The organism is Halomonas nitroreducens, from assembly GCF_003966155.1.
GTDB classification, from domain to species: Bacteria; Pseudomonadota; Gammaproteobacteria; order Pseudomonadales; family Halomonadaceae; genus Halomonas; species Halomonas nitroreducens.
In genome coordinates this window covers 170,907-228,577 of record NZ_RXNS01000005.1, presented here as the reverse complement: position 1 = coordinate 228,577, position 57,671 = coordinate 170,907, and the positions used below count along the sequence as shown (strand labels likewise).

At 60.2% G+C, this 57,671-nt stretch carries 48 protein-coding genes (2 of these 48 cut by a window edge); 11 read left to right on the top strand and 37 right to left on the bottom strand.

Translation table 11 applies throughout. From position 1 onward, the window contains the following. The 10 genes from EKG36_RS07340 to asd form a co-directional block, all read right to left on the bottom strand. A protein-coding gene (locus EKG36_RS07340) for a CvpA family protein (protein WP_126482582.1) crosses the window boundary here: on the bottom strand, positions 1 to 556 show its 5' portion. It extends 11 nt beyond the left edge of the window; the window shows 556 of its 567 coding nt (coding positions 1–556); its start codon is at positions 554 to 556; its stop codon lies off the left edge, out of view. After that, positions 553 to 1,245: an SPOR domain-containing protein gene (locus EKG36_RS07335; RefSeq protein ID WP_126482580.1), complete on the bottom strand. Its 693-nt coding sequence runs from the start codon at positions 1,243 to 1,245 to the stop codon at positions 553 to 555. The genes EKG36_RS07340 and EKG36_RS07335 overlap by 4 nt, the downstream gene beginning before the upstream one ends. Then, positions 1,242 to 2,561 carry a bifunctional tetrahydrofolate synthase/dihydrofolate synthase gene (gene folC, locus EKG36_RS07330; RefSeq protein WP_126482578.1) on the bottom strand — a complete coding sequence of 440 codons (1,320 nt, stop codon included), beginning with the start codon at positions 2,559 to 2,561 and terminating at the stop codon, positions 1,242 to 1,244. Before folC ends, EKG36_RS07335 begins: the two co-directional genes overlap by 4 nt. An 11-nt stretch (positions 2,562 to 2,572) precedes the next feature. After that, the gene (accD, locus tag EKG36_RS07325; RefSeq protein ID WP_126482576.1) at positions 2,573 to 3,589 is read right to left on the bottom strand and encodes an acetyl-CoA carboxylase, carboxyltransferase subunit beta; all 1,017 of its coding nucleotides are present in this window, start codon (positions 3,587 to 3,589) and stop codon (positions 2,573 to 2,575) included. 75 nt (positions 3,590 to 3,664) lie between these two features. Next, positions 3,665 to 4,468 carry a tryptophan synthase subunit alpha gene (gene trpA, locus EKG36_RS07320; protein WP_126482574.1) on the bottom strand — a complete coding sequence of 268 codons (804 nt, stop codon included), beginning with the start codon at positions 4,466 to 4,468 and terminating at the stop codon, positions 3,665 to 3,667. A gap of 9 nt (positions 4,469 to 4,477) precedes the next feature. After that, complete coding sequence (gene trpB / locus EKG36_RS07315; protein ID WP_126482573.1) at positions 4,478 to 5,692, bottom strand: tryptophan synthase subunit beta; 1,215 nt, start codon at positions 5,690 to 5,692, stop codon at positions 4,478 to 4,480. Positions 5,693 to 5,755: 63 nt separating this feature from the next. Next, positions 5,756 to 6,397, bottom strand: coding sequence for a phosphoribosylanthranilate isomerase (locus EKG36_RS07310; RefSeq protein ID WP_126482571.1), 642 nt, complete (start codon positions 6,395 to 6,397; stop codon positions 5,756 to 5,758). Then, positions 6,390 to 7,325 (bottom strand): tRNA pseudouridine(38-40) synthase TruA, encoded by a 936-nt coding sequence (gene truA, locus EKG36_RS07305; protein WP_126482569.1) that lies wholly within the window; start codon positions 7,323 to 7,325, stop codon positions 6,390 to 6,392. The genes EKG36_RS07310 and truA overlap by 8 nt, the downstream gene beginning before the upstream one ends. Before the next feature lie 7 nt (positions 7,326 to 7,332). Then, the gene (locus EKG36_RS07300) at positions 7,333 to 10,035 is read right to left on the bottom strand and encodes a FimV/HubP family polar landmark protein (RefSeq protein ID WP_126482567.1); all 2,703 of its coding nucleotides are present in this window, start codon (positions 10,033 to 10,035) and stop codon (positions 7,333 to 7,335) included. A gap of 268 nt (positions 10,036 to 10,303) precedes the next feature. After that, positions 10,304 to 11,416, bottom strand: coding sequence for an aspartate-semialdehyde dehydrogenase (gene asd, locus EKG36_RS07295; protein ID WP_126482565.1), 1,113 nt, complete (start codon positions 11,414 to 11,416; stop codon positions 10,304 to 10,306). 270 nt (positions 11,417 to 11,686) lie between these two features. On the opposite strand from asd, the gene EKG36_RS20455 reads away from it, so the two are divergent. The 3 genes from EKG36_RS20455 (at position 11,687) to EKG36_RS07285 (ending at position 15,721) form a co-directional block, all read left to right on the top strand. Then, the gene (locus tag EKG36_RS20455; RefSeq protein ID WP_185827507.1) at positions 11,687 to 12,709 is read left to right on the top strand and encodes a phosphoenolpyruvate carboxykinase (ATP); all 1,023 of its coding nucleotides are present in this window, start codon (positions 11,687 to 11,689) and stop codon (positions 12,707 to 12,709) included. Continuing rightward, positions 12,699 to 13,916 carry a nucleotidyltransferase family protein gene (locus EKG36_RS07290; protein WP_185827506.1) on the top strand — a complete coding sequence of 406 codons (1,218 nt, stop codon included), beginning with the start codon at positions 12,699 to 12,701 and terminating at the stop codon, positions 13,914 to 13,916. Before EKG36_RS20455 ends, EKG36_RS07290 begins: the two co-directional genes overlap by 11 nt. A 101-nt stretch (positions 13,917 to 14,017) precedes the next feature. Beyond that, a complete protein-coding gene (locus EKG36_RS07285) occupies positions 14,018 to 15,721 on the top strand; it encodes an ABC transporter ATP-binding protein (protein WP_185827505.1) in 1,704 nt (567 codons plus the stop codon). A 35-nt stretch (positions 15,722 to 15,756) separates the two neighbouring features. Here EKG36_RS07285 and EKG36_RS07280 read toward each other — a convergent pair whose 3' ends face one another. The 6 genes from EKG36_RS07280 to leuC form a co-directional block, all read right to left on the bottom strand. Further along, positions 15,757 to 16,029, bottom strand: a complete 273-nt coding sequence (locus tag EKG36_RS07280) for a PqqD family peptide modification chaperone (RefSeq protein WP_126482559.1) — start codon at positions 16,027 to 16,029, stop codon at positions 15,757 to 15,759. 415 nt (positions 16,030 to 16,444) lie between these two features. Beyond that, positions 16,445 to 18,337 (bottom strand): asparagine synthase-related protein, encoded by a 1,893-nt coding sequence (locus tag EKG36_RS07275; RefSeq protein WP_185827504.1) that lies wholly within the window; start codon positions 18,335 to 18,337, stop codon positions 16,445 to 16,447. A gap of 5 nt (positions 18,338 to 18,342) precedes the next feature. Continuing rightward, on the bottom strand, positions 18,343 to 18,816 hold the full coding sequence (locus tag EKG36_RS07270; protein ID WP_126482555.1) for a lasso peptide biosynthesis B2 protein: 474 nt from the start codon (positions 18,814 to 18,816) through the stop codon (positions 18,343 to 18,345). Between the two features lie 249 nt (positions 18,817 to 19,065). Further along, a complete protein-coding gene (gene leuB / locus EKG36_RS07265; protein WP_126482549.1) occupies positions 19,066 to 20,145 on the bottom strand; it encodes a 3-isopropylmalate dehydrogenase in 1,080 nt (359 codons plus the stop codon). Between the two features lie 167 nt (positions 20,146 to 20,312). Further along, a complete protein-coding gene (gene leuD / locus EKG36_RS07260) occupies positions 20,313 to 20,966 on the bottom strand; it encodes a 3-isopropylmalate dehydratase small subunit (RefSeq protein WP_126482547.1) in 654 nt (217 codons plus the stop codon). A 3-nt stretch (positions 20,967 to 20,969) separates the two neighbouring features. Further along, entirely contained in the window at positions 20,970 to 22,421 is a 1,452-nt protein-coding gene (gene leuC, locus EKG36_RS07255; protein WP_126482545.1) for a 3-isopropylmalate dehydratase large subunit, read from the bottom strand. A gap of 167 nt (positions 22,422 to 22,588) precedes the next feature. Between leuC and EKG36_RS07250 the strand changes: the two genes are divergently transcribed. Together EKG36_RS07250 and EKG36_RS07245 are read left to right on the top strand one after the other, a co-directional pair. Then, positions 22,589 to 23,485 (top strand): LysR family transcriptional regulator, encoded by an 897-nt coding sequence (locus tag EKG36_RS07250; RefSeq protein ID WP_126482543.1) that lies wholly within the window; start codon positions 22,589 to 22,591, stop codon positions 23,483 to 23,485. Positions 23,486 to 23,594: 109 nt separating this feature from the next. Then, positions 23,595 to 24,932, top strand: coding sequence for a hypothetical protein (locus EKG36_RS07245; protein ID WP_126482541.1), 1,338 nt, complete (start codon positions 23,595 to 23,597; stop codon positions 24,930 to 24,932). A gap of 42 nt (positions 24,933 to 24,974) precedes the next feature. Here EKG36_RS07245 and EKG36_RS07240 read toward each other — a convergent pair whose 3' ends face one another. After that, positions 24,975 to 25,496, bottom strand: a complete 522-nt coding sequence (locus EKG36_RS07240) for a zinc ribbon-containing protein (RefSeq protein WP_126482539.1) — start codon at positions 25,494 to 25,496, stop codon at positions 24,975 to 24,977. A 230-nt stretch (positions 25,497 to 25,726) separates the two neighbouring features. Here EKG36_RS07240 and leuS point away from each other — a divergent pair, with 230 nt between their 5' ends. From leuS to EKG36_RS07210, 6 genes are all read left to right on the top strand, one after another. Continuing rightward, entirely contained in the window at positions 25,727 to 28,309 is a 2,583-nt protein-coding gene (gene leuS / locus EKG36_RS07235; protein ID WP_126482537.1) for a leucine--tRNA ligase, read from the top strand. A 19-nt stretch (positions 28,310 to 28,328) separates the two neighbouring features. After that, a complete protein-coding gene (locus EKG36_RS07230; RefSeq protein WP_126482535.1) occupies positions 28,329 to 28,820 on the top strand; it encodes an LPS-assembly lipoprotein LptE in 492 nt (163 codons plus the stop codon). A 10-nt stretch (positions 28,821 to 28,830) separates the two neighbouring features. After that, the gene (holA, locus tag EKG36_RS07225) at positions 28,831 to 29,889 is read left to right on the top strand and encodes a DNA polymerase III subunit delta (protein ID WP_126482533.1); all 1,059 of its coding nucleotides are present in this window, start codon (positions 28,831 to 28,833) and stop codon (positions 29,887 to 29,889) included. A gap of 262 nt (positions 29,890 to 30,151) precedes the next feature. Then, positions 30,152 to 30,547 (top strand): PA2779 family protein, encoded by a 396-nt coding sequence (locus tag EKG36_RS07220; RefSeq protein ID WP_126482531.1) that lies wholly within the window; start codon positions 30,152 to 30,154, stop codon positions 30,545 to 30,547. Between the two features lie 15 nt (positions 30,548 to 30,562). Then, positions 30,563 to 31,534, top strand: a complete 972-nt coding sequence (locus EKG36_RS07215; RefSeq protein ID WP_126482529.1) for a PA2778 family cysteine peptidase — start codon at positions 30,563 to 30,565, stop codon at positions 31,532 to 31,534. Further along, positions 31,531 to 31,911, top strand: a complete 381-nt coding sequence (locus EKG36_RS07210; protein WP_126482527.1) for a DUF488 domain-containing protein — start codon at positions 31,531 to 31,533, stop codon at positions 31,909 to 31,911. Before EKG36_RS07215 ends, EKG36_RS07210 begins: the two co-directional genes overlap by 4 nt. 91 nt (positions 31,912 to 32,002) lie before the next feature. Here the strand turns inward: EKG36_RS07210 and EKG36_RS07205 are convergent, their stop codons facing one another. The 20 genes from EKG36_RS07205 to EKG36_RS07110 all read right to left on the bottom strand — a co-directional run. Then, positions 32,003 to 33,385: an O-antigen ligase family protein gene (locus EKG36_RS07205; protein ID WP_126482525.1), complete on the bottom strand. Its 1,383-nt coding sequence runs from the start codon at positions 33,383 to 33,385 to the stop codon at positions 32,003 to 32,005. Between the two features lie 218 nt (positions 33,386 to 33,603). Beyond that, positions 33,604 to 34,644, bottom strand: coding sequence for a UDP-glucose 4-epimerase GalE (gene galE, locus EKG36_RS07200; protein ID WP_126482523.1), 1,041 nt, complete (start codon positions 34,642 to 34,644; stop codon positions 33,604 to 33,606). A 717-nt stretch (positions 34,645 to 35,361) separates the two neighbouring features. Beyond that, the gene (locus tag EKG36_RS07195; protein WP_126482521.1) at positions 35,362 to 36,147 is read right to left on the bottom strand and encodes a phosphocholine cytidylyltransferase family protein; all 786 of its coding nucleotides are present in this window, start codon (positions 36,145 to 36,147) and stop codon (positions 35,362 to 35,364) included. Then, positions 36,144 to 36,785, bottom strand: a complete 642-nt coding sequence (locus EKG36_RS07190; protein WP_221766055.1) for a gamma-glutamyl-gamma-aminobutyrate hydrolase family protein — start codon at positions 36,783 to 36,785, stop codon at positions 36,144 to 36,146. Before EKG36_RS07190 ends, EKG36_RS07195 begins: the two co-directional genes overlap by 4 nt. After that, positions 36,782 to 39,901: a PEP-utilizing enzyme gene (locus EKG36_RS07185; RefSeq protein ID WP_126482519.1), complete on the bottom strand. Its 3,120-nt coding sequence runs from the start codon at positions 39,899 to 39,901 to the stop codon at positions 36,782 to 36,784. Before EKG36_RS07185 ends, EKG36_RS07190 begins: the two co-directional genes overlap by 4 nt. 78 nt (positions 39,902 to 39,979) lie before the next feature. After that, on the bottom strand, positions 39,980 to 41,314 hold the full coding sequence (locus tag EKG36_RS07180) for a CDP-glycerol glycerophosphotransferase family protein (RefSeq protein WP_126482517.1): 1,335 nt from the start codon (positions 41,312 to 41,314) through the stop codon (positions 39,980 to 39,982). A 341-nt stretch (positions 41,315 to 41,655) separates the two neighbouring features. Next, a complete protein-coding gene (gene rfbB, locus EKG36_RS07175; protein WP_126482515.1) occupies positions 41,656 to 42,720 on the bottom strand; it encodes a dTDP-glucose 4,6-dehydratase in 1,065 nt (354 codons plus the stop codon). A gap of 147 nt (positions 42,721 to 42,867) precedes the next feature. Continuing rightward, positions 42,868 to 43,926 (bottom strand): glycosyltransferase family 2 protein, encoded by a 1,059-nt coding sequence (locus EKG36_RS07170; RefSeq protein WP_126482513.1) that lies wholly within the window; start codon positions 43,924 to 43,926, stop codon positions 42,868 to 42,870. A 98-nt stretch (positions 43,927 to 44,024) separates the two neighbouring features. After that, on the bottom strand, positions 44,025 to 44,906 hold the full coding sequence (locus EKG36_RS07165) for a phytanoyl-CoA dioxygenase family protein (protein ID WP_126482511.1): 882 nt from the start codon (positions 44,904 to 44,906) through the stop codon (positions 44,025 to 44,027). Positions 44,907 to 45,078: 172 nt separating this feature from the next. After that, positions 45,079 to 46,194: a hypothetical protein gene (locus tag EKG36_RS07160; RefSeq protein ID WP_126482509.1), complete on the bottom strand. Its 1,116-nt coding sequence runs from the start codon at positions 46,192 to 46,194 to the stop codon at positions 45,079 to 45,081. A gap of 356 nt (positions 46,195 to 46,550) precedes the next feature. Continuing rightward, positions 46,551 to 47,735: an ATP-grasp domain-containing protein gene (locus EKG36_RS07155; protein WP_126482507.1), complete on the bottom strand. Its 1,185-nt coding sequence runs from the start codon at positions 47,733 to 47,735 to the stop codon at positions 46,551 to 46,553. A 29-nt stretch (positions 47,736 to 47,764) separates the two neighbouring features. Further along, entirely contained in the window at positions 47,765 to 48,412 is a 648-nt protein-coding gene (locus EKG36_RS07150) for a hypothetical protein (RefSeq protein WP_126482505.1), read from the bottom strand. Positions 48,413 to 48,478: 66 nt separating this feature from the next. Continuing rightward, positions 48,479 to 49,399, bottom strand: coding sequence for a glycosyltransferase family 2 protein (locus EKG36_RS07145; protein ID WP_126482503.1), 921 nt, complete (start codon positions 49,397 to 49,399; stop codon positions 48,479 to 48,481). Positions 49,400 to 49,963: 564 nt separating this feature from the next. Next, positions 49,964 to 50,587 (bottom strand): sugar transferase, encoded by a 624-nt coding sequence (locus tag EKG36_RS07140; RefSeq protein WP_126482501.1) that lies wholly within the window; start codon positions 50,585 to 50,587, stop codon positions 49,964 to 49,966. 285 nt (positions 50,588 to 50,872) lie between these two features. Next, positions 50,873 to 51,769: a GNAT family N-acetyltransferase gene (locus tag EKG36_RS07135; RefSeq protein ID WP_185827502.1), complete on the bottom strand. Its 897-nt coding sequence runs from the start codon at positions 51,767 to 51,769 to the stop codon at positions 50,873 to 50,875. 31 nt (positions 51,770 to 51,800) lie between these two features. Further along, positions 51,801 to 53,735 (bottom strand): asparagine synthetase B family protein, encoded by a 1,935-nt coding sequence (locus EKG36_RS07130; RefSeq protein WP_126482497.1) that lies wholly within the window; start codon positions 53,733 to 53,735, stop codon positions 51,801 to 51,803. After that, the gene (locus EKG36_RS07125) at positions 53,732 to 54,808 is read right to left on the bottom strand and encodes a glycosyltransferase family 4 protein (protein ID WP_126482495.1); all 1,077 of its coding nucleotides are present in this window, start codon (positions 54,806 to 54,808) and stop codon (positions 53,732 to 53,734) included. Before EKG36_RS07125 ends, EKG36_RS07130 begins: the two co-directional genes overlap by 4 nt. A gap of 11 nt (positions 54,809 to 54,819) precedes the next feature. Then, complete coding sequence (locus tag EKG36_RS07120; RefSeq protein WP_246007449.1) at positions 54,820 to 56,016, bottom strand: glycosyltransferase family 4 protein; 1,197 nt, start codon at positions 56,014 to 56,016, stop codon at positions 54,820 to 54,822. A 159-nt stretch (positions 56,017 to 56,175) separates the two neighbouring features. Further along, the gene (locus tag EKG36_RS07115; RefSeq protein ID WP_185827501.1) at positions 56,176 to 57,510 is read right to left on the bottom strand and encodes an O-antigen ligase family protein; all 1,335 of its coding nucleotides are present in this window, start codon (positions 57,508 to 57,510) and stop codon (positions 56,176 to 56,178) included. Beyond that, positions 57,413 to 57,671 carry the 3' end of a polysaccharide deacetylase family protein gene (locus EKG36_RS07110; RefSeq protein ID WP_185827500.1) on the bottom strand. The gene runs 767 nt beyond the window's last position, so 259 of the gene's 1,026 nt are visible here — the last part of the coding sequence; its start codon lies beyond the right edge, outside the window; it ends in the stop codon at positions 57,413 to 57,415. The genes EKG36_RS07115 and EKG36_RS07110 overlap by 98 nt, the downstream gene beginning before the upstream one ends.

The following is a 57,671-nucleotide window of genomic DNA, read 5'->3' as shown; positions in this document are numbered from 1 at the left end:
CGACCTCGCCTGCTTCCGTGGCCGGTCGCGACACGGGACGCGGCAGGTCGCCCAGGGACGGCGCCGACACGGGCAGGCGGTCCTCCCAGACCGCCAGTCGACTCACCGCCCAGTCTCTCATCTGTTCGAAGCTTGGTCGCAGCACTGCCTGTTGCCAGGCCTGGAGCTGCACCAACGGCGTCAGGCTGATCAGGATCGTGACCACCACCAGGATCGCCGCCCCCTTGGCCGCGCCGAAGGCGGCCCCGGTAACCCGGTTGAAGAGCCCCATGCCCACCCATTCGACGGCGGCATGCATCAGCCGGATGACCACGCCACAGGCCAGGATGACGGCGAAGGTCACCAGCACGAAGGCCAGCACCAGGCGGCCATCGGGGCTGTCGATGACGCCGGACAGCAGATCGGCCACCGGCTCGGCCAGCCAGCGCGCCGCCAGCAGGGCGACGAGCCAGGAGGCCAGCCCGAGGGCCTCGCGCACCAGGCCACGCAGAAAACCGGCCAGGGTGGTGACCGTCAACAGGCCGATGAACAGCCAGTCCAGCCAGGTCAGCGTCATGGCGCCTTCACCAGCAGGCCCTGCAGATTCAAGCGGGCCTTGAGCTGGCCCATGACGTCCTCAGCGACCTCGGAACTGCCATAGGGCCCCACATAGACGCTGGTCAGGTCATTGCCCCGGGGCCGGCGGTAGGCCGGAAAACCCTGCTCCGTCAGCCGCGTCTCGAGGCGCTCGGCATTGCCCGGCTCGCCGAAGCTGCCCACCTGGACGGCCCATTCACCGCCGGGGGCAGGAGACGACGGCGCGCTGGCGGCCGCCTCCTCCCCGGCCTCCTCGCTGCGGGCCAGGCGCTCGTCGGCGGCGCGGGCCAGCTCGGCGATGGGATCGGGCGAACTCTCCTCCTCGGCCGCCTCCTCCGGGGCATCGGCCTCGGCGACGGGCGCCGCGTCGGGCTCGGGGACAGGCTCCGGTTCGGGTGCAGAGGACGTCGGCGGCGGTTCTTCCTGCGCTGGGGGCGGCTCGCGGGACGCCGAGGCCTCTTCAGTCGCCGGGCTCTCCTGCAGGCTCGCGGGCGGCTGCGGATCGGCCAGGTCGCGGCGCTCGACCTCCACCGGCTGCTCGATGGTCAGCACCGGCTCGGGGCGACCCTCCCGGGGGGCCGGGTCGTCGAACAACAGCGGGACGAAGATCACCGCCAGGGCGATCAGGATCAGCGCCCCGCTGACCCGCTCACGCATACCGTATTTCATGTCGCTCCCTCGCTGGACCTGTCATCCGTTGCAGTCTGCGCCCGGGACGCCCAGGCCGCCAGCACGGCGCCCACGGTGAAGAAGGACCCGCAGACCAGCACCCGATCCTCGGGCTCGAGGCTTGCCTCCAGCCAATCCGCCCCCTGCCCCGGCGATGCGGCGCGATGCCAGACGGCCTGGCCCTGTGCCTCGAGATGGCCGGCCAGCGCATCGGCGCTGCGGGCCCGATCACCGTCGAGGCTGACCGGCACCCAGGCATCGATCACCGGCGCCAGGGCAGCGATCACGCCATCGGCGTCCTTGTCGCCCAGCATGCCGAGCAGGGCGATGGTGCGTCCCTGGCAAGGTCGCTCGGCCAGGCGAGCGGCCAGGTAGCCCGCCGCATGGGGATTGTGCCCGACGTCCAGGCACCACTGCCCGCGCCACTGCATGCGCCCGGGCAGCATCACCGACGTCAGGCCCTGGCGGCAGGCGGCCTCGTCAAGCGCCACGCCGGCCAGCGCCAGCGCCTGCAGGGCGGTGGCGGCGTTGTCCAGCGGTAGGCCCGGATCGGGCAGCGCCTCCAGTCGCCGCACTAGCCCCTCGGCATCATGCCCCTCCCAGGCCCAGCCAGGCTCGACGGCCCGCCGCTGGAAGCCCTCGCCAAGGGCATGCACCGGCGCCCCGAGCGTTGTCGCGGTGGCGCGCACGCTTTGCGGCAGGGCGGTACTGCCGAGGACGGCCGGCCGCCCCGGGCGCATGATGCCAGCCTTTTCCCGGCCGATGCCCTCGAGATCGTCGCCAAGAAAGGCCGCATGATCCTGGGCGATGGTGGTGACCACGGCCACATCGGCATCGAGGATATTGACCGCATCCAGACGTCCCCCGAGGCCGACCTCGAGAATCGCCAGGTCCGGGCCGCGTGCCGCGATGGCATGCAGCGCCCCCAGGGTCCCCGCCTCGAAATAGGTCAGGCTGACCGGATCACCGCCGCGCCGGGCGACCTCGACCGCCTCGAAGCCTGCCACCAGGACCTCGTCATCCGCCTCCTGGCCGTCCAGGCGAACCCGCTCGTTGTAGCGTACCAGGTGGGGAGAGGTGTAGGTCGCCGTGGTCAAGCCATGGGTCCGGGCCAGCGCCTCGAGCATGGCCACGGTGGACCCCTTGCCATTGGTGCCGGCCACGGTGATCACGCGTCCGGCAACGCGAGCATCCAGCAGGCCCATACGGCGCGCGACCTCGGCCACCCGTTCGAGACTGAGGTCGATATCCACCGGATGCGCCGCTTCCAGCCGTGCCAGCCAGGCGTCGAGCGGAGAATGGGAAGCGTCTTGCATGGGCGCCTGGCTCAGCGGCTGGCGTCGGGGCGCTCGTCGCCCGTCGGCTCTGCCGTTTCTACCGGCTCAGCCGCATCCGTTGCGGCTGGCGCTTCCTCGACCTTGTCCTCCGCCTGCTCCGCCGCATCCACGAGGTCGGGCTCGGCCGCTGCGGGCTCGGCCAGGCCGGTAGCCGGCTGGTGGGTCAGCTTACGCAGCACGCCACCCAGGCGGGCACGAATATCCTGGCGATGGACGATCATGTCCACGGTGCCATGCTCGAGCAGGAACTCGCTGCGCTGGAAGCCCTCGGGCAACTGCTCGCGCACCGTCTGCTCGATCACCCGGGGCCCGGCGAAGCCGATCAGCGCATTGGGCTCGGCGACATTGAGATCACCGAGCAGGGCCAACGATGCCGAGACCCCACCGAACACCGGATCGGTGAGCACCGAGATATAGGGCACGCCGGCCTGCTTGAGCTTCTCCAGGGCCGCAGAGGTCTTGGCCATCTGCATCAGCGAGAACAGCGCCTCCTGCATGCGCGCCCCGCCGGAGGCGGAGAAACAGATCAGCGGGATCCCCTCCTCGAGGGCCAGGGTGGCGGCGCGCACGAACTTTTCGCCCACCACGGCGCCCATGGACCCGCCCATGAAGGTGAACTCGAAGGCCACGGCCACCACCGGCAGCCCCTCGAGGGTGCCGCGCATGGCGACCAGGGCATCCTTCTCGCCGGTGGCCTTCTGGGCCGCTGCCAGGCGATCCTTGTACTTCTTGGAGTCCCGGAACTTGAGGCGATCGCTGGGTTCGAGGTCGGCGGCGACTTCCTCGCGGCCTTCCTTGTCCAGGAACCAGTCCAGCCGCTTGCGGGCGGTGAGGCGCAGGTGATGATCGCACTTGGGACAGACGTTGTGGTGCTTCTCCAGCTCAGGCAGGTAGAGCACCGCCTCGCACTTGGGACACTTTCGCCACAGGCCGTCGGGCACGCTCGCGCGACGGTCCTTGCGCTGAATGCGGCCCACCGAGGGCACGATCTTGTCTAGCCAGCTCATGTCAGAAACGCTTCCATCTATGCTGTCGCCCCCGGCAAGCCGGGGGCGGAATCGAATCGGTCGGCTCGGGACCCGTCACGCATCCAGTGCCTGACGCATCTCGCCCAATACCGCCTCCAGGGCGGCGGGAATCGCCTCGGGATCGTCGGCGTTCTCGGCGATTCGGCTGACCAGGGCACTGCCCACGATCACGCCGTCGGCGACCCGGCCCACCTCGGCGGCCGAGGCCCCGTCGCGAATGCCGAAGCCCACGCACAACGGCAGGTCGGTCAGCTCGCGCAACGGGGCCAAGTGCTCGGCGACGTCGTCGGCATCGGGCGTGGCACCACCGGTCACCCCCTTGAGGGACACATAGTAGAGATACCCCTCGCCATGGGCGCATATTGTAGCGGCCCGGGCACGGGAAGTGGTAGGGGCCACCAGGAAGATCGAGGCCAGCCCCCGCGCCTTGAGCGTCGGACCGAGAATGTCGGCCTCCTCCGGCGGCATGTCGACGATCAGCACGCCGTCGACGCCCGCCTCACGGGCCTGGTCGGCGAAGGCTTCGAGACCGATGCGCTCCACCGGGTTGAGATACCCCATCAGCACGACCGGCGTCTCGGCATCATCCTGGCGGAACTCGCGGACCATCTCGAAGAGGTGCGAGAGTCGCACCTGATGCTTGAGGGCACGCTCGCAGGCCTTCTGGATCACCGGGCCATCGGCCATGGGATCGGAGAACGGCACTCCGAGCTCGATGACATCGGCCCCGGCGCGAACCAGGGCATGCATGAACGCCACGGTATATTGCGGGGCCGGATCGCCGGCGGTGATGTAGGGAATCAGCGCGCGGCGTCCCTGGGCCTTGAGCGCGGCGAAGCGTTGATCGATACGGTTCATCAGGGTCCCCTAGATGTCGATGCCGTCGAGCTTGGCGACGGTCAGGATATCCTTGTCGCCACGTCCGGAGAGGTTGACCACGATATGCTGGTCGGGGCGCATGGTCGGTGCCAGCACCTTGGCGTAGGCCAGGGCATGAGCCGACTCCAGGGCCGGCATGATGCCCTCCACGTGGGTCAGCTCCCGGAACGCCTCGAGGACGGCATCGTCATCGGCGGCCACGTAGTTGACCCGCCCGACGTCCTTCCACAGAGCATGCTCCGGTCCCACGCCCGGGTAGTCGAGCCCCGCCGAGATGGAGTGGGTGTCGGACACCTGCCCGCCCTCGTCTGACATCAGATAGGTGCGGGTGCCGTGCAGCACGCCCCGGGGAGCATTGGAGGCCAGGGGCGCCGCATGGCGGCCACTGGCGACCCCATCGCCGCCGGCCTCGACGCCGTACATGACCACCTCGTCGTCCTCGACGAAGGGGTAGAAGAGCCCCATGGCGTTCGAGCCGCCGCCAACGCAGGCAATCAGGGCATCGGGCAGCCGGCCGAACTCCTCGACCGACTGCCAGCGCGCCTCGCGACCGACCACGGCGTTGAAGTCGCGCACCAGCATCGGATAGGGATGCGGACCGGCCACGGTGCCGATGATGTAGAAGGTGTTGTCGACGTTGGTCACCCAATCCCGGAGCGCCTCGTTCATGGCGTCCTTGAGGGTCCGCGTGCCGGACTCCACCGGAATCACGTTGGCACCGAGCAGGCGCATGCGGTAGACGTTGAGCTTCTGGCGCTCGACGTCCTCGGCGCCCATATAGACCTCGCATTCGAGGCCCAGTCGGGCGGCCACGGTGGCGGTCGCCACGCCGTGCTGGCCCGCACCGGTCTCGGCGATCACCCGTGGCTTGCCGCTCTTCTTGGCCAGCAGGGCCTGGCCGATGGTGTTGTTCACCTTGTGGGCGCCGGTATGGTTGAGGTCCTCGCGCTTCAGCCAGACCTGGGCGCCACCGAGCTGCTTCGACCATCGCTCGGCATGATAGAGCGGTGACGGGCGGCCCACGTAATGGGCCAGGTCATAGTCGAATTCGGCCTGGAAGTCCGGATCATCGCGAAGACTCAGGTAGGTCTTCTCCAGATCCTCCAGGGCGAAGCTCAGGGTCTCCGAGACGAACCGGCCGCCATAGGGGCCGAAATGGCCACGGGCATCCGGCAGTCGGGTCAGGTCACTGAACTTGCTCACGAAAGACACCTCACAGGGTCGCCAGAAGGGGTGTTGGGGATTGGAAGACGCAGTGGCACGAGCTCAGCCGTCGGCGCGGCGCACCGCCTGCAGAAAGGCCGCCATCAAGGCGGCATCCTTGCGCCCGGGCGCGGCCTCGATGCCGCCGGAGACATCCACCGCGTAGGGCCGGACCACCGCGATGGCCTCGGCCACGTTGGCCGGCGTCAGGCCTCCAGCGAGGATAACAGGTTTTGTCAGGCTTGCGGGGATTCGCGACCAGTCGAAGGTCTCGCCGGTGCCCCCCGGCAGGCCGGGCCGGTAGGCGTCGAGCAGCAGCCCGCGAGACTGATGATAGTCGCCGGCCGCGGCGGACAGGTCGAGGCCGTCGCGCATGCGCAGGGCCTTGATCCAGGGGCGCCCGAGGGCGGCGCAGGTGGCCGGCGATTCCTCGCCATGGAACTGCAGCAGGTCCAGATGTTCGGCCGCCCGCGCCACCAGCTCCGGCTCGGGGTCGACGAAGAGTCCGACCCGAGTCACGAAGGCCGGCACCCGCGCCGCCAGGTGCGCCAGGCACGCGATGTCCACGGCACGCTTGCTGCCGGGCCAGAGCACGAAACCCAGGGCATCCGCGCCGGCGGCCACGGCGGCATCCACATCCTCGGGGCGGGTCATGCCGCAGAACTTGATCCGGGTGCGCCCGGGGCGGTTGCCGTGTTCAGTCATCGCCGCCCTCCCCGACCAGGGCCGCCTGCGCCACCGGGCGACCGCGGCGAAACGCGACCATGGGGCAATCCGGCAGCGACCGCTCCCCGGTCCACTCGCCCAGGAAGGCCAGCAGATTGGGCCCCAGGGGCTCGCGGGGCAGGCCCCAGGCCTCGTCGTAGAGGGAGTCGACGAAGTGCAGGCCACAGGCCGGGGCGGTGACGTCGCCGAGGGTGCGGTCCCTGAGCGCCAGCAGTCGCGCCAGGTAGTCGGCGCCCTGCTCGCCGCGTCCCACGGAGACCAGGGCCCCGACGATGTTGCGGATCATGTGGTGCAGGAAGGCATTGCCCTGGACGTCGACCACCACCAGGGGGCCATGCCGATGCACCTCGATGAAGTGCAGGTGACGCCACGGCGTCTTCGACTGGCAGCCCGCCGCGCGGAAGCTGGAGAAATCGTGCTCGCCCACCAGCACCTGGGCCGCCTCGTGCATGGCCTCGGCATCCAGGGGATCCCGGCACCAGGTGACGTTGGCACGCTCCAGCACCGGCCGGCTGGGCTGGTTGAGGATCACGTAGCGGTAGCGCCGAGCCAGGGCCTTGAAGCGGGCATGGAAGTCGTCGGCCACCGGCTTGACCCAGCGCACGGCGATGTCCCGGGGAAGGTTGGCGTTGACGCCGAACACCCACGCCTTCTGGGAGCGCCGCGCGGGCGGGTCGAAGTGGACGACCTGGCGGGTGGCATGGACTCCGGAGTCGGTACGCCCGCTGGCGTGGACCTTGACCCGGTCGCCGGCCACCCGGGACAGGGCGGTCTCGAGAGATTCCTGCACCGAGGCGGCGTGCTTGAGGCGCTGCCAGCCGCAGTAGGCGGTGCCGTCGTACTCCACCGCCATGGCCAGGCGGCCGGTCAGTGGGTGATGTTCATCGAGCCGTTGGAAAAGGGTCATGCGCACTTCATGGCTGGTGGCGGTCGAGCAGTTCGCGGGCCTCCTCCCTCGCTCCGGCGTCATGGGACTCCTCGAGCAAGCGTTCCAGCAGGATCCGGGCCTCGCGCTCCTCGCCGAGATCGATCAGGTGGCGGGCCTCACCCAGGGTGGCCGTGGAGGATGCCGCGCCGGCAGAGGCCCCATTATCCCCGCCAAGGGGCGGAAACGCCACCTCCTCCACCTCCCAGCGGGAAGGGTCACGGGCCTGGGCGGCCGCATCATCGCTCTCCACCTCCCAGCGGGAAGGGTCACGGGCCTGGGCGGCCGCATCATCGTTCTCCACCTCCCAGCGGGAAGGGTCATGGGCCTGGGCGGCCACGGCGTCGCCAGACGCCTGCTGGCCCCCGGGGGTGAAGTCCACACTGGGCTGCATGGGGGTCTCCTGCCGCACCGGCGCCTTCCGATCGAGAGACGGCGGGCGATAGTCGATGATCTCGCGCCCCTCCTCGTTGATCCGGCTGTCCACCTGGGGCAGCGGCGACTCCTCGTCACCGACCCCACAAGGGTTGGTGGACTCGCTCGACGACTCGGACGCCCCAGGCGCCGCCGGTCCGCTGAACACCTCCTCCCGAGCCGGCTGCCCGGGCTGCGAGTCACGCCCCTCACCCTCGGCACTGGAAGTGACCTCGGGAGGACGATAACGGGCCAGGTCATCGGGATCGCCGCCCTGCATCGGCCGCACCGCCACGCTGGCATCCCCGTCCGTGACGCTGCTCGCCGGCGGGGTAGCGTCATCCTCCCCGTCGGGGGCATTGAAGACCCGCGGCGGAAGCTCGCTGGGCTCCGGGAAGACGGCGCGCTCCCCGGCGGTGGCGGCCGAGGCCGCGGGGGGGGCATGACGGGCCATCAGGCGCTCTGCCTCGGCCCGGGTGGCGGCATCGCCGGCTTCCTGAAGGCGCTGCGCTTCCTGACGGGCGGCGCTGCGGTCCCCCTGCTCGAGCTGCACCTTGAGCAGCTTCAGGCGCAGGTCGTCACGCTCCGGCTCCCGGACCAGGCCCGCCTCCAGTAGCTCGCGGGCCTGGTCGTAGCGGCCATAGGCGATGAAGATATCGGCCTCGTTGATGGCCTCGGCCTCGGGCATGGAAGCCCGCACCGGGTCCGCGGGGGACCGCTCCGGAGACCGTGCCCCCCCCGGCGCGAGGGGAGCGTGCTCTGCAGGAGCATCATCGGAGGGCTCGGCCACCTGCACCTCGCCGAAGGGGAAGACCGGCTCCTCCTCCCGGTGCCGACGTCGGCGCACCAGGGCCCACAGCGCCAGCAGGGCGGCCAGCCCGGCGCCGCCCAGCAGCAGGGGCCGCTCGACGGCGCCCTGGTAAACGGCGCCCCACCAAGGGGGAGAGGCCTCGGCGGGCTCGCTGCCGGGCGGCACCACGCCACCGGCCCCGGCGCCTTCGACGCCTCGGCCGCCGGCCGTCAGCGCCTCGACACGCTGACGCAGGGCGGCGAGCTCACCACGCAGATCACCGACCTCCTCTTCCAGGGCATCGCGCTCGGCCTGCACCGCGGCGAGCGCCTGACGATTCTCCTGCCAACGCCGCTCGAGGCGCAACAGGCGCTGATCCTCGTTCAGCTCGCCATTGCCGGTGATGGCCGCCAGCACGCCGGGATCCAGGCGCCCCTCCGGGGGCGACGGCTGGCTGTTGCCCTGCCCCCCGTCGCCTGCGGCCGCGGCGCCCGCCTCGTGGCCGCCACCGAGGCCGGCGGCCGCGGCCTCCTTCTCGGTGAGCAGCGTCAGGCGCGGGCCGCTGGCGGAAGCATCGACGCGCCGAGTGCTGTCATCCGCCGTCTCGCCAGCCGCCGAAGGGGCCGCCGCGTCCGACGCCGGTGTCTCGGCGCCGGCCACGGTCGCCGGCTCGGCCGGGGCCGTTAGGGGGACCCGGGCCGGCGCTCCACTGCCGCGGTTGGCCCAGGCCTGGTTCATGGCCTGGACGAGGCCGGCCGCCGTGTCGGCCGAACGGGCAACGATGGTCTCGCGGGGCGGCACCACGAGGGTGAACCCGGCCCGCATCTGGTTGATATTGCCGGTGGGAAACACCTCCGGATTGGCCTCCACCAGGGCCAGCATCATCTGGTTCATGCTGATGCCGCTGTCCGGACGCAGGCGACCGGCCACCGCCCAGAGGGTATCTCCGCTGCGCACCCGGGCGAGATCACCAGATGTAGAGGACGCCGAAGGCGTCGAGGGCGCGACGGCCCGGCGGCTCGGGGGCGCTGATGTCGGCGCGGCCTGTGCGACCTGGCGGGAAGGCGAGGAGGCGATCAGTGCCGGCATCGCCGCATAGTCGGGCGGATCGAGCAGCAGAGTCACCTCGCGGAGCTGCCGTCCGCCTGGCCAGTCGAAGCGCAATAGCAGGTCCAGCCAGGGCTCGCGTACGGCACGCTCGGTAGCGAGGTCGAGCACCAGCTGCCCCTGGCGCCGACTGACCTCGAGCCGAACGCTGGCCGCGAGCGGCGTGCGCGTCAGCCCGGCGGCCTGAAAGGCCCCCGGGTCGGCGACCGAGGCATTGAGCAGGCCGGCCTGCAGGCCGGCCGTGTCGGTCAGCGGAATACTGGCGCGCAGCGGCGCATTGAGCGTCGAGCGCACCTCGACATCACCCAGCCCCAGCGCCAGGGCCTGCGAGCTGGCGGCGGAGAGCGAAAGCAGCATGGTGAGCGTCAGCTTGCGTTTCATGGATTCCCTTGCGTCCTGTCAGCGACCATCCCCGGCGATGCGCCGATGTGAATCAATGAGATGGCTTGATATCTATGTATCATATCCCACTCGTTGGCGTGCTACGCATGACGCAGGGCACGCCTCATGCTCTCAACGTACTTCATTCATGTGCGAGATGCCCGCCTCGTCGCCCACGCAACGAAAACGGGGCGCTTCTCGAAAGAAGCGCCCCGTTTTCGGCAAGGAGATCGGGACACCGGGGGCCAAGGCCCCCGGTGACGCGCCGTCACTGCTCGCGAAGGATCTTGAGCATCCGCTTCAGCGGCTCGGCGGCCCCCCACAGCAGCTGGTCACCGACGCTGAAGGCGGACAGGTACTCGCCCCCCATGGCCAGCTTGCGCAGGCGACCCACCGGCACGGTCAGGGTGCCGGTCGCGGCGGCCGGGGTCAGGCCGTCGATCGTGGCGTCCTTGTCGTTGGGGATCAGCTTCACCCAGTCATTGTGCGTGGCGATGCGCTCCTCGATCTCGTCGATCGGCACATCCTGCTTGAGCTTGATGGTGAACGCCTGACTGTGGGAGCGCATGGCCCCGATGCGCACGCACAGGCCGTCGATAGGCACCGGGTTGTCCTGCAGGCCAAGGATCTTGTTGGTCTCCACCGAGCCCTTCCACTCCTCGCGGCTCTGGCCGTTGTCGAGCTTGGAATCGATCCAGGGCAGCAGGCTGCCGGCCAGCGGCGCGCCGAAGTTGTCGACCGGGAAGTCGCCGCCGCGCATGGCCGCGGTGACCTTGCGATCGATGTCGAGGATGGCACTGGACGGATCGGCAAGCTCGCCAGCCACGCTGTCGCGCAGCGCGCCCATCTGGTTGAGCAGCTCGCGCATGTGCTTGGCGCCGGAGCCGGAGGCAGCCTGATAGGTCATGGAGGTCATCCACTCGATCATGTCCGCCTCGAACAGCCCCCCCAAGCCCATCAGCATCAGGCTGACGGTGCAGTTGCCGCCGACGAAGGTCTTGGCACCGCGTGCCAGCTGGTCATCGATCACCTTGCGGTTGACCGGATCCAGCACGATGGTGGCCTCGTCGGCCATGCGCAGGGTGCTGGCGGCGTCGATCCAGTAGCCTTTCCAGCCGCCGCCCCGCAGATCCTCGTAGACCTTCTTGGTGTAGTCGCCGCCCTGGCAGGTGACCACCACGTCAAGCGCCTTGAGGGCCTCGATATCGAAGGCATCCTTCAACGGAGGCACGTCCACGCCGACGTCGGGCCCCGGCTGGCCGACCTGGGAGGTGGTGAAGAAGACCGGCTCGATGCCGCTGAAATCCCCGTCTTCCACCATCCGCTGCATGAGCACGGAGCCCACCATGCCACGCCATCCAACGAAACCGACTTTCAACATGTGAAGTCCTCCAGAAATCGAATGAGGGCCACATTATACATGAGCCAGCCCCATCTGGCAGGGAGGGGGTTAGCCAAGGCCTGCCATGGGGAGCCCCAGGTGCGAAAGGCTGCAGCAATCCTCGCATGCACAGTAACAAGAACCGACTACAATGTTTCATAGTGTAACCAAAACAACACCCCACTCTGGCATCCGAGCTAAGTCCCGTTCCTTTGAGGTCTTAGTACCCGACTCGCCAGCACGAGGCGATCCTGGAGGAGGGCTCACCACATGCATCAGGAAAGGGCTGTTGCTGGCGCATCGTTCAATGCAGAAACAAGACGTAATGAGGTGGATTCGCATCTGGCTTCCTTGCCATACCATTACGCTACCTACGGCCTAGTGGTGAGCTCACAACTGGAGCTCCCGGAGCTTCCAGCAGCCTCCCCTCCCCCCGATTCAGATGTCTCAATCGTTGAGGCCCCTCTCGCGGAAACACTGGATATCCCCCATGTGCAGGAAGGCTGGCTTCAGTATGCGGAAGATTGCTGCCAGTTTGGTCTGGAGGGGGGGACTCGCTTCAAAATCGAGCGGGGGCGCCATATCAAGATCGATCGATCTAGAAGATCGAGGCACTCAGGCGACGCTCGAGACAGGGAGATGCGTCTCTACCTTATGGGTACCGCCCTGGGCGCCCTGCTGCACCAGCGACATTGGCTGCCTCTGCATCTCAGCGCTCTGAATACTCCCTCAGGCGTTTGGGGCTTCACGGGTCCCTCGGGTGCGGGCAAGTCGACACTGGCAGCCTGGCTGCACTATCACAGGGGCTGGCCACTGGTAAGCGATGACGTTGGGGTCGTCAAACCCGGGGAGACACTGCCCTACCTGTATCCCGGCCCTCATCGAATCAAGCTCTGCAAGGATGCACTGACATATCTTGAGCTCGACGGCCCGGAACTGATCAGGGACATGACACGGGGTGCCAAGTACCAGATCGTTCAGCATTGCGGCTTCCAGACAATCGCCCTGCCATTACGCTACCTAGTGGTGCTGGAGCGGAACGATAAGGATAACCAGGTTGAGTTTTACCCTCTGCATGGCCTGGAGGCGTTCCAGGCCATCATGGCCGCGATCTATCGACCGGAGTGCGCCTGGATCTTCAGTGGTCCGGGACACTTGCTTGATTGTGCGACCGACTTGGCACGGAAGATCTCGGTCTATCGCTATCGCCGCCCCTGGTCGCTGCCAAGCATGGAACAGGGACTGGCCCCCTTGCTTGAGCGAATTCAGCATGAAGCGAGTCATGACGGCTGAGAATGCCCTGCTGGACACGGGCCTGCGTTTGTTAATCCTGCTCGCCAGGCTTGAACTCACGGATTCTCAGCGCCTAAAGGCCTTGACGCTCTGCGAGGATATAACCGACTGGTCAGACGTGACACGCAAAGCAGAAAAGCTGCTTGTTCTTCCCTTGGCCTATCAACACCTGCGATCCCTTTCCCCTTCGTCGATAACACAGAAAGGCGTGTATGAAATGCGATGCCAATGCCTGAGCATCATCCATCATAACTTGCAGATCATGGGCGAACAGCAACGCCTTTCTCGCGAGATTCTAGCCCCCTTGCATATTCCATATATGTTCTTCAAGGGTCCTTCACTGGCAAAGCGCTATTATGATGACCCGGCCATACGCTGTTGCCGCGACATTGATCTACTAGTGCCTCAGCAGCATTGCCTGGCCTTGTTGGACTCTGCACTGCAACTAGGCTACCAAGCATATGATCCAGAATACATGTCCCATGAAATCACGAGTCTACAGGTCGCCATTCGCACGAAGACTGTGATGACGCTAATCTCACCTCAAGGCGTACAAATTGAACTGCACAAGAAATTGGATAGGGGTGGAAAGCTTTACCCCACAGAGATTGCAATGAAAGATAGGGAACTACTATCCGTAGGTGGTGAGGAATGCTGGGTCATGCCTACGCCGGAATTGTTCGTATATATATGTCTTCACCACACACGCCACCATTGGTCACACTTGCACTGGCTTGTCGATCTCGATGCCATTCAACGCCATCCAAGCTTTTCCCTGGATTCAGTGTATCGGTGTGCGAAGAAACAGGGGGCATTGACGACTGTCGAAGCAAGCCTGGATCTTTACCATGCCCTTGCCGACGACTCGAAGAGAAACCTTACATTCCTTGGGAAGAATGCAAACTCCTTGCTGAACGCCTTTCATATTGCAGTACAAGGGAGGGAACGGGATGCACCTATAAACCGGGAGTCCCCTCATACACCAGAATTTTCATTCAACTGGCAGACCACCACATCTCATCGGATGTCTTCGAGAGTTTTTAGATGGCTACAGTGTTTCAAACCAGGCTATGAGGATTATCAATCTTGGCCACTGCCCGCTCGCTGGCAATGGCTTTATTACATCACGCGACCATGGCGCGTCCTGATAAAGAGATCTAGTATAAAAGTCAAGAAGAAAAAAAAGATTGAACGCGATCAGTCATGAGCAAGACGCATATATTCCTCTCCCCACTGCGAACCCTTTCCAGAATCCTGCCAATAGTCTGGGCGGGCAGTCGAAAATGGTCTGTGCTAAGCACACTGCTCATGCTACTTGAAGTGGCTTTGGGCTTGACTGTGCTATATCTTCTCAAGCAACTCGCCGATGTGGTCACCGAGCTTGTTTCCCAGGACGGTTCCAATGCTCATGCCGCCCCAGTGTTATGGTACGTTGTCCTGACGGGAATAACGTCTCTCGCATTCCTTGCGACTCATGCCATGTCGAATCTTGCGAAAGAAGCCAATGCACTGCTGGTTGCCGAATATATCGATCAGAAAATTCATTCACGTGCCGTTAGTGTCGATCTCGCTTTCTACGAAAGCCCCCACTACTTCGATACGCTGGAGCGGGCAAGGGAGGCCGGAAATCAGCGTCCTGCACAGGTCATTGGCAATCTGATGTTGCTGATCAGGAGCGGGCTGATGCTGTCGGGCGTCATGCTATTGATCGTCTCGATTCATTGGCTACTGCTGCCAGTATTGATGCTCGCTATAGTCCCGGCAGCAGTAGCTCGACTTTATTTCACCCGTCACCTATACGATTGGCAGCGACGTCGTACCCAAATGGAGCGACACGCAAGCTACCTCGACTGGCTGATGACATCTGATATGCACGCCAAGGAACTACGGCTCTATCAGTTGGGCGACTATTTGAAAGACCATTATGCCAACCTTCGCGGACACATTAGGCGGGGGCGCATGAAAATCAACAAACGACGCACATATGCCGATATCGCTGCGGAGAGCATCGCCACGATTGCTTTTTTTGTCGTCCTTTTATACCTTGCATGGCGGACCTCGCAAGGCAAGAGCAGCGCCGGAGATCTGGTTCTCTTCATGCTCATCTTCCAACGTGCCCAGTCCCTTGGTCAAGAAGTGATACAGCGGCTTTCCCGACTTTACGAGGACCACCTCTACATGGGGCTTATTTTCAGGTTCCTGGACATGAGCCCAGCCATGGTTGACAGTCACTCTCACAGACAATTTCCAGAAAAACTAGTGGAAGGCATTCGCTTCGAGAGCGTAAGCTTTCGCTATCCCCATGCCAATAATTTCGCCCTATGTGAAATCGATGTAAGAATAAAACCGGGACAGATAGTCGCCTTGGTGGGCGCCAATGGCTCTGGCAAGACATCGCTCATCAAGCTCCTGTGTCGCCTCTATGATCCGATCGAGGGACGCATAACAATAGACGGGGTGGACATTCGAGATTTCGACCTGGAAGGATACCGCCGGTATTTTAGCGTAGTCTTTCAGGATTACTCTCACTATGCGGCGACAGTTCGCGAAAACATCCACTTCGGTGACATCAATCATTCCATTTCTATGCCATCCATAGAGATGGCCGCACTAAAGGCAGGGGCGCACTCATTTATCGAGGATCTTCCAGCGCGCTATGATACACAATTGACACGCATGTTTGACAATGGCCAGGAGCTAAGCATCGGTCAGTGGCAGAAAATCGCCTTGGCACGAGCATTCTTGCGAGAATCACAACTGATAATTCTTGACGAACCGACAAGCTCTCTTGACCCTGGCGCGGAGTTTGAGTTTTTCGACACCTTCCGTGAGCGTATCAATCATCGCGCAGCCCTCATCATCAGCCATCGGCTTTCAACCGTCAGAATGGCTGACTACATCTACGTTATGGATAAGGGAAAAATTTGCGAAAAAGGGACGCATGAGGAACTTGTCGGTTTGGGAGGAATCTATCATGGCATGTTCATGAAACAAGCATACCATTATCGCTAACGCCTCTGATAAAAAAATGGTATTGGCTAGTGCCTTCATCGAATCATGATCAACCCTTCCATTTCAAGTTGCTTCATAAAGCAAGACACCTCACGCTCACATGTCTCTTGATCCACAGAAAAATGCTCGAGAAGCTTATCACATATCGAAGAGATGCTCATTTCCTCTTCGATAAGAGCCCAAATATGACTCCCGACGGCCTGAGTACCATAATATTGACCGCGATCAGCACTGAAGAAGACTGTATCTTCGTCCAGAACAGAGAAGAGTAATGAGGGATTACGCCGCACTACCGTTGATTTATCCATAGCACGCCTTTCTTGAGGACCTGATCCCGCTCCCTATGACCACCAGTGGCCATCCATGTCATAGGGAACCGCGATGAGCATTGACTAGAGAATCAAGAGCCTGGCACATTGGAGCGACCTGACATGTCCTCGGCGGGCACATTCTGTCTTCCCGAGAGAGTCTGTTCGACGCTCATTGATGTCAGTTCGGGCCTAACCCACTCGCGTTTCTCGCTGTTCCGATCACGCATCTCGGCATCTGATGGCTTTTTCATTTGGCATCCTCCAGTCGTCGAACCTTCGAGCTCTCCCACCCTCAAATCACGACTCAGCCCACTTGGAGAGCTTTTGTAAAATATCGTTACAGAACCATAAAAAGTCAAGAAGCCTGCAATAACCCTAAAGTGATAGTAAGAAAGCATGAAAATGCTAATCATCAACTATTTAACTCATAATACTTCCACAAGTGCCAAACTTGGACAGCGGAACAAAGGGGAAGGAAGCGCAGCATCTGCTCAGCGGACGTCATCTCGGAAGGTGCTTCGCTCATTCTGGTATGCAAGGCCAACATATCCAGCCATCGACACTCGTGCTGGAATGCCCCTCTTGTCGATTCCAACGCAAGGAGTTTCCAGCACTCCCCCCGGACTTTCATTCGCTTGCGTTCATTGACAGTATCGTTCTTGCCAACCTCCCGCGGGAGCACGCCATCGAGAGCGCTGCGATAGAGGCTCCGGGCCTGGCCCTGAAACCACAACAGCTCGGGGGGCAGGCCCAATGTATAGCGCAGCAAGCGAAGGTCTGTTAGAGGATAACGATAGACGATGCCGTGCCGGGCCGACCAATGCGACCAAGTCGACATGCGGCCTTCCAGATGCCCATTTGTCAGCAACAAGACCTGCATGGCGACAGGGTCGGGATACTCTCTCCATGCCGGCGAGCGGTAGCTCAGCAAGCCCGCAAACCGCTCGACAAAGTCAGGCCGGTACAGAAACTCCAGTTGCTCGGGCCTCAGGTAGGGGCTGTAGCGTGCATAAACACTATCGGGAAGAAGGGATAGCAAACACTCCCGCCAAAGGAAACTGGCCCATTTCCTTGGACGATGATAGCCGCCGGCCGCCTTATGAGCGATCGAGAGCAGACGCATCAACTGCCCATGCTTCAATAGATAACCAGGATAACCTCGCACTCCGAAAGTGACAGACTCGTCTCCTCCCCACCCTGAGAGCATGACCCGGGTACCCCGGTAAGCAGCCTGACGCATGACCCCATGCTCCTCGAACAGGTCGGTGGTTCCCTCCAGAGCAATGTCACCCTTGAGATAATCCAGATAGTCCTGGCCCGTGGTCGGTCCGTAGAGACAACGGATATCTTCCCGACGACAGATCTCCTCGATCACCCTGCGTTCATCACGTTTTCGATCAGATAAGGGATATTCGCTCGAGATGGGGGGAGACCAGCTGTAGCACATGTCCAGCCTCCTACCCCTTGCCCGCATCAGGCGACTGGCGAGAATCGTCACCCCTGCAGAATCCAACCCTCCGCTCAGGTGAGAGCCAACCGGGTAGTGCGAGACCAGGCGATCGCTCACCGCCTGCTCCAGCAACTCTCGGAGATGCTCAATATAGTCTTCTCGTCTCGCGTAGCGGATGCTTGGAACGTCACCGGGATGCCAGTAGGCCCGTAAAGATACTCCGTGATGGTCCACGGACATGCAATGTCCGGCAGGCAGAGGATAAACGCCATGAAAGAAACTGCCTTCACGGCAGCCAAATGGCCAGAACAGGTACCCGGCCACACGCGATTCATCGATCTCAAATGCAAGATCCGAAAACGCTTGCAGAGCACGGATATCAGTCGAAAAGACGAAGCTGTCACCGTAAGAGTGATAGTAGAAGGGCCGAGCCCCAATGTGATCTCTGGCGCAGAACAGTATCTGTTTGCGACTATCCCAGAGTGCAAAGGCGAAATCTCCTACGAGTCGCTGTACGCACTCCTGCCCCCAGCGGCGGTATGCAAGCAGCAGAAGCCGGCTATCGGGTGTTTGAGAACGCCAGCCTGACTCAATGGACAATTCATCGCAGAGCGATTCACGATTATCGAGAATGGCATCGGCAACAATCGCATAGGGGCCTTCCACAAGGGGCTGGCGCTCATGTACCGAAAAGGGGGACACATCGAGGCGTTGATAGCCGAGACCGATTCCTGCCTCGACCCGCATGCTGGCACCGTCTCGACCGTAATGGTCCAGTGTCGCCAGCGCAGAGGCGAATGCTGTAGGGTCCACCAACCTTCCGGATAAATGAATACGGCCAAGGATCGCACTCACCGGCATTATCCTTTCGGTGATCGGTAGCGGCGAACAAAGCTGGAGAGCGGAGCATATTGTTCCCCAATCTCACCCAGAACGACCCCAGAACCGATACTCACCCAAGCGTGCGCTTTGAGGGACAGTCGTTGCTTAACGTCCTGCTCGGTCTGGGCTCCGAGCACCAGGCTGCTGGAAATATGTCGACGGCTGAGCATCCACTGAAGCGACATGGCGAGCATCAGACAGGTAAATCGCCTACCTACGCGCTGGTTGATGGCCGTAATCGTCCGGGAGATATCCCTCGCCAGAGCATCACTTTTTGCATCGGCTGACGCAACTTCCCCCATTCCCGGCACTTGGTCACCCAGCCAATGGGACCATGAGCGGAAAGGGAAAATGCGCACCAACAGCCATGCCAGTACCAGCCAGCAGGTGGCTTCGAGGACCAACGCCTGTCGAGAACGAGGTAGATCAATGAAGCGGCGAAGTGTCTTCACGGCGGCCTATCTGTGCAAACCTGACATGGCATATCACATCATAGTCGAGACAGGCTCTGCCCTACCGGACTTTCCGGAATTGCCGATAGGCCCTCTATCAGAGGGCGACCAGACCGGCGTCGCCGGGCAACGTCGTGGGGTCCAGAGCGCCGGACGTGCCCTGGAGGTCACACAGGCCCCTGACGAAAAGGTGAAGGGAGGCGCAGCCGGAGGTTCGGAGCAAGCTGCGCCCCGCGAGGGGCAGACAGGCTAGATGGCGTCGAAGGCCGCCAGCACGGCATCACCCATCTCGGCGGTGGACACGGTCCGCTGGCCCTCGGCGGCGATGTCCGCGGTGCGCAGGCCATCGTCGAGCACCTGGCCCACGGCGGCCTCGATACGCTCGGCCAGCGCGGCCTCGCCCAGTGAGTAGCGCAGCATCATGGCCACCGAGAGGATGGTGGCGAGCGGATTGGCGACGTTCTGGCCGGCGATGTCCGGGGCGCTGCCGTGGCAAGGCTCGTACATGCCCTGGCCGGACGCGTTCAGCGAGGCCGAGGGCAGCATGCCGATGGAGCCGGTAAGCATCGCCGCGGCATCGGAGAGGATGTCGCCGAACATGTTGCCGGTAACCACCACGTCGAACTGCTTGGGAGCGCGGACCAGCTGCATGGCGGCATTGTCCACGTACATGTGGGACAGCTCGACGTCCGGATATTCCGGCGCCAGACGCTCCATGACCTCGCGCCACAACATGGTCACTTCCAGCACGTTGGCCTTGTCGACGGAGCAGAGCTTCTTGTTGCGCTTGCTCGCCATCTCGAAGGCGACCCGGCCAATGCGCTCGATCTCTGCCTCGGAATAGACGTAGGTGTTGTAGCCCACCCGCTGGCCGTCGCGCTCCTCGATGCCCCGCGGCTGGCCGAAGTAGATCCCGCCGGTGAGCTCGCGCACGATCATGATGTCGAGACCGGCGACCAGCTCGGGCTTGAGGCTGGAGGCTTCGGCCAGCTGCGGATAAAGCAGCGCCGGGCGCAGGTTGCCGAACAGGCCGAGCTCCTTGCGCAGGCCCAGCAGTCCCTTCTCGGGACGCTTGCTGATGTCCTCGAGCGTGTCCCACTTGGGCCCGCCCACCGCACCGAGAAGCACCGCATTCGCGGCGCGTGCCCGGGCCAGGGTGCTCTCGGGCAGCGGCGAGCCCTCGGCGTCGTAGGCGGCCCCGCCGACCAGCGCCTCTTCCACCTCGATATCCAGGCCGCGGGCCTGGCAGGCGGCCAGCACCCGGCTGGCCTGGGCAGTGATTTCCGGGCCGATGCCATCGCCCGGCAGTACCAGAATCTTGCGTGTCATCGTGATTCCTTGTGTCCTTGTGGCCGGTCAACCGAGGGGACGCCGGTGGCAAGCCAGAGAGGAGGCCCTAGGCGAGGGATGGGCACACAGCGCCTCCTCGATGGCCCGACACTTCGGGGCCGGCCGACGGCTCAGTCCCATGTTCCGGCCGATTGCAGTATGTATTGTCAGGCTTGCGCACTATCACGGAACAGCCAGGGACGCTCGGCCCGATGCTTGGCCTCGAAGGCCCGGATGGCGTCCTCGTCCTTCAAGGTGATGCCGATATCGTCGAGCCCCTCGAGCAGGCACTGCTTGCGGAAGGCGTCCACCTCGAACTCGAGGATCTCGCCTGACGGCGTGATCACCCGCTGGTTCTCCAGGTCCACGTCAAGCCGATAGCCCTCGCTGGCCTCGACCTCGGCAAACAGCCGGTCGACCTGCTCCTCGGGGAGCTTGATCAGCAGGATGCCGTTCTTGAAGGCGTTGTTGTAGAAGATGTCGGCGAAGCTCGGCGCGATCACCACCCGGAAGCCGAAGTCCTCCAGCGCCCACGGGGCATGCTCGCGTGAGCTGCCGCAGCCGAAGTTGCGACGCGTCAGCAACACGCTCGCACCCTGGTAGCGCGGCTGATTGAGCACGAAGTCGGGGTTGAGCGGCCGCTGCGAGACGTCCTGGCCCGGCTGCCCCTCGTCGAGGTAACGCAGCTCGTCGAAGAGATTGACGCCGAAGCCGGTGCGCTGGATCGACTTCAAAAACTGCTTGGGGATGATCAGGTCGGTGTCGACGTTGGCCCGGTCAAGCGGTGCGACGAGGCCTTCGGTGCGTTCGAACTTCTTCATGGTTCAGGCCTCCTGTACCTGGGCGTCGTCATTGGCGGCAAGCTGCCTCACATCCACGAAGTGGCCGGCGATGGCTGCGGCCGCCGCCATGGCCGGGCTAACCAGGTGAGTACGCCCACCGAAGCCCTGGCGCCCCTCGAAGTTGCGGTTGGAGGTGGAGGCGCAGTGCTCACCGGCCCCCAGCTTGTCGGCGTTCATGGCAAGGCACATGGAGCAGCCCGGCTCGCGCCACTCGAAGCCCGCCTCGATGAACACCTTGTCGAGCCCCTCGGCTTCCGCCTGGCGTTTCACCAGGCCGGAGCCCGGCACCACCATGGCCAGCTTGATCGAGTCGGCCACCTTCTTGCCGCGCGCGACCTTGGCCGCCTCGCGCAGGTCCTCGATGCGCGAGTTGGTACAGGAGCCGATGAACACCTTGTCGAGGCGGATATCGGTAATCTTCTGCTTGGGGGCGAGGCCCATGTACTCCAGCGCCCGGCCGATGCCGTTGCGCGCGGTCTCGTCCGCGGCCTCGGACGGATCCGGCACCTCGCCGCCGATGCCGGTGACCATCTCCGGGCTGGTGCCCCAGGAGACCTGGGGCTCGATCGCGGCGGCGTCCAGGGTCACCACCTTGTCGAACTCGGCATCCGCATCGGAGACCAGCTCGCGCCAGTCGACCACCGCGGCCTCCCACTGCTCGCCCGTCGGGGCGTAGTGGCGGTCGCGCAGGTAGTCGATGGTGGTGTCGTCCACGGCGATCAGGCCGACCCGGGCCCCGGCCTCGATGGCCATGTTGCAGACGGTCATGCGCCCTTCCATGGACAGTTCGCGGATGGCGCTGCCGGCAAACTCGATGGCGTAGCCGGTGCCGCCGGCGGTCCCGATCTCGCCGATGATGGCCAGCACGATATCCTTGGCGGTGACACCGACGCCGAGCTCGCCTTCCACGCGCACCTGCATGTTCTTCATCTTCTGGGCCAGCAGGCACTGGGTGGCCAGCACGTGCTCGACCTCGGAGGTGCCGATGCCGTGGGCCAGGGCCGCGAAGGCCCCGTGGGTGGCGGTATGGGAGTCGCCGCAGACCACGGTCATGCCCGGCAGGGTGGCGCCCTGCTCCGGCCCCACCACGTGGACGATGCCCTGACGAGGATCGTTGATGCGGTACTCCTCGATGCCGAACTCGTTGCAGTTGTCATCCAGCGTCTGCACCTGGATCAACGACACCGGATCCTCGATGCCGGCGTTGCCCTCGGCGCGCTCCTTGAGGGTAGTCGGCACGTTGTGGTCCGGGGTCGCCAGGTTGGCATCGATCCGCCAGGGACGACGACCCGCCAGGCGCAGGCCCTCGAAGGCCTGGGGCGAGGTCACTTCATGGAGCAGCTGGCGATCGATGTAGATCAGGGCGGTGCCGTCGTCGCGCTCCTTCACCAGGTGCTGCGACCACAACTTGTCGTAGAGGGTCTGGCCTGCCATCTCGTTCTCCCGGGCCTGGGGCCCTTTGCGTGTCCGGTCGATCTTTCCGTCTATGCCGTTTGGCGCTTTTCCAGCAGTGTCACGCGGCGCGCACATAAAAGCAATTCATGTTATTTATTAAATAGATTCCTTTGGGGAATACATGACCGACGCCTTGAGGACACACCATGGACACCCAGAGCCTCCAGGCCTTCCTGGCCGTGGCCGACACCGGTAGCTTCTCGCGGGCCGCGGAGCAGCTTCACCTGACCCAACCCGCGGTCAGCAAGCGCATCGCCGTGCTGGAAGGCCAGATCGACGCCCGGCTGTTCGACCGCATCGGCCGCCGGGTGGCGCTCACCGAGGCTGGCCGGCTGCTGCTGCCCCGGGCGCGCCAGATCCTGGTGATGGTGGACGACAGCCGCCGGGCCCTGGGCAACCTGGAAGGCCGCATCGCCGGCAGCCTGACGCTCGCCACCAGCCACCATATCGGTCTGCACCGTCTGCCGCCGCTGCTCAAGGCTTACACCGGCCGGCACCCGGAGGTGCGCCTGGACCTGCACTTCCTGGATTCCGAGCAGGCCTATCAGGGCGTGCTCGACGGCGAGCTGGAGATCGCCGTGGTGACCCTGGCCCCGCACCCGGATGCCCAGCTCGAGGTGGTGCCGGTGTGGATCGACCGGCTGTGCTTCGTCTGCGCGTCCGACCACCCCCTGGCCGGGCGTGGCCGGCTGGGACTGCACGAGCTGTGCGCCTACGACGCCGTGCTGCCCGGTCCGCTGACCTTCACCCGCGGCCTGATCGAGGGGCGCTTCGCCACCGCCGGCCTCACGCTTCCGGTGGCGCTGTCCACCAACTACCTGGAGACCCTGAAGATGATGACCGCCATCGGCCTGGGCTGGAGCCTGCTGCCCGAGCGGCTGGTGGCCGGCGAGCTGGCCGTCCTCGAGGTCGACCACCCGCCGATCCATCGTCCCCTGGGCTACCTGGTGCATCGCAGCCGCACCCTGTCCAATGCCGCCCGGGCCATGCTGGCCCTGCTCGACGGGGCCCGGGAGGAAGAGGCGCGGCAGTGGTCGGGGTGACTCAGCACAAGTCCCGCCGTCTCTTTGAGGCGACCCGGCGCCTTGCTTAGGATGCTATTCTTCTTGCCGCTTTCCTTTCACAGTCGCCCGTCAACCAGGAAACGTCGCCATGCCCGCCCAGACCGCCGATGCGGCCTCGCCCGAGGTCGCCCCCCGCCACGCCCTGGCCGGTCTGGCGATTCTCGCCGGCCTGCTGTCGCGGATCGCAAGCCTGGCCTGGTGGCCTGCCGTCGAGGCCCTGACCGGTCCCGCCCTGTGGCTGGGCACTGCTCTGCTGTGGCCCGACCTGCCGCGGCGCAACCGCCGCCAGGCGGGCATGCTGGCGGGCATGGGCGCGGGGCTGCTGCTGGTCGCGACGGTCGGCTACGGCGCCCGGGTCGACTGGTCCGGTGTGCTGGACGGCAACACCCAGGTGGTGGCCATGCTGGTGGGGGTGAGCTTCATCGGCCTGATCGGCAATCTGCGGGGCAGGCCGCGCCCGCCCGGGCATCCGGTGACCGGTCGCCGGGGACTCGCCGGCACCTGGCTGGGTGTACACCTGCTCGGCACCATCCTCAACCTGTCGACGGTGTTCATGGTCGGCGACCGCCTGGCCCGACACGCCCCGCTCACCCTTCCACAGCTGCTGGCTCTCAACCGCGGGCTCTCCAGCGCGGCGCTGTGGTCGCCCTTCTTCGCCTCCATGGGCATTGTCATGACCCTGGCCCCGGCAATGGACTACGCCACCGTGCTGGCCCACGGCCTCCCCCTGGCGCTGTGCGCGGGCCTGGTGACGATGCTGGAGCTGCCGCGCCGCTTCGACCTCAGCGACACCGCCGGCTTCTCGATGTCGCCGCGCAGCCTGCTGCTACCGGTCGTCATGGCGGCGCTGGTGATGGGCTTCCACTTCGGCCTGACGCCAGAGCTGTCCATCGTCAGCATCATCACCTTCCTGATGCCGGCCTCGGCCCTGGTCACCAACTTGACCAAGGGGCCACGCTGGACCCTGGGGCGGCTGCATCGCCATGCCCTGACGCGGCTGCCGGCCATGCGCGGGGAGATCTCGCTGTTCCTGTGCGCGGGCCTACTGACCAAGGGACTCTCGACACTGGCAAATGCCGCCACCGACGGTGGCTGGACACTGTTCGAGACATACGGCATCAGCGAGGCCATGTTCAGTTTCCTGGCCATCGTGGTCAGCGCCGTGGCCGGGCTGCATCCGATCATCGGGGTCTCGGTGCTCGCCTCGGTGCTCGACCTGGCGGATGGTCAGCAGACGCTGTTCGCCTTCACGGCGCTGGCGGCCTGGGCGGTGGGCACCAGTGTCGGCCCGCTGTCGGGAATCAATCTCTCGCTGCAGGGACGCTACGGCGTCAGCGGCACTCTTATGATGCGCGAGAACCTGCGCTACGCGCTGGTAATGGCCGTTCTGGTGGTGGCCATGATCGCCTGGCTGGCCAGGACGTAGAACATCGGAGACATCGCCCCCTGCGCACAGGGGGCGCGGGGCTCAATCCAGCGGCGCACGCACGAAGTAGCGGTGGCCGCACTGGTGACAGGCCTCGATACGGGTCACGCCCTCGAGTTCGACGATGGCATCACAGTGGGTGCAGGCCATGCGGCCGGGCGCCGCCATCTCGCCGGCCGTGTAATCGGCGCGTGAGGCCTCCAGATCCTCCTCGAGGCGCTCGCGCTCGACCAGGCTGCGGTCGGCGATGGACAGCAGCGACTCAACCACCTTGCGGGACAGCACCGAGAGGTCGATGCCCAGCCAGCTGGCCACGCCCTCGCCTCCAGCGCCCAGGTAGCGACGCATCTCCTTGAGGTCCCGCTCGACCCAGGCCCGCAGCAGCGACAGCTCGTCCCGGGTAAATTCCTCCACCTCCGCCTCGAATTCCACGGCCTCGTCGAGCTCCTTCTGCAGGTTCTCCCGGTTGAGCTCGCCGGCACCTTCCTTGAGACGGGACAGCACCCGCTCGTAGGCTTCCTTCAACCGATGGTCCTGATGCTGCGGTTCCTTGTGCTCGCTCATGCTGGTCTCCTCGTGTCCTCACTGGGCCTGGTGGCCAGGCCACCATAGCCGGGGCCTGCCGTGCTGGGGTATCCTTGCGACCCAACGGTTCTTCCATTTAGACGACATGCCGACGGCGAATCAATGGGTTCCCCGCCTCGACGGGGCGAATCTTGACGCCGGACAAGGCCCGCTGACATGCGCAGCGCCCTGGGCGCTGCTCTCGACTAGCAAGGTACCCGAAGACAGCGATGGACGCACAATACAAGCCCTTTGATATCGAACGCGACGCCCAGCACTACTGGGACAAGAACCAGTGCTTCAAGGCGGTGGAAGACGCCAGCCGCGAGAAGTTCTACTGCCTGTCGATGTTCCCCTACCCCAGCGGCAAGCTGCACATGGGGCATGTGCGCAACTACACCATCGGCGATGTCGTCTCACGCTACCAGCGCATGCAGGGCAAGAACGTCCTGCAGCCGATGGGCTGGGACGCCTTCGGCATGCCGGCGGAGAACGCCGCCATCAAGAACCAGGTGCCGCCGGCGAAGTGGACCTACCAGAACATCGACTACATGCGCGACCAGCTCAAGGCGCTGGGCTTCGCCTACGACTGGAGCCGCGAGTTCGCGACCTGCGACAGCGACTACTACCGCTGGGAACAGTGGTTCTTCACCAAGCTGGTGGAAAAGGGCCTGGTCTACAAGAAGATGTCCACGGTCAACTGGGACCCGGTGGACCAGACCGTGCTGGCCAACGAGCAGGTCATCGATGGCTGCGGCTGGCGTTCCGGCGCCCCGGTGGAACGCAAGGAAATCCCGCTGTGGTTCCTCAAGATCACCGATTACGCCGAGGAGCTGCTGGCGGACCTCGATAAGGTCGACTGGCCCGAGCAGGTCAAGACCATGCAACGCAACTGGATCGGCAAGTCCAAGGGCGTGGAGCTGGCCTTCGACATCGCCGACCACGAGGACAACACCCTCGAGCCGTTGCGGGTCTATACCACTCGGCCCGACACCCTGCTGGGCGTGACCTACGTGGCCGTGGCGGCCGGTCACCCACTGGCCAAGGCTGCCGCCGAGGGCCAGCCAGAACTCGCCGCCTTCCTCGAGGAATGCAGCCACGGCGGCACCTCGGAGGCCGAACTGGCCACCATGGAAAAGAAGGGCATGAACACCGGCTACCAGGCCGTGCATCCCCTCACCGGTCGCCGCGTGCCGGTCTACGTGGCCAATTTCGTGCTGATGGAGTACGGCACCGGCGCGGTCATGGCGGTGCCCGCCCACGACCAGCGGGACTGGGAATTCGCCACCAAGTATGCCCTGCCCATCGAGCCGGTGATCGCCGACGCCGACGGCGGCGCCCCGGACCTCAGCGAGGGGGCCCATGACGACTATGGCGTGCTGATCAATTCCGGCGAGTTCGACGGCCTGGATTTCCAGGCAGCCTTCGACGCCATCGCCGCGAAACTCGCCGAGCAGGGCCAGGGCGAGGTGAAGACCAACTTCCGCCTGCGTGACTGGGGCGTGGCCCGCCAGCGCTATTGGGGCGCGCCGATTCCGGTCAAGTACGGCCCGGAGGGCCAGACCGTGCCGCTCACCGACGACGAGCTGCCGGTGGAGCTGCCGCTGGAGGTCACCGTGGACGCCTCCGGCTCGCCGCTGAAGAAGATGCCCGAGTTCAGTGACCTGGGCGACGGCTGGATCCGCGAGACCGACACCTTCGACACCTTCATGGAGTCCTCCTGGTACTACGCGCGGTTCTGCTGCGCCGACAACCCGGAGGCCATGCTCGACGAGCGCGCCAACTACTGGCTGCCGGTGGATCTCTACATCGGCGGGATCGAACACGCCATCCTGCACCTGCTCTATGCGCGCTTCTTCCACAAGCTGATGCGCGACTTCGGCCTGGTGGTGTCCGACGAACCCTTCCAGCGCCTGCTGACCCAGGGCATGGTGATCGCCGAGACCTTCTATCGGCCCACCGAGAACGGCGGCAAGGACTGGTTCAATCCCGCCGATGTGGTGGTGAAGCGCGATGACAAGGGGCGGCCGCTGAGTGCCGTGCTCGAGTGCGACGGGGCGCCGGTGGAAATGGGCGGCATCGAGAAGATGTCCAAGTCCAAGAACAACGGCGTCGATCCCCAGGCGATGATCGACCGCTTCGGCGCCGATACCGTGCGCCTGTTCATGATGTTCGCCGCGCCGCCCGAGCAGTCCCTCGAGTGGTCCGACGCCGGCGTGGAGGGCGCGCATCGCTTCCTCAAGCGCCTGTGGCGCCTGGTGGCCGAGCACCTGACGGCCGGCGAGCCCGGCGAGCTGGAACTCAACGCCCTCGACGATGCCCAGCGCGAGCTGCGCCGCAAGACCCACGAGACCATCAAGAAGGCCAGCGACGACATCGGCCGTCGCACTACCTTCAATACCGCCATCGCCGCGGTGATGGAGCTCACCAATGCGCTGGGCAAGTGCGAGGACGAAAGCCCGCTCGGCCTGGCCGTGGCCCGCGAGGCCGTGGAGGCCTGCGTGCTGCTGCTCGCCCCCATCACTCCCCACGTCTGTCACGCCCTCTGGGCCGAGCTCGGTCATGACGACCCGGCCATCGACGCGACCTGGCCGGCGCTTGACGAGTCGGCGCTGACCCGTGACACCATCGAGCTGGTCGTCCAGGTCAATGGCAAGCTGCGCGCTCGCCTGGACGTCCCGGCCGATGCCGACAAGGCGGCCATCGAGGCCCAGGCCATGGCCGCCGAGAACGTCCAGCGCCATGTCGGGGGCAAGACGGTGCGCAAGGTCATCGTGGTGCCCGGAAAGCTGGTCAATATCGTCGTCGGCTGAGGGCCGCAAAGGAGCTTCCATGCAGCGCCGTACCCTGCTTCGCCTGAGTCTCGCCGTCGGTGCCTCCGTGGCCCTGGCCGGCTGTGGCTTCCACCTGCGCGGCTACGGCCAGCCTGCCCTGAGCCTCGAGGCACTGGCCGTCGCCGGTCGCGACAGCGACTTCAGTCGGCTGGCCACGGATCGCCTCGAGGCTGCCGGCACCCGGATCCGTGACGATGCCCCCCTGGTGCTGAATCTCGGCGCCGAGGAATTCGAGGAGCGCAGCCTGAGCGTGCTCGATTCGGGCAGCCAGGAACACGAGATGACGCTGCGGGTCCCCTTCTCGGTCCAGCGACGCGCCGATCGGGCCTATCGCCTCGACCAGCAGACCCTGGAAGTCAGCGGGCGCTTCGAGGTCAGCGAGGATAACCTGCTGGCCGGCGACGAGCAGCGCGAGGCGGTCAGCGAGCGACTGCGCCGCGAGGCCGTTCGCCAGCTGCTTGACCGCCTGCGCCCACTCGCCGAGGCATGAAGGGCGTATCGTGAAGGTCTTTCCCGACAAGCTTGAACCGGCCTTGGACAAGTCCCTCCCGCCGGTGGTGATCGTCGCCGGCGACGAGCCGCTGCAGCATATGGAAGCCTGCGATGCGGTGCGGGGCGCCGCGCGGGCGGCGGGCATCGAGGAGCGCGAGGTGCTCCATGTGGAGGCCAACTTCGCCTGGGGCCGTCTTACCGAGGCATCGGCGAGCCTCTCGCTGTTCGCCTCGCGCAAGCTCATCGAGTTGCGCCTGGGCAACGGCAAGCCCGGCCAGGAGGGCGCCAAGGCACTGCGCGAGTATGCCGAGGGCATGGCGTCAAGCGACAACGTGCTGCTGATCGCCGCCGGCAAGCTCGACTACCGGGAGCAGAAGAGCGCCTGGTTCAAGGCGCTGGACAAGGCCGGGCTGTTCGTCCCGGTATGGCCGGTGGACGCCTCGCGACTGCATTACTGGCTCCGCGACCGGGCCGGTCGCCATGGCCTGACGCTGGATCTCGATGCCGCTCGCCTGCTCGGCGAGCGCACCGAGGGCAACCTGCTGGCCGCCGATCAGGAGCTGCAGAAACTTGCCCTGCTGTCCCCTCCCGGTGCCCGCATCTCGCCCCAGCAGGTCGCCGGCGGCGTGGAGGACAGCGCCCGCTTCGACGTCTTCACCCTCATGGATGCCTGTCTCAAGGGCGAGCGGGTCCGCGTCGCCCGCATCATGGCCGGCCTGCGGGGCGAGGGGGTCGAGGCCCCCATCGTGCTCTGGGCGCTGACCCGCGAGCTGCGGCTGCTGCTGTCGCTCCACCAGCATCTGGATCAGGGCCAGAGCCTCGAGCATGCCTGCAAGGCCCAGAAGCCCCCGATCTTCGACAAGCGGCGCCCCGCCTATCAGCAGGCCATCAACCGCCTGCCCATGAAGCGCCTGCACAAGCTGCTGCTGTTCGCCCAGCGGCTGGACCTGGCGATCAAGGGCGCGAGCCCCATTCCCCTCTGGGACGGCCTTCACGACCTGACCCTGACCCTGGCCGGCGGTCGCGGGCCGCTGGCCGAGCTGCCTTCCTCCTATCGGGTCGGCTGAGCCTGGCTCGCTATCCCTGGCCGGCCAGCCGTCGCCGCTCTGCGCAGGGTGAATGATCCGGCTCATGCCCGATTGGCGAATGACACAGGGGCCTAGCGGTTCAGTGTGTAGCGGTGCAACCCCAGGGGAATCAACGCAGAGCCGTGAAACGTCAGTGACTTATCCTCTATACTGTCGAAGCATCGCCGCCGTCATGGGACAAGGAAGCCCATGCAGAGCGGACACGAGCCGGACCAACCATGACAGAAAAAGGAACGCCATCATGAAACGACTCAGCCGACTCCTCAGCCCGCTCCTGATTGCCGCCCTGGTCCTGGGCAGCCTGCCGGTCGCCGCGGCTCCCGCACCAGCCGGCAATGACCTGGTCGGCACCACGGCCGTACTCGACGCCGCGTCCACGCAAAGTGATCGAGCCAAGATCCGCGAGATTCTCGCCCGCGACGACGTCCAGCAACAGCTCCTCGCCCAGGGCGTCTCGCCGACCGAGGTGGAAGCCCGGGTGGCCGCTCTCTCCGACGAGGAGGCCCGCCAGATGGCCGAGCGTCTCGATCAACTGCCCGCCGGGGCCAGCGTGGTCGGCGCCCTCTTCGCCGTCTTCGTGATCCTGCTGGTGACCGATATCCTGGGCCTCACCGATGTCTTCCCCTTCACCCGCTGAGTCCCGAGGCATCGAATGACCGGTCACATCCGGCCACCGCAACGCAGGAACGCCCGCATCGCGGGCGTTCTTGTGATCATGGCCTGTCTGCTGTTGCTGGCGGGGTGCGCCAGTGCCCCGCAAGTGTCACCCGCCACCCGCGAGGCATTGCCCGACCGGGTAAAACTCGATGACGTGCCCTTCCATGGGCAGCGCGATTACCAGTGCGGGCCGGCGTCCCTGGCCATGGTGCTCAACGCCGGCGGCCGCGACGCCAGCGTCGACGCCCTCATCCCCCAGGTCTTCCTGCCCGGCCGGGAAGGCAGCGTGCAACCGGAGATGCTCGCCACGGTACGTCGCCAGGGGATGGTACCGTTCCGCATACCGGGTGAGTACGACGCCCTTCTCGAGGAGCTGGCGGCCGGGAATCCGGTGGTGGTGATGCAGAACCTCGCGCTCCCCGCCTGGCCGCTCTGGCACTATGCCGTGGCCATCGGCTATGACCTGCCGGACGAGTCCCTGACCCTGCACAGCGGCATGACCCCCGAACGCGTCGTCGACGTCGCCCGCTTCGATGCCACCTGGGCCCGAAGTGACCGCTGGGCCTTTGTGGCCCTGGCACCGGGCAGGCTGCCGGCCAGTGTCGGCGTCGATGCCGCCATCCGGGCGATCGCCGACTTCGAATCGGCGCAGGGGAATCGTGCGGCCCTGCCCGCCTGGCAGGCCCTGGCCGAGCGTCACCCCGATGCGGCGATGGTGCAATTCGCCCTGGGCAATGCCCGGCACGCCACCGGCGATGGTCCCGGGGCCCTGGCGGCCTATCGTGCGGCCACGACTGCCGACCCGGAGCTGGCCCCGGGCTGGCTCAACCTGGGCCTGCTGGCGAGCCGCGAGGGGGACCTGCAGACGGCACGCCAGGCCCTGGATCGCGCGGCCGCCCTTCCCGGCCCCTGGCAGGCGAGGGCCAGGGCGGAACGCGCATCTCTCGACCAGGAGGCCGAGGAGTGAACCACGATATCGCACTCAAGCGTATCTACCAGGCACCGGAGCCCGACGATGGTGCCCGGGTCCTGGTCGACCGCCTCTGGCCACGGGGCAAGCGTCGGGAATCCCTGGCGCTGACCGACTGGTATCGCGACGCCTCGCCCTCCCCCGCCCTGCGCCGGCAGTTCCATCAGGGGGAGATCAGCGCTGCTGTCTTTGCCGCCCGCTATCGAGGAGAGTTACGAGACGCCCCGGAATGCCTGCTCCTGCTGATGCGTCACGCCCGGCAGGGACGTCTGACCCTGCTCTCGGCGGTACGTGATCTCGATGCCTCTTATCTGCCGATTCTCAGGGATGCACTTCGCCTGGCGCTTGAGGACCATACGACGGATAAGGGGTGAATGCCTGAAACACCTCATGCTTGGCAAAGCCACATCGCTTAGATAAGCAAGTATCAGCCATGGTGCACACCCAGGGTACATCGTCAGGATGTCATGAACCCAGTCTTCGTGACATACCATGACGCCCATGCTCGGACTGGTTTACTGGAAGAGACTCAGCGGCCTGTTGATGGAGGTTCCAGATGACCATCAGCCAACTGCAATAGACCGCGATTCCCACCGGGAAATAAAAAAAACTGTACGTTACTCCGAAACTCATGAAACAAACCGACAACAGCACACCTGCCATCGCGAGCGAACGGCTAGCAGGATCAGGGTTTGCCAGGCCGGAGCGGAAGAGCACAATGGGGAGAGCATAAAGCATCAGTAACGTCAGGAGACCCGGGAGGCCAGCCTTCGCCCAGGCGTCCAGAAGGTCATTATGCGCATGATAAAATTGCAGAATGCCCGGCTCGAGCCCCATCTTCCCCATCAACCGACGCATGCCTTCATCATAGCCGGCCTCACCGTGCCCCAGAACGGGACTCTCCTTGACCAATCGGGCGGCACCACTCCACATATCGAGGCGCAAGCTGACGGACCCCGTGTCCACTTCTTCACCTGAAAGATAATGGGTCACCTCCCCGAGCGTGACACCAATCCGATCTTGGACACCGGTATGGGGAAAGGCATAGATGGCAACCAGTACTCCCATCACTGAAAACCAGAAAACAGTCCGACGAGAGGCTGGTAGCCAACGCACTAGTCCCAGATTAAAGATAACAAGTGCGAATGGAAGGGCAATCCAGCCACCACGACTTCCCGACAGTGCCGAAGCGATAAAACCACCAGCTGCTCCTGTCAGCAGAGCCACGCACCATCGCCAACGGCGAGGCCGGGCCCAAGCCCATCCCAGGCCGGCAAGGCAAAGCAGGCCTGCCAGCAAGCCGATGTTACCGAAGAGGATGGCATCCAGGGGACCATGGTTCCCGGCGCGATCCACACCCAGCAGGCGTTCTACGATCGCCAGGAAACCCAGTGGCAGAGCGCCGATAGACAAGCCAATCCACATCCACGAGGCCTTGGGCTGTCGAACATGCAGTGCCATTGCGCCCGCCAGGCAAAGCAGAGGCAACACGACCCGCGACCACTCCGCGACAGTATTCCCATGATACAGGTTCATCGTCAGATGGGTGATTGCATAGATGCCGAGTCCCAGAACCAACACTCGCCCAGCCTTGGGCAACGGCGGTGAACCACACGCATCGCTAAGAAAAGGATTGAACGCCATGATCACAAGCCCAAGAATGGCCAAGCTCACCGCAAGGAGCCATAAAGCCGTGTTCATGAGCGCAGGCAATGCGAAGATAATCAGTATCGCACTGGCCTGAACGGCCTTTACACCTGGCATGACTATCTGCCCATTCATCAAGACGGAATCCAGTAAATGTCTCGAATATTCATGACCAACCTGATTGAAAATCAGCAATTGCAATCACTGATGCTTCCCGATCTCTCAAGAAATCATGAACTGCAATTGATGCGCCTATAAGTGCTTCTTGGTCAGACCCGGAGGGCGAGGTGACACTACGAATATGTTAAAAATGTCGCTTGGCATCATATGAACCATACGATATCTACGTTGCAAGTCGCCGACAACCTAAAGCGAAGATAGGATGGACGCTGTCGTACTCATGATAGGTACTCTTGGTATTATCCACCAAAGGAAGAAAAGCGATCGTCATTATTATACCCGTTTAGGTTTTGGCATTGCCATCGCCAGGTATCCGCCATCATGTCATCCAGAGTGCGCCTTGCCTTCCAGCCGAGTTCCTGCTCGGCCTTGACAGGATCGGCCCAACACTCGGCAACATCCCCTTGACGACGGGGAACAATCTGGAAGGGCACAGATCGCCCCGAGACCCTTTCGAAGGCGCGAACCATCTCCAGAACGGAGTAGCCTCGCCCAGTGCCAAGATTCCATACTCCGATCCCTGTCCTCGACTGAACAGTCTGCATTGCGCATAGGTGTCCATCAACGAGATCCATCACATGGATGTAGTCCCGCACTCCTGTGCCATCAGGAGTAGGATAATCGTTGCCATACACTGACAGCATTTTCATGCGACCGATGGCAACCTGTGAAATATAAGGCAACAAATTACAGGGAATATCGTTAGGATCTTCTCCAATCACACCACTCTCGTGAGCCCCCACAGGGTTGAAGTACCGCAAGAGGCCAATAGACCATCGCGAATCGGCACTCACCAGATCCCTTAGAATTTCCTCATTCATCAACTTGGAACGACCATAAGGATTGGTTGGTTCTCGAGTAGGAAACCCCTCATGAATGGCCATTGCAGGCACGTTACCGTATACAGTAGCAGAGGAGCTGAATATCAGTTTTCGAACTCCGGCTTTGTCCATTGCCTGACACAAGGACAAGGTTCCACCAACATTATTGTCAAAATAAATCATTGGCTTCACCAAACTCTCAGACACCGACTTTAGACCGGCAAAATGCATCACAAAATCAATATCACATGAGGCAAACAAGTCATGTAGACATGATTGATCCCGAACATCCCCTTGAATAAAATGTAGAGACCTTCGTGCGATAGATTCAACACGAGACAAGGCCTCCACGGAACTATTTTCAAGACTGTCAAGAACCACAACGTCATAGCCTGCTTGAAGAAGTCTCACTACCGCGTGAGAACCAATATAACCAGCACCACCAGTAACCAATATCATGACGCACAATCTCCATCAGAATACAGTGCAGGCAGGAGCACCAGAACCTCACTTAACAGCAGTTCATTGATCGTCCGATACAGGGCGTGACATCGAAACCTATTGCCAATATAATCCCGATGCGTAATAAATGAATATTGCTGTCCACACAATACGCCATGGGACGTCGAGGAATACATGGAACCTGACCAGCCATGTTTCTATTGATTGAGATAACCGTACCGGCCTTTACCAAACGTCATGCGAACCACGAGAGGCAGAAGAAATATGCGAGAGAAATGACGAGTAGAAGATCAAGTGTAAAAACCGCGTCCGCGGAAGGAAGTCGCCTTGCCATTGCTTGGCCACTGGACATTAAAAGGTTCGCTACAACCCATCCAGATAACAAGGAAAGTGCATTAACTTATCAGGGCTGCCTGCCACTCACCACTGATATCAGCGGTATGCATTATCGAGCGATTTCTCACATTGTGAGTGGAAAAGGCTAGGGAGAAGATAACATCAGGGTGAAAGTCAGTAGAAATGGAGCGTCAAGCCACGATTGATCACTCACCTCACGCTCGACCGCATCGGAGAAGAGGTTCCCAGTCCCACCGTTAGTTGCGATACCGCATGCAAGAATAAAATCAAATGCCACTTGACCCATGCGCCTGCCTATTATGGTTAACCATCAGAGCCATGTGGCCATGGCAATATTACGTTGCTTTAAAGCAGGTTTCACGATGGAGAGGAACATTTATAGTAATGATCGAGGCTACCTTCCACTGCCATACGTTCATAGGTATTCAAGTCTTCCGCTGTATCCACCTCAAGCCACCCGCCCTCTACCAGGCACGCTTTAACAAGCCACCCCTTATCAATCAGGCACTGTAGAAAACTTGTCATATACATGTTGGAAAAATCACTTCCATCGTATAGCGCATCGACATCCAAGGCATCATAGGCAGCGATAACGTCCGCCACCTTGTCGCTACGAATACGCATAAGCCCCATATACTGAGCTTGCACTTGACGATAAGACTTCGGATGCTTCCCTAATTCAACTATATATTGGTTTTTATCGAATACAAATGTTTCTGCATCAGACAAAGGATCATCCATTCGCAACTTCCACAGCTTCTCCCACTGCGTATCTGCAGCCACACAGATCGCAGCGCTGCAATCAATAATCGATTGAAGAACCTGCGGCTCGTAGACTATATCGCCATAACTTATCAGTAGATCTTCACCGGGGATCATGTGATCGCGCGCGCAGAAGAGCGTGCTTAGCATATTGGTAGAATCGTAGTCATAATTCTCCACCACCTTCGCATCGAGTGGATCAATACGCTCTATACAATACCCACCAACGATGATGCTATCTGAAATTCCACACTGAGACATGATTTCCATTTGCCGATGCAGAAGCGACTTTCCAGCCAAGTGGACCATGCATTTTGGCTTATCATTAGTGTAGGGTCGCAGACGAGTTCCTTGCCCCGCCGCTAGAATGATGGCTTTCATAAATTTCCCCTGAACAGCCAATCGATGAGCCGAATATCCGTTTGGGTAAAGGGTGTTTCCCGCTCTGGATGCCACATAATCCCGATCCAGTCCCGCTGACGATGCTTGCAAGCCTCGATGGTGCCATCTGGCGCCGTTAGGCAAGACTGCAGTGGCTCGGCCAGGCCTTCTAGCGTCACCCCCCAGTCATGAAAGCTGTTGGCCACGGTGTAATCAGTAAATCGGGCATCATCACTTGTTGCCGTGACGGCATGCCGAGTCGCGACATGCCCCTCAACGAGGTGAAGGCTGCCGCCAAGATATACGTTCATCATCTGCAAGCCCCGGCAAACGCCCAGCACAGGCAGGCTCATATCATATGCGTGGTCAAGAATGGCTTGTTCCGTTCGATCCCGTTCGGGAGCTGGGCATGTAGGGCTAGGCAAGCAACTCAGGTCATTTCCGCCGGAGAGGATATAACCATCCAGAGCCATCGCATCCAGCCATGATGCTGCATTATCTACACTGTTAGGCACAGGAACTGGCGTAAGACCCAACTGTTGAACCAAAACAGTCCATTGCTGGTCAAGGCAATCGCGACGCTCAGCGTATGATGCTGCCACTTCCACCCGCTGGGTGATACCGATGCGCAGGCTCACCGAAGAACCTGTATCCGATGGTTGGCAGCGTCAAGCTCAAGAACAGATGCCCGAACAAAACACGAGTAACGGGTTTCCCCCACTCCGATGGCGGCTGGCAATCCGAATTCAGCCGCTCGGATAGCCATATGGGAATTGGCCCCGCCATACATAGTGATTAATCCTACGATATCCTGACCAAATATCCAGTCGAACCCCGGGTCAGCCTGAGGAATCAAGGCAATCTTGCCCCCCAAGGAAGGTGTTTGACTGACAGATAGATTCCCCAGTTCCACGCATGATGCGATGACCCTGCCGGTTCCCACAAAATTGGCCTGAGTATTAGGGTAATGAAACAGATAAAAATCTTGTTCATTGAGAAGCAAGGGAGGTAGTTCGACCATCCTTGCCAGTTGGTGCGACCGCTTGCCATCTGTAACCTGTTCACGGAGCCATTCGCCTATGTCGTTGGTGGTCACATTGCCTGAACGCAGGGCAGTAAAGGCGTCAAGTGATAGATGCGCCAAATCGTCGCGGGACACACCATAGAAACTTCCCACCTTCACAAGACAGTCCAACGCGGCCGAGAGATGACGACTAAAGACGAACTTCGCATACTCACGCCCCTCTATGGCATTACGCATAAAGTGCTCAACTTCTGCCAGATCTTCCGACAGTCCTTCTTCGGCCAAGGCCCTACCCATTTCAGCACGCTCATTGCGCCAATGGAATTCAACGTCAGTGCTGGCATCTTCTGCCCTGTTCCTCGCACGCTCGACGATGGGGGCCAGAAAATGCAGCGGGTCTTCCAAATAAGACGGTGAGGTAATGTCATAAGTGCCTGGGCGTAGATGCCCATAGCGTTCGACGAATGTCTGCCAGGGCATACGATGATTTGCGGTAGCGGCAGCATCTTCCGTGAGGCGGTGTGTTATCGTACGGATGGAATTCAGGAAGGCATTCGCCGCTTCTTGGCTGATAACCCTGCGATAGACAGCCGACTTCAGCAATGTGACAGCCACAAAAGCGCTGCGGGCCAGATGAGAAAACGCCAGGGTGCCATAGCGCTGGCAGTCCTCGAGCAACACTAATGCACGCTCCAGTTCAGGCATATCAACCCGCATGATGCGCTCAAAGCGACGTTGCAATTCCTCAATGCTCTCCAGGTCTTTAGGCGTGCGGCTGATGGCCCCTTTGGTGATGTCTTTTAGACCATCTCCTAGACTGTTCACCTGCTCTACGGAGAAGCCACCTTTCTCGATCAAGCGCGTCTTCCAGCGTTCAAAATCCAGGGCAAAGCAGGTAGGCACCACGTCGAACTCTACTTTGTCGTGAAGGTGTGGATGTTGTCTCAGCCAGTCCAGGTAGAAGTTGACCAGCCTGCCGGCCAGCACATCATCGACATTGTCGGGTACGAAGGAATTGAAGCTGGCACGAATATCGACATAGGGGTGTCCGGCAAAAGCGACCATTAGCGGATGGGGCCGCACGTCCCGGTATCCATATTCAGCCCTTTGAGTCGCCCAGACCTCGTCCATGATCAGGAAACGGTATAAACTCATGGCCAAACGTCCCGGCTTAGTGCCGATGATTTCCGCCGGATTCCAGTCGGGCATCACCCCAAACAAGGCAGGGCCCCCTACCACGAAAGGTGATGGCTTTTGCAAGGAGATGAAGCGTAAAACGGCATTACTCAGCAATTCCGTGACATCCTCATCTCTGGCTGCCAGTCTTTCGTGTCTCACGGCAATCGGTCTGACCTGCAACACATGGATCTGGTCCATCGAACTGATTGCAAATTCTATATCCAGAGAGTCATAATCCAATAAATCTTCGACCTCATGAAGGGCCTGGAGGAGATCACCTATGGGCTCGGGAGCCTGCTGATATGTCAATCTGTCGTGACGATGGACCAGAAGTGTCTTGTGATCGCGGCTGGTCCCATTCGTTATGGAATCGGTGCTATGCGTCAGGTCATCGTAATTGATAACATAATACGGCGCTCCATCAGCCAGTGTTCGAGTGAACGCCACACCACTGATCTTGACCCCTTCAATCATAGGCTGTACCAATACCTGATGATCTGCATTTCCGTCAGGATAGGAAGCTATCACCTCCTGTATCGCCCTCCGTACAGCGGGCTGCTTTGCAACCTCCACGCCCAGCACACTCGTGTAGGCTCCCGCATTGGCACTGGTAAACCCATCCTCCGACAGGGCACTGCTACGCACTACCAGGCGCCCCTGCGGAAAAGCAATCAGAATACGCCGGATCACCAGATCCGGAGCACTGAGCCATTCAGCAACGGTAAAGCTGACTTGGTCAGCAATGTGGCTATGTCTCACAAGCCCCTGCAGACGATGCAGGGTCTGTGCCTTGGTGCCCATGATGAACCTGGTCAGATCACGCGGCTCGTTGAGCTCTGCCCAATCCCCCTTCACATCCACTGCTTTAACACCGAAGCCCCTTATACGAAGCAACTCCAGCAATTGAGAAAGATTGGCGTGCTGTACTGCTGTAAAAATTGATTCGGCGTTAGCTTTAAGATACTGGATTACTACCGGGCTCAAACGAACGAATCCGACAAACTCCGCATCTGCCATTTCAGGTAATATGTCTGGCCCCAGGCTTGTCACTGCATCCTGGAAGATAGTCACTTTCTCGCAACGCCTGATATCGCCATCCGAGCGGCAGGAGAAACGATGGCGCCATGCACTGTCAACGGCTACCACAATATCGCCACTAGCCTCTGCGACGGAACGCACGGCTGACTCGTGAAACAGCACATCGGCATATGAAATGAAGTACTGAGTATCTATGGATAAAGGAGCGTGCAGCAAGGAGGCTGCTGCACCAGTGTTTTCCCATTCCGCATTGAAGGTGTAATGAAGGCCAGGGTAGCGGCTGGAGATTTCTTCAATCTGGTATCCGCCAACAAACTTGACTTCCGGTGAGAGACACCCTACCGCTTGTAAAAGCCAATCCAGTACGCGTCCTTGGTTGGAGGCTCCCCTGAGAACCGGGTGCTGGTCACCACTGTGAGGACGTCCAGCACCGAGGATGATAAGTTGATTCCTTGTCTGGTTTACAGCTGCTTTAGAAGCTGATCCGTATCTTATCTCTGTGGCATCATTCATGGCAGGGAACCTCGATGGAATGCGGCGATAGAGCATGTTCAATAAGTTGCCAGATATAGCTCCGCAAGGTTGGTCGAACTACTTCCCCGCGATAGAAATCTCGTTCTTGATGCATCTCAATATCTTGTTGGACGGTGACTCATGATTATACAAGGGCTCGATCTCTTCGGATAAAAACTGGACATGAGTACTCTTAAGGCGGCGCCCCCCGTGAATAACGGAAACCAAAAAAGCCTCTATATCTTGTTTATCTTTGGCAATATCATAGGCCTTTAGAGCCTTTAATCCATAATCATTGATCAGCCCAATCTGCTTATCATTACTGGCAAGATACAGGCATGGCTTTTCCACCAAAAGGTATTCGACAATAAACGAACTGCAGTCATGTATTATTGCATCTGACTGAAGGAACAAATCGCCATACTCGCCTTCATCCAACTGAGAATTATCGGATGATTCCCATAAAGAGTAATATTTGTCGGTTTTATACCTTCCCCAGTCAGGATGTATATAGAGCTTAGACTTGAGGAGCGGGTGCGGCTTGAAAGACCACTGAGTTTCATTGGAGTATTTCCTCATGAGTTCAACCATGAACTCGGCATATTCGAGAAAATTGGACAACCTTGACTCAGCGTCCTCATTGATGGAATGGTGAGGTGAAAAAATGAATTTTTTCTTTTCTGGCTTCTGTTCCTTCCATGCCCGCTTCCCACCTTTGCAGTTTACCAGCAAGCTTTCACATGATGGGTATCCCGTCACCTCACAATTGACAGCTTGATTCGCAGCAACCAGTCTTGCCCTCTCCATGGAAAACTGGTGCGGCATAAAAATCTTCCACATGGCGCAGTGAAACAATTGGTTAAAAGTACGCTGGTCACCAACGTGACTAGTGGCAAGACAGTAATAAGGAACGTAGCATGTCAAGTATTTAGAATATGCTCCCTCGTAATACTCTGGCCTGGTCAACTTGTGTGGAACCGTGAAAAAAACCAGATCGGGATCCAGCTCTTCAATACTTAGCCAGGCATCATTTTTTTCATCATATGCACGTATTACGGGATAGCCTTTTACTGAAAAGCACTGATATGCCCTATCGATATCCTCGATCATTCTCCCATGATCATGTTGAACGTAAGGGCAGGCAAGGATAACCGGATCAAAGAAGGGATCATCCAGCATTTTCTGGAATACAGTATCGACCTTCCAGACGCTTTCCTTTATTACAAGGAACACCACCTTGATTCTTTTTTTATGCTTTATTCTCTCTATCTCCTTGGCATGATGGCGACGCATTTTCCACGCCAATATTTTTTTATCTATTTGATCAACGGTCTTGTTCTGTATTTTTTTTCTTGCTCTCCCAAGGCATGCCCTTGTGGACGGAGGCAATGTTTCTTTTATATAATTCAGCACATCACCCTCCACTAGATCAGCGAAGCCAATATCAACTGCGGTTACTTCGCGGTGATTGTATTGGCGAGGTGGTTGTCATGCCGGATCACCTTCACGATGCTAGCTTTCTCTACGGTTCTGCATGGTGGTGGGTTCAAGGTCGGGAGTTACGAAGCCCTGTACCCACTGCAGGGCACATCCATGAAGTAGCCTCTTGCCCGTGCAGTACGGGGCAGAGAGTTGATGCCGGTGCAACATGGCACGGCTCATCCATCCGATTCATCACGATCGGGCCCATGACAAACAGCCAAAGGCCGGCCAGTGTCTCCACGACCGTTCGCTGCGAATAGCGTCCACGCTGCTCACGCCAATAGCCCGAGTCGCTCGCGTGTGTAACAGCCCGCCAGAGTCCGCTGACACCAGCCGGGATTGGCGACATACCATTCGACGGTCTTCCGCAGGCCCGACGCGAACGTCTCCTGCGGCAGCCAACCGAGCTCACGCTGCAACTTGCGAGCATCGATTGCATATCGCTGGTCGTGACCAGGCCGGTCATCGACGAATGTGATCAGATCACGATAGTGAACCACGTCGCCCGACAACGATGGGGCCAGTTCCTGCAACAGGTCGCAGAGGGCATGCACCACTTCCAGGTTACTTTTTTCCACATGGCCGCTGATGTTATATGTCTGCCCCACCCTGCCGCGACTCAGGACGGTGTAGAGCGCGCGGGCATGGTCTTCGACATATAGCCAGTCCCGGACTTGTTGCCCCCTGCCATATACCGGCAGCGGCTTTCCATCCAGGGCATTGAGTATCATCAGGGGAATAAGCTTTTCCGGAAAGTGATAGGGACCATAGTTGTTCGAGCAGTTGGTGACGAGGATTGGCAGACCGAAGGTTCGCTGCCAGGCACGCACCAGATGGTCGGCGGATGCCTTGCTCGCCGAATACGGCGAACTCGGCGCGTAGGGAGTGTCTTCGGAAAACTGGCCATCTTCTCCCCTCAGGTCGCCGTAAACCTCGTCGGTCGAGACATGGTGAAAGCGGAAGGCTTGCTTCCTGGGCTGACTCAGGTTCTGCCAGTACGTCCTCGCCACTTCCAGTATTGTATAGGTGCCGATTATATTGGTTTCGATGAAGGGGGCCGGACTATCGATGGAACGATCCACATGGCTTTCCGCCGCCAAGTGCATCACGACATCGGGTTGGTGCCCAGAAAATACCCGTTGCAGTTCCAGGCGGTCACAGATGTCGACTTGCTCGAAGCGGTAACGAGGGCTGACTGCGCATGATTCAAGCGATTCCAGATTGCTGGCGTAGGTCAGCTTGTCCACGTTGATGACGACATTACGGGTATGTTCTATGACATGCCGAATGACGGCAGAGCCTATAAAACCCGCTCCCCCCGTTATCAGAACCTTCATTTCATTACCCTCTCCTGGCGCTTCTAAACCAACTCATCAACTCTTTTCAAGAGATGGTCTCTGTGATCCATGCCAGTTAATGGAATATCCTTGTCCCGGTCATCAACCACCGTCACACTTTCGGCAGGGATCAGACGTGGCGCCACATCAAGTATGCGAATTTAGAGGATGCGTTTGCGCAGCTGATTCATCAGGCTGAGAGTCCACAAACGGCCTCCCCCACGCCTGGAACCGGATTCGATGAAAATAACCCTCTTGGCAGGGGAGCAGGAATGAAAAGGCCCAAAGAAAGATGAATAGTGACTTGTATTTGTAATTCCCTGAAACGACGCTAAGAGGTTTGAGGGCTATATCCTGTTCTTTGGCTACATCCCTGTACTGCCGCATGACCCGCGCGGCGACCAGCCATTTGCCAGCTGGGCCTCTTATCTGTCTACCCACAGTGTTGAAAAGGTAAAGCCTGACAAACTTCTCTTCCAGCCTTTTTCTCTCTCGCTGGGATGCCATGTCCTTGGTCCTGGAAAATCCGTAAACGGCGGTATACATCCTGTCAAAGAAGCGAAGGCTGTCGCCCCCGCGAGTAATCGACACACATTCCTCATTATATTGATACCCCACTGACGCGCTCTTGTAAAAATTTTCAACGTAGAATGGATAAATAAATTCGTAGGGATTGTCTTCATAAATGCAAAACTCAGGATAGGCTATATTGTTATTCATGATGAATGCTCTTCTGAACACCTTGGCCCACACTCGCCCCAACCGATCGATCAAGTCCTCCTTCTCGAACGTTCCGGCTGAGTAGTCGCCTGGCGGCAATCCAATGGTATTGCAGACTCGACTTCCTTCTTCAACATTGAAGTCTATAAAGTCATACTCCTCCTTCGCTAGCATCTTGATCTCTTCAATCACACTTAAATTGATATTATCATCCGAGTCGACGAACCAGACATAATCGCCATTTGCCATTTTCAATCCATGATTCCTGGCTCCGCCCGGCCCCCTGTTTTCTTGAGCAACCACCAATGTTCTGGTCGACGCGGTCTCCCTGAACCTTTCCAGAAGCGCAAGCGTATCATCAGACGAGCCATCATCCACCAGGATGATCTCCACTTGAGGATCACTCACGTTTTCCAGAGTCCCCAATAAACCCTCACACTTGCCGACTGAGTCGTGAAAAGGAGATATAATCGATAATGTAGCCATCCGACGACCACCTCAATTTCCAGACAAGTACAAGACGCCATATGAAGTCGACGACGAGTCCGGGTTGTAACCTTGCCAACATTCCATGACCATGGCTCTTATGAGGGTTGCCCCAAGGCCAGACGCTGCAGTCTCGACAGGCGGTGTTCCGATGTATTCTCCGGCAGCCATAGTTTGCTGATGCACCGCCCGCGATAGTTGAACCCCGTGGTATAATTGACGATGAATGCCAGGCGTGGCTCACTACAGCGGCTGCCACAGTGAAATAACCGATCTGTATCCACGAACACCGCGGAACCGGCTTCCCCGCAATACTCCACAAGCTCTCCCTCATCCACGTACTTCCCCATGATCTCGTCGGGGATATGGTGCGGAATCTGCTGCCACCAGGGCACTTTCTTCGATGCCTCGAGGGGAATGAATCTGAGGGGGCCATTCTGCCTCTCCACGTCACGGATATAGACAAACAGTTTGGCTATCTTCTTGCCGATATGGTCGCGATGAAACCATTGGGACTTGCTGCGGTCGTCTTCGCTAACGCCCGATGGCATGGAATATATCAACTCGATAGAAGCGATCAACGGCGCCGAGTCAAGATACTGGCCCACGGTGTTGAGAATCGACTCGTCGAGGGCAAAGCGCATGAACGGAGAGCCGGGATCGTAATCCGATTGCTGCAACGCGTCTCGAAAGAAACGAGTCCCGTTGATGGGCACGGTGCCCTCCACGCCGATCTCGCCGATCTTGCGCTCTGACGCGGCAATCAACTCGGAGGTCAATGCGGGCCCCAGATCCACCGGCATATAACCGAAATTCCTGAAGTCCATGATGCGGTCGACCGATGGCGCCAGCCCCAGATCCAGGGGAAAATATCTCCTGGTCCGATAGTCACGGTGACCAGACATGATAAATGCCACCCGCTTGAGCCGACGGACATTCAAGCCGATGAAATAGCCGCCCATACGACGTAAACCGATCATCGTGAAATCTCCTCGTCTCAACGCTCTATCATGTAGGATTTGGATTGACTCTTTCAATCTGCCTTAACGTCAGCAGTATAACTTCATCTTAGGAATTGCCTGATCGGTTAGTCAGACCAGGGAAATAACGTTTGCCTATGATTCAATAAAAACAGTAAGGATCAATACTTACTCACCCTATCCCAAGTTCCTGATAAAATATCTCATGGGTATCACTTCTATTATACACATCAAACTTCAACCACTTGGCAAAATCCTTGAGGAAGCCATCTCCATGACTATCAAATACCTTAACGTCCCCCATACTTGAAGATTGCACGAGGCCTCCAAGCCATAAATACTTAACATTTTGTCGCACTTCTGCTTGTCGCATAGCGCTGATCACGTCGTTATCATACAGTAAGCTCTCAAACAAGTTCACACCCGCATCGACAAACAGTTGGGACGGCCCCCAAAAGCGAGGATTTGCCTCTATCATGTAGTAGGCATTATCCTTCCTTCTCACTTCCACCATAACCAAACCGTAGAAACCAATGCTGCTGAACAGATACTCATATTTCTTGCTTTCGCTTGAAAGATGAAGACTGGAATCCTGTGCAGCAATTATTGACTTGCCATTAGGCTGTTGAATCAAATTGACCTGCGAGAACTTGGAAACGCCGCCTTTCTTCATGAAGCAATACAAAAGATAATAACTATCCCCTTCAACATATTCCTGAAAATAAAAATCACTTTCCAAATGTTCTTTCAGGAACACTGCTTTATCTTCCTCGTCAAAAATCAAAAATGGATTATGCACCCTGCCAGAGTCAGACGTGTATCTTCTTGGCTTTGCCACAAAAGGAAACACTGCTCTAGAAATACTTTCATATTCAAAGGGGACGGAGATTCCATGATACCGACAAAGATCACCAAAAGAATATTTATCAGATATCATTGCATACTTTTCCACATCTACCAAGGGAACTTCACACCTCTTTCGAGATAGCGCCTCTTGGTTATCCAGCATTAACCTATTAATCGACTCACTTGATGGAGCGATCACATATTTTTTTGCGGCCAATCGCTGTTGCACTATATTTATCTTGCTTAGCAAGTCCAACAGTTCAAGTTGCTCGCACTCACGGACAGCCATTACGTTTTTATTATATGCTGTTTTGAAAATCGGATCTCGACTTGAGTGAGCAATTATACCATAGGGGATTTCATTCCCTTCCAGAGTACGTAAAAAAGCAATTACTGCTCTTTGATTAAACCCAGAAAACACTACAATGGCTTTATCGACCATTAACGATTCTCCCCACAAGGGATACTGCCCTTGATCGCTGGACATGAAGCCCCAACACCATTCGAATAACAATCCTTTCAATAGCCATCAGCAATTAATCAACACCAATTTTCATCCTCTACTAAAGAGGGTATAAATTGATACGCCGAGAGGGATGTATCGAAGCATCCATAACCGTTGACGTCGAGCATGTTGCGCAAACAACGCTCTGCAACCTTTTTCCGACACTAGGTTTTGTTGGCTGCATCCTTATGAAGTTTAACATTGCCTTGACGCCGACCAGGAATACACTAGCTGGAATCTGACAACTCTAATGCTTGAATCTTATTGTTTCCAAAGTCCATTTTTTAACAGCCTCACCCTACTTTGATATCAGTTTCTCTGACAGCCAGCCTGGCCAAGCGATTTACATCGCTATTAGACAGATGCCTATTGTTATGAATGACACAGAAAATGAAGTCTGAATTCTTCTGTGGACGCCCGCCCACCTTGTTCTTCAGAAGTGGATTGAACTGTATTGAGCACCCCCCTAACATATCCGACATCTTTTTTATCAAACTGTCCTGGAGCAATACGTTATCGCCGTAATCATGGTAAACATAGTCCATGACGAGCTCACCTCTTTTCCTGAGCCCCATGTGATTTCTCACCTCACCACCTGTAATCAAGCCAATGTAGTCATCAACAATGTCAAACCCTTGAACTTCTGAGGCATACTTCACAAAATATACGCCCCCGCCGACTCCAATATCCATTTCAATGAGCTTTACCGTTCCTTCATGCACAAGCACATCGGCCTTCACAATTGAGTTTTCGACATTCATTTTGCTCAGGAGGCTTTTGAAATAATGGTTCAACAAGGCTTCTGCAGTCATGTCAAAAGACAAGCGCCCCAAGAGACAGCTGCCTGCCGCAGACTCTCTTCTTATCGGGCATAAAGTCTTGATTGTTCGATTGTGAACCAATAGCAAGACCCGGTATTCCTTTCCTTCAACGTATTCCTGAACAACACAACCAGGCAGGCCTTGCTCGTTTATCTTTTCCAAGACCTCCTTGCCACTTAACGTATAAACCCCTAAACTTCCTCTTCCTACAACCGGCTTCACAATATACATCTTGTCCTTTTTCACTTTGACAGTTAAATCCTTAAACTCATCCCCGTAAAAGGTCTCTATATGCCCCGCTTTTATTTTTTTATAAAGTTTTTGCTGTTCCTTCTTGTCTATCCCGACTGATAGATTTCCGGGAATTTGCGTACACAATGAGAATGCGCGATCAATATATTGAAGGGTATCTATCGCACCTCCCCCAGAGAAAGACCCAGCACCCAGCACTCTTTCTCCAAGACTTTTTATCCAGCTAACAGCCTCGGCGCCATTAGATGTGTCAATTTCCTCAAAGTAATCGCACAAAGACACTGCATATGGATCATTTCTTCCTCGACCAAATGCAGCGACTTTATATTCATGAGCCTTAAGCTTCTCAATAAACTTCCTTTGAGCGCAACCAGCTCCGACTGAAACCACCAACTGGTTAGTCATTGGCTCTCCAGGCTTGATTCACAATTACACTACAAGTAATCTAACGCATCACTTACTTCAAACAGACCCCTCAATCGGCTCAACCATTCCTCATTGTTAACACCAGTCCTTTCCGACCTGGCATAGCCATCAACCAACTCCAATATTTCTTTTATGCTCTCGCCTTCAACCTCCCTGAAGAAAGACTTATAATAGCGCCTCCACTTCGTCTTATTCTTGTCGGACCACCCTTGCGAAAGATCATACACGCCTTTATGAAGTGAAGAATAACGTGCGGCTAAAAAAATCAATATCGTAGAGGCTCTCGGACGATAACCGCCATGACTCAACTTGATTCGATTATTCCTGGAGACCATCGGCAGCTTCCACAACTCTCCTCCCGGCATTTCTACTACCAACCCCCACAGCACATCTATGGGAACACTCACTCCCCCCGCCTGCATAACATAAACATCCATATATGCAGGATATGCCTTTTTTGACTTTTCAGCATTCACCTTATTCATCAATGTTAAAAAATCTTTTTTGCTTTTATTGTCAATCACCACATCTATATCATTCCCCCATGGCATGTCAGAAGGGGGAAGAAGTGAAGAATGCTTTACATAGTTTACACCGACATCATCCATGGCAGAGAACAAATAACTGCTGACAGTTTCCAGTTCATTACGAGACATAATGTCACCTTGCAACACTTACTGTTGCCATAATCACCAACTCATTCAATCTCAGCTCGACATGGACTATCCACTTTTTAGGCCTTTAAGCCATGGCCTGACAAGGTTCTTGGAGGAAGAAATCAAAAAACCCAGGCAAAATGATGCTATTACACGTTTCCTGTCGTTGACATTATTTTGCGCTATACAGCTCAAGCTGCGCACCATATGCTTTCGCGCCTCTCTACTGTTTCCTTGTTCATAAAAGTATTGCGCAATCCAAAAATTGGTTTGTGAGCGCTGCAGATTGAGAAACTCCGCATTGCTTTCAAGCAAGCCTCCACAGACCCCCCCCGAATGCTTTCTCCATACCGCAGTAATATCTTCAAGCGTACACACCTCACCTTGCTGTTGCAGGATAGCCTGCAATACGGTATCCCCAAAATAACATCGAGAAGAAAGCTGCTCGGGAACTTCTATACTGGAAGGGTACATGAACGTCCTTGTCCCCCCGCTTAACAACGGCGAGATAATAACACCATCCTCCACCGCCAAAGCTCTCGTCTTGAGCAATGAGACATTCCGGTTCTGGCGTAAAAAATCCACCTGCTTTTGCAATTTAAGGTCATCGATCCAGTAATCATCTCCTTCACATATAGCTATGAACCTCCCCTTTGCCATCCCCAGGAGCACAGGCAATGCCTTGATATTTGGCCATGTGTTTTTATTCTCAATTCTTGATTTCACTATCTTTGGGTATGCTTTCTCATACTTCCTTATCACTTCTTGAGTGTTATCATGAGAACAATCATCCCGAATAATAATCTCATACCTGAAACTTGTTCTCTGTGCTAAAAACCCCTTGATGGCATCTTCAATGAAACTGCCATGCTGATAAGCAGGACATAGAATGCTTACAACAACGTCTTCACTTTTCCAAGCATCAACAATCTCTCCTTCGCTAAGAGGCTCTAGCGGGCAAGGAGCTGGTTCACCTATCTGATTCATGGAACACCTCTATCGACAGAAAGAGGATCATGAGAAACTTTTCTGTTTCCCTTAAGAGCGCTACATATAGATAGTGCTTTTTCTGGCTTCTGATTGAATTCAGGAAGGAGACTACCGGCAAGCGCATCGCCTGACCCAAGATGGTGCCAGACCTGTACGGTTGCCCCTTCGGTTGGACTGGGACGGGTTCACCATGACTGACTGATCTTTCCCAGCTTTATGAGACACGGATGTGGCTCGGGGCTCAGCCCGAGGGGCATGAAGACCTTCTAGCGATATCTCTTCGCGCCCCATCCCGCCTTGCCGAGCCCCCTCGGTGCCAGTGCAGCGGCATGGTGCCATTGGAGCCAAGGAAGTATTCGCTGCCGTGGAACTGGGCGCCCCCTTTCACAGCGGCGCCCCTCACCGCCACTCTGCTACTTGACGCGATTAGCTCCCGGTATCTTGGAAATGACATGGATCTCTTCCCGGATGTAGCCAGGCCAGGGTGAAATGGGGCCACGGCGCACGGGGTATCCTTGAATGCTCTGCAAGCGGAAGGTGGGATGCCATACCGGAATCGGGCTAGCCGACCAGAGTGTCCCATATCAGCCGCACGTCCTGCATCAGGCCCCAATGGCGCAGATATTCCAGGTTGAGGCGCACTTTTTCGGGATACACTTCGGTGCGGTTGTAGGTATCAGGATCCGGTTGCTTGGCGAGCAGCTCTTCTTCTCCGCGAAAGCGTAGCGTCGCAGGTCCGGTAATGCCGGGTCGCACGCTGAGGATGGCCAAGGCCTCGCCTCCTAGTCGATCGGCGAATCCAGGCACGTCGGGACGGGGCCCCACGAAGCTCATGTCACCGATCAACACGTTCCACAGTTGCGGCAATTCATCGATCTTGGTCCTGCGCAACAAGCGGCCGATACGGGTGATACGTGGATCGTTGGCGGCCGTGACCGTGGTGTGGATATGGGCTCGGGGCCGCATGGTCTTGATCTTGTACAGGGTGAAGAGCCTGCCCCCTCGCCCCACTCGCTGTTGAGCGAAGAGCCCATGGCTGCGGGTATCCAGGCTGGCGACCAGATACGCCAGCAGGATGAGCCAGACCAGGGCTACCAGGCCGATCGAGGCGAAAGTGATATCAAAGCATCGCTTCTGCAGCTGTTGCCGTTCACTCAAGCCTGGGAGAGGCGCTTGTCCGCCCATGTAAATCCCCATCCTGCATGCTCACTCCGTGGTGGATCGAGAACCGGGCGGGCAACCCGCGCCGGCTGTCTGGCGTCCCGCTCTGACATCCAGGCCTGGACCATCAACTCGCTCCATGATCGCGACAGCTGGTATCGCCTTCTGCCCGGTGGGGGGGGCGGTCCAGGCCTGTCCGGACGGCTTCGATGAAGCCCACGATGCCACCCATGCTGTCATGGCCGACCAGATGGTCCGGGCTGTGTCGGCCGACCCGTGCATACCGGGGGAGGATGCCTCTGCTGCCGGTCAGCGACAGCTACGACGAATGGTTTCCTGGGCCAGGATCGCCTTGGCCTTCTGGACGGCGGGTATCCGGGGAACGATGGCGGGTAGCAGCCAACGCCGGAGCCCGTAGGCAGTGTTCACCAGACATCCGAACGCGGGACCATAGACCACCTGCAGACGGGCGTATTGGAGGGTAAAGCCGAAGTTGTCGATGAAGAACTGCTGTACCCGTGTCTGGTGATAGAGTGAGCGGCTGCCATCGGTGACATAGCGGTAGCCGCGCCTGTTGAGATAGTCCTCGAGCATTACATGTGTGAGGGCATAACTGCTGTAATCGCGCAGCGCCTCCGGGTCGTACCAGATGTTCTCCCAGAAGGCCGCCTGGGCCTGCAGGTGATTCTCGGCGAAAGCCACCATGCGATCTCCGCGAAAGACGGCATAGTATTCCACTACCCCCGGGTAGGTCGCGGCGGCTCCGAGACGGTCGGCGAACTCTTCCGGTCGGGGCACGGTGGCCACCCCGACGCCGTCGTAACGTTCCGCGGCCCTGATGCAGACGCTGTGACCCTGTTCCCGCATTTCGTCGAGGGTGGCGCGGCGCACGGTCAGGCGCTTCATCCCCCGGCGAATCTTGCTGCGGGTGTTGGCGCTGCATTGCTGCAAGGAATAGGGTCCGCGACGAATCACGTACCACCAGGGCCCCTCCGCAGCAGTCGTGAACCCCTCGCTCCAGCGCACGAAGGGACAGCGCGCGAGGGACTGGAGGCGCCGGGCATGGTCGCGACTGATCTCTGGCGTGGCGTGGGGCAGGTAGGCGGGCATCATGAAGCCCTGATAGGCATACCAGTCGACCCCTTCCAGATGTACCACGCGATGGCCGGCGGCCGCGAGGAAGCCGGCATAGTCGTTCTCTCGCACCGTACGTCTCCTCTTCGGGCTCGGCCGGCCCTCAGGCGCTCTGTCGAGGTTCGAGGCACTGCACTCGTCCCGCCTGCAGCCGCTCCTCGAGCCCGGCATCGCCGTGACGACCATCGAAGTCCCCCGCCTCTAGGCAGTCCTGCAGCAGTGTCAAGAGGGCGAGTCGCATCAGCACCTGGTGATGGGCCATCGCCCGCTGTTGCGCCTGGAGGCCCGTCAGGCGCATGACCAGGGGTTGAATGCGCCTGACGGAGCGCGCGAGCCGTGGCGATCGGCTGATCCGGCGGCGCAGGTCGTACAGGTGCCGCTGCCACGGGGAACCGCGGTCGCCGGCCACCGACGGACCCGCGAAAAATGACGCGACGAAACGGCGCAGACCATCGGCATCGATGTCCTCGGCCAGTGGTAGCCCGGCGAGGCGCTCAGGGTCCAGGCGGGGCAGCAGCGCCTGCCTCAAGGGGCTCGCCTGGCGCATGAGGCCGGCCCAGTCGATGCCAGCATCCACCGCGGTGACCGGTATGGCGCCGAGCTCAGGAAAGCGCTGTCGCAACAGCGCCACATAGGCCGCCTTGTCGACTCGCCACAGCGGGGCCAGTCGGCTAACCGCCTCCATCACCCCGATCGTCAACATCGGGCGACGGACGCTGAACATGGGGCTCTTGAAATTGCCCGGCGCGAGGATCCATCGCGCAATATAGGTGTGAAAATAGAGGTAGTCCTGGATGTCCTTGGGATCATCATTGGGGCCTGCGGCGATCAAGGCCTCGAGCTCGCCGGCGAAGCACTGCCGCGTCTCCTGCAACGCCGAAGCAGCAAGCAGGTGGGGCAAGGGGTCGCGTGCCGCCTGCCGGGCCTGACGCAGGATGTTATCGATGGCCTCATCGTGTCCTCCCGGCAGGGGGCCGGCGCCGAAGGCCTGGTCGCCGAGGACGACGAAACGGCCCTGGTGTGCCTGCCAGGCATCGAAGGCCTGCAAGTGGCTGGCAAAGCTGCTGGCGTTGTCGCAGAGCAGTTCACTGATCCGACACCAGTCGCGGGCATGGTCGACCCAGCGGTTCCCGTCCAGCCGGCAGACATCGAAGTCCACGCCATACGCCCCGGCCAGACGGCGGGCGAGATCGGGGTCAGAGAGCGGCAGGTCGTCCCTGGCCGCCCAGGTCAGCGCCCGCGCGGGCAGATGACCGAGGCGGTGTGTGTAGGCCAGGATTCCCCGGGAATCGAGGCCGCCGGTCAGAAAGAGCTGGTAGCGATCGTGGTCACCGAGGTCGTCGAGCATCCGACGGTGCGAACAGGCCAGGGCCGCGTCCAGGGTCTCCACCGCCTCGTTTTGCGTCTGGATCCGGGATTCAAAGCGCAGGTCCCAGTAGCGCCGACGCTCGAGCAGCCCTGACGCCGGCTGGCAGTGCAGCAGTTCCCCCGGGCCGAGGCGCGTGATGCCCTCGAACATCGTGCGGTTGCCGATCAGGTAACGGTTCATCAGAAACTGCAGAGTGCTTTGGCGATCCAGCCGGGCCGTCTCGCCCAGCAACCGCAGCACCGCCTTGGCTTCCGGGGCGAAGGCCAGCCGTCCGTGCCGCCAGGCATAGCACAGCGGCACGCTGCCGATAGGATCGGTGAACAGCCACAGGCTGCCTTGCCGGACATCCCAGAGCACGATGGCATGGCTGCCCTCCCCCCTCAGCAGGCCATCCAGCCCTCGCTGAAGATAGCGCTCCACCAGGGTGCGGGCATCACAGCACCGCCCCTCGAGTATGACGCTGCCATGCAGGATCAGCCGTACCCCATGACCGTCGTGCCAGGACAACTGCCCGGGGCTGGCGGTCCAGTCGAGGCCGCCGAGCTCGACCGGGCCACCACCCGGCAACCATTGCGCCGAGGCATGGGTGCCATGCAGCAGGCTCGCCGCCGCGAGTTCGAGCTGACGACGCGGCGCGCCGAGGTGCACGCCCCCCATCAGGCCGCTCATTGTGACATCCCCTGGACACCGTCACAGAGGGTCTGATCGGTCTCGGCCAGGGTGGCCAGCAGCGCGGGCATGACTTCGTCCACGTGGTAAGCGGCGGCCGCTTCCCGGGCGGCGGCCTTCATGGCCAGCAGGGCCTCGTAGTCGCGGTTCAGCCCGTCCAGGCACTGGACCAGGGCTTCGGCATCACCAGGGGGGAACAGCAGGCCCGTGATCCCGTCGATCACGACCTCAGCGTTGTCCTGCCAGTCTGTGGCGATCACGGCGAGGCCGGCGGCGTAGGCCTCCACGATCACCCCGGGAAAGCCCTCGCCGTCATACTGGGTCGGGAAGAGCAAGGCGTCGTAACGACTCAGGGTGGTGATGACAGCATCCGCCGCCAGGGCGCCACGGTAGTTGATGGCATCGCCGCGGCCCTGCAGGAGTCGCTCCAGCCAGTCCCGATCGACATCGGCCACCGGGCCATAAAGGTCGAGGGCACAGCGGGGATGCTTGCCGGCGGCATTGAGCGCCTCCACGGCGGCGATGGCCAGACCCGCTCCCTTCGCGGGAATCATGCGTGACAGGAACACCAGCCGGAGCGGGGCGCCAATTTCTTCCGACACCGGGCCTTGCCCGGGAAAGTCCCGAAAATTGGGCAGCCAGTGCAGGTTGTCGAACCCCTGATGCCTGAGCAGCTCGACCATACGGCGGCTCTGCACGTGAAGACTGTCCAGACGGCGCAGGCCGTTCCTCAGCCGTGGGCGGTGCACGAGAAAGGTAGGCAACCAGCCCCCGATCACCAGATAGTGTACCGGTACGGCATGACGCCACCGCCAGTAGAGATAGAACGGCAACAGGTAGCGGAGCCCACGCTCGGCGGGCATGATGATGACGTGGTCGGCGCCCCTAAAGCCAAGCTGGATCCTTGATAGCGTGGCGAGGATATGGTGGCGCACGGCATGCGTGTCGATGCATCGCACGTCTCCCGAGGCCAGTCGTTTGCGCAGCTCGCTGGCTACCAGACGAGTACGCAGGATCTGGCCATCCTGCCCCGGCGTCTGTCCGCCCAGGTTACCGATCAAGCATATCCGCATGACAACGCCTCTCACAACTGATGCTGACGCTGGTTGGCCTGGCGCTCATCCAGCGCCTCCTGCAGCACGGCCTCCAGTTCGTCGGCCAGGTGATCGCGGGAAAAGCGCGTGCGGGCCAGTTCCCGGGCCTTGGCACCGGCGCGCGCCTGTTGTGCCGCATCGGCAAACCAGGCCTCAAGCTGCTTGGCGGCCCGACGGGGATCACGGCTGAGCCGCAGGCCGATATCGTGGCGTTCGATCAGTTCCGCCTGCCAGCCCCCATAGTTGATGGCGACCGGCGTGCCCGAGGCCAGGGCATCGAAAAACTTGTTTGCCGAGTTCTTTTCCATCTCCGGCAGGTCGACAAAGCAGGAAATCGCCATTTCCGCCGCGGCGAAGGCGGCGACGATGCCCTGCTTGGAGCACATGGGATACATGAACAGGTGGCGATCAAGCACTCCCAACCGCCTGGCGGTGTCCCGGACCTGTTCGCCTTGCGCCCCGTCGCCGATGATCACGACATTGAGCGGCGTCCCTTGCGCCCCCAGCGCCGCAGCCAGGTGCGCCAGGTAGTCGACGCCGTTGATCCTGCCCAGGGTGCCGGCATACAGCAGTATCGGTCGCTCGCCAAGCTCGGGGTGCAGGTCGCGGAAACTCCGAGCCGTCGTTGGGCTCGCATCGAACAGTGCGAGATCGCAGCTGTTGGGGATGACCCTGACACGTTCCGGCGGATATCCCGTCGCCACCACCCCATCACGCATGCCGGGGGAAAGGGCCACCACTCGAGCGGCGTTTCGATAGGCGAAGCGCTCCAGTTCTCGGGCCAGACGAATCAGCAGGGGATGGCGCAGCGCCCCCACAGCGATCGGCATCTCGGGCCAGAGGTCGCGCACCTCGAACACCATCGGACAACGCTGGCGCCGGATGGCATAGGCGGCAGGCAGCGCGATGGTCAACGGCGTGCTGGTGGCAAACACCAGATCGGCGGAAAGACTCGCGGCACGGCGTGCGGCGCCGATGGCGAAACGGCCGAAGGCGCGCAGGCGTTGTGGGTAGCCCATATTGTTGTCATAGGGTACGGGCAACCAGTGCACCTCGATGCCCGCCTCGTCGGTAACGAACCAGTCCCTGGAGCCGTCATTCTCGCGCCAGGAAGTCAGCATTCGCACCCGATGCCCGCGGTCGACCAGGCGTCGAGCGAGTTCCCAGGATCGCGTGCTGCCGTTCATGTCGGGGGTGTTGAAGTACTGATGCAGGTACAGTAAGTCCATGTGTGACTCCTTGGCGGAGGATCGAACGTCTCCCGGAAGTTCCCACCATGCCGGGTGAATTTCGCGAGCGGTCCGGCGCCGGGCAGCGTCCGGGCGACCCTACCCTTGCCATGGCATTCAGTGTTGCCGTGCCCAGCGGGTCGCCGCCGGGGCGACAGGAGGGAAGCCGGGGCGCCAGTGATAGACCTCCACGTTGGCTGCCAGCGCCAGCGTTACCCAGAAGAAACGATTGAAGGCCAGGTCGATGGTCATGCCGAACAGGCAGGTGACAGCCATCGCGCTGAGAAACAGTGCGCCGAAAGGGGTGTGGCGTAGCCGCCAGCATCGCCACAATACGGATCCCAGCATACCCAGCCAGCACAGGAACGCCGGAATGCCGAAGGCCAGCAGAATCTGCAGATAGCTGTTGTGCGAATTGATCCCCGTGCCGGTGTGATTATTCCCGCCCAGCTTCTGCATGAAGTCGGGCCCGTGCCCGATCAACGGTTGCTCGGCCAGCATATATCCCGCAGCACGCCAGATATCCAGTCGACTGTTGTCTTCCTGACCGGCCACGGTATTGAAGAGGCGTTCGAGTACCAGGTCGTTGGTGGTCACCTGCCACACGACCAGAAGCAACAAGGGTGGCAGCAGATAGGCGTAGGCCGCGGTATTACGCTGCCTGGCACTAAACCACAGCAGTACGACCACGCCAGCCGACATGGCCAGGAAAGCACCGCGGCTGCCGGTCTTGAGAATGCTCAGCAGGAGTATCGCCACGCCGACGATCCCGGCCAGGAGCTGCCAAAGTCGCAGCGACTTGAGCTTTTCCAGCAGCAGCCAGATCAGGGTGATAAGCCCCAGGGTGAACAGGTAGGCCTGGAGGTTGAGGTCGATTTCCTCGTAGCCGCTGCGACCATTGGACGACTCGATGCCCGCGGTCAGCGCCAGCAGCGCCAGGAAGAGCGCTGCCATGACCACGCTACCCCACAGGAGATGCAACGCCCGGGGATCCTTCGCCAGGTCGAGCAGGATGATGAACAGGATGAAGATCTGCAGCCATTGCAGGTAGAAGCGGAACTGCCAGGCATCCTGGGACAGGAACCGGAACATCTCTGCCAGCAGGGTCGCGCCGATCAGCAGGAACAGCCAGGTCTGGGGGCCCGTGTAGAGACGGTAGCTCAGCGCCCGGGACACCGTGAATGCCAGCGCCAGAATGATTCCGATCGGCGCGGAGGGGGTCCTCAAGAGCGGCAGGCTGGTGAGCTGATGATAGTCGAACAGCGAGACGAAGATGAACAGGCCGGCCAGTAGCAGCAACAGCGTCGGTCGGCGCTCGTGTTCGATGATGAACAGGGGAGGCATGGCAGGCGTCTCACAGGGGGCGCGGCGATAGCGACAGCCGATGAAGCCAGCGCCGCATGCCGTGGAAAGGACCGTCGAGTTCGGCTTCCAGATGGTGGCCGGGCGCATTGGGCAGCCCCCAGCGCGCCAGCGTGAAGGGATCGGCGTTGGCGGAATGGTTGTAACGCTTGTGATAGTCAGGGCGAAAGCAGGAGCGAAAGCCACGCTTCCTGACCTCCTCGACGACGGCATCGGTGTAGCTGCCCCCCGGCAGGCAGAACGACGCTGCC

Coding starts and splice junctions, on each gene's coding strand:
- EKG36_RS07335 (WP_126482580.1), bottom strand. CDS start 1,245: ATGAAATACGGTATGCGTGAGCGGGTCAGCGGGGCGCTGATCCTGATC.
- folC (WP_126482578.1), bottom strand. CDS start 2,561: ATGCAAGACGCTTCCCATTCTCCGCTCGACGCCTGGCTGGCACGGCTG.
- accD (WP_126482576.1), bottom strand. CDS start 3,589: ATGAGCTGGCTAGACAAGATCGTGCCCTCGGTGGGCCGCATTCAGCGC.
- trpA (WP_126482574.1), bottom strand. CDS start 4,468: ATGAACCGTATCGATCAACGCTTCGCCGCGCTCAAGGCCCAGGGACGC.
- EKG36_RS07310 (WP_126482571.1), bottom strand. CDS start 6,397: ATGACTGAACACGGCAACCGCCCCGGGCGCACCCGGATCAAGTTCTGC.
- truA (WP_126482569.1), bottom strand. CDS start 7,325: ATGACCCTTTTCCAACGGCTCGATGAACATCACCCACTGACCGGCCGC.
- EKG36_RS07300 (WP_126482567.1), bottom strand. CDS start 10,035: ATGAAACGCAAGCTGACGCTCACCATGCTGCTTTCGCTCTCCGCCGCC.
- asd (WP_126482565.1), bottom strand. CDS start 11,416: ATGTTGAAAGTCGGTTTCGTTGGATGGCGTGGCATGGTGGGCTCCGTG.
- EKG36_RS20455 (WP_185827507.1), top strand. CDS start 11,687: ATGCATCAGGAAAGGGCTGTTGCTGGCGCATCGTTCAATGCAGAAACA.
- EKG36_RS07290 (WP_185827506.1), top strand. CDS start 12,699: ATGACGGCTGAGAATGCCCTGCTGGACACGGGCCTGCGTTTGTTAATC.
- EKG36_RS07285 (WP_185827505.1), top strand. CDS start 14,018: ATGCTACTTGAAGTGGCTTTGGGCTTGACTGTGCTATATCTTCTCAAG.
- EKG36_RS07280 (WP_126482559.1), bottom strand. CDS start 16,029: ATGGATAAATCAACGGTAGTGCGGCGTAATCCCTCATTACTCTTCTCT.
- leuB (WP_126482549.1), bottom strand. CDS start 20,145: ATGACACGCAAGATTCTGGTACTGCCGGGCGATGGCATCGGCCCGGAA.
- leuD (WP_126482547.1), bottom strand. CDS start 20,966: ATGAAGAAGTTCGAACGCACCGAAGGCCTCGTCGCACCGCTTGACCGG.
- leuC (WP_126482545.1), bottom strand. CDS start 22,421: ATGGCAGGCCAGACCCTCTACGACAAGTTGTGGTCGCAGCACCTGGTG.
- EKG36_RS07250 (WP_126482543.1), top strand. CDS start 22,589: ATGGACACCCAGAGCCTCCAGGCCTTCCTGGCCGTGGCCGACACCGGT.
- EKG36_RS07245 (WP_126482541.1), top strand. CDS start 23,595: ATGCCCGCCCAGACCGCCGATGCGGCCTCGCCCGAGGTCGCCCCCCGC.
- EKG36_RS07240 (WP_126482539.1), bottom strand. CDS start 25,496: ATGAGCGAGCACAAGGAACCGCAGCATCAGGACCATCGGTTGAAGGAA.
- leuS (WP_126482537.1), top strand. CDS start 25,727: ATGGACGCACAATACAAGCCCTTTGATATCGAACGCGACGCCCAGCAC.
- EKG36_RS07230 (WP_126482535.1), top strand. CDS start 28,329: ATGCAGCGCCGTACCCTGCTTCGCCTGAGTCTCGCCGTCGGTGCCTCC.
- EKG36_RS07220 (WP_126482531.1), top strand. CDS start 30,152: ATGAAACGACTCAGCCGACTCCTCAGCCCGCTCCTGATTGCCGCCCTG.
- EKG36_RS07215 (WP_126482529.1), top strand. CDS start 30,563: ATGACCGGTCACATCCGGCCACCGCAACGCAGGAACGCCCGCATCGCG.
- galE (WP_126482523.1), bottom strand. CDS start 34,644: ATGATATTGGTTACTGGTGGTGCTGGTTATATTGGTTCTCACGCGGTA.
- EKG36_RS07195 (WP_126482521.1), bottom strand. CDS start 36,147: ATGAAAGCCATCATTCTAGCGGCGGGGCAAGGAACTCGTCTGCGACCC.
- EKG36_RS07185 (WP_126482519.1), bottom strand. CDS start 39,901: ATGAATGATGCCACAGAGATAAGATACGGATCAGCTTCTAAAGCAGCT.
- rfbB (WP_126482515.1), bottom strand. CDS start 42,720: ATGAAGGTTCTGATAACGGGGGGAGCGGGTTTTATAGGCTCTGCCGTC.
- EKG36_RS07170 (WP_126482513.1), bottom strand. CDS start 43,926: ATGGCTACATTATCGATTATATCTCCTTTTCACGACTCAGTCGGCAAG.
- EKG36_RS07165 (WP_126482511.1), bottom strand. CDS start 44,906: ATGATCGGTTTACGTCGTATGGGCGGCTATTTCATCGGCTTGAATGTC.
- EKG36_RS07160 (WP_126482509.1), bottom strand. CDS start 46,194: ATGGTCGATAAAGCCATTGTAGTGTTTTCTGGGTTTAATCAAAGAGCA.
- EKG36_RS07155 (WP_126482507.1), bottom strand. CDS start 47,735: ATGACTAACCAGTTGGTGGTTTCAGTCGGAGCTGGTTGCGCTCAAAGG.
- EKG36_RS07150 (WP_126482505.1), bottom strand. CDS start 48,412: ATGTCTCGTAATGAACTGGAAACTGTCAGCAGTTATTTGTTCTCTGCC.
- EKG36_RS07145 (WP_126482503.1), bottom strand. CDS start 49,399: ATGAATCAGATAGGTGAACCAGCTCCTTGCCCGCTAGAGCCTCTTAGC.
- EKG36_RS07140 (WP_126482501.1), bottom strand. CDS start 50,587: ATGGGCGGACAAGCGCCTCTCCCAGGCTTGAGTGAACGGCAACAGCTG.
- EKG36_RS07130 (WP_126482497.1), bottom strand. CDS start 53,735: ATGAGCGGCCTGATGGGGGGCGTGCACCTCGGCGCGCCGCGTCGTCAG.
- EKG36_RS07125 (WP_126482495.1), bottom strand. CDS start 54,808: ATGCGGATATGCTTGATCGGTAACCTGGGCGGACAGACGCCGGGGCAG.
- EKG36_RS07120 (WP_246007449.1), bottom strand. CDS start 56,016: ATGAACGGCAGCACGCGATCCTGGGAACTCGCTCGACGCCTGGTCGAC.
- EKG36_RS07115 (WP_185827501.1), bottom strand. CDS start 57,510: ATGCGCCCGGCCACCATCTGGAAGCCGAACTCGACGGTCCTTTCCACG.